The sequence below is a fragment of the Azospirillum oryzae genome (assembly GCF_008364795.1).
Classification (GTDB): domain Bacteria; phylum Pseudomonadota; class Alphaproteobacteria; order Azospirillales; family Azospirillaceae; genus Azospirillum; species Azospirillum oryzae.
Map to the genome: position 1 here is coordinate 113,684 of NZ_VTTM01000005.1, position 57,369 is coordinate 171,052.

Sequence of the window (57,369 nt, forward strand, 5' to 3'; positions counted from 1 at the left end):
CTCCGTCCCGTCGGCCTGGACCAGCAGGGCGAAATTCTCCGGATCGTCCTGGCCCCAGCCGGCTTCGGTCGGCAGGCGGCCGGCGCGCAGGGCCGCCTCCTGCCCGTCCATGCCATGCTTGAGGAAGCTGCCGCCGTCGCCATGTAGCTGGAAGCGCGGACCCGGCCGGCAGACCACCGTGCCGCAATGCAGGATCGCCCGCATGTGCCCATAGCCGAGAACGATGTGGAACCAGTCGTCGACCTGCGCGTCCGGCCGCTGGGCGCCGACATCGGCGAGGATGCGGTCGGGCATGCCGAACAGGGTCAGCGCCTGGTCGATCAGATGGGCGCCGAGATCGAACAGCACGCCGGAGCCTGCCAGCGTCTGCTCGCGCCAGCCCTGCTTGATCTGCGGCCGGAAGCGGTCGAAATGCGCCTCGTAGTGATAGGGGCGGCCGATCTCGCCCTTGTCCAGGCAGGCGCGCAGGGTCAGGAAGTCGTTGTCCCAGCGCCGGTTGTGGAAGACGGTCAGCAGCCGCCCCTGCCGCTTGGCGAGGTCGATCAACTCGCCGGCCTCCGCCGCAGTGGTCGCCATCGGCTTGTCGATCACAACATGCTTGCCGGCCAACAGTGCCTCGCGGGCCAGGGGGGCGTGGCTGGTGTTGGGGGTGGCGATCACCACGAGGTCGATGGCCGGGTCGGCGATCACCGCCTCGGCCGTGGTCGCTTGCGCCCCCGGCGCGGCCCGGCGGATGTCGTCGATGCGCGAACTGGCGACCGCCGTCAGGCGCAGGCGCGGTTCGCTCTGGATCAGCGGCGCGTGGAACACCGACCCGGCAAGGCCGAAGCCCAGCAGGCCGACCGACAGGCTCTTCATCGTCTCAAAACCCTTCGCAATATGTTGCCCGACAGAAGCTGTGTCTCAAGGCGCCCAGCAGACCATGGTGTCGGCCCCGCCCCGGCGCAACAGGGCGCGCACCGGCATCGCGTCTTCCGGACCGGCGGCGCGGGCCTGTTCCAGCACCGCGCGCTTGGCGCCGCCGGTGATCAGCACGACGATGCGCCGGCTGTCGAGCAGGCGCGGCAGGGTCAGCGTCATGCGCGGATGCGGCGCGGTGGGGGAGCGCATCGCCCGGCAGGGTGCAGGCCCCTCCCAGGCGGCGGCAAGCCCCGGCGCATCGGGGAACAGCGAGGCGACATGCCCATCCTCGCCCATGCCGGTCACCATCAGGTCGAACGGTCCATCGAGGGCGCGCAACGCCTCGGTGCAGGCGGCTTCCCCCTCCTCCGGCGTGGCGGCGCCGGTGTAAAGCGGGATGAAGCGGATGGCGGGAGCGGCGGCGAGCAGCGTGGCGCGCAAGGTGGCGGCGTTGCTCTCCGGGCTGTCGGGCGGCAGCCAGCGGTCGTCCACCAGCGTCGCCGTCACCCGGCCCCAATCGACGGTGCGCCGGCCGAGCGCCGTCAGGAAGGGGCTCGGCGTCCGCCCGCCCGGCAGCGCCATGGTGGCCCGCCCGCGCGCCGCGATGGCGGCGTTCAGCAGGGCTGCCGTCTCGTCGGCCAGGGTTTCGGCGAGGTCCTGGGCATCGCGGAAGACACGAAGGCGCGCGGTCATGATTGAAGCTCCCCGATAAGTCTTGTTCGTTGGCGCAGACCATAATCCGCCTGCCCCGCATGTGCGCGCGCATCTGTGTAACGGTTGCGTAACAACGCCGCCCCCGGGAAAGCGCCGCGTTACCAAATTGTCCGCCCCGCGCATCATCGGCAGCGTACAGTGACCGCCAAGCGAACGACCGCCGGACGAACGTCCTTTTTGCGGCGGTCCAACAGCAACGCGTCACGGGAGGGAACCGACATGCGCGACCTGCATCCGTGTGCGAAGCCGGCCCGAAAGCCGGTGAGGCTCGCACCATGACCATGCAGACCCCATCCTACCGGCCGGCAGCCGGGGAAGACGCCGGCGCCGCTTCCGGCAGCGCCGCTCCGCCGCGGACGACCGGGCTGCGCGCCATGGCGCAGCGGCATCTGTCGAAGCTGGTGGTCGCCCCGTCCTTCGCGGCGATCCTGCTGTTCGTCTACGGCTTCATCGCCTGGACGGTCTATATCAGCTTCACCAATTCCAGGATGCTGCCGTCCTACGAACTGGTCGGCGCCGACGCCTTCGCCAAGCTGTGGCGGATCGAGCGCTGGTACGTCGCCATCGAGAATCTGCTGATCTTCGGCGGGCTGTTCATCGGCATCAGCCTGATCATCGGCATCCTGCTGGCGGTTCTGCTCGACCAGCGCATCCGCGGCGAAGGGGCGTTGCGCACCATCTATCTCTATCCGATGGCGCTCAGCTTCATCGTCACCGGCACCGCCTGGAAATGGATCCTGAACCCGTCCATCGGCATCCAGCAGTTCGTGCGCGACCTGGGCTTCCCCGGCTTCACCTTCGACTGGATCGTCCAGCAGGACACCGCCGTCTACACGCTGGTGATCGCCGCGGTCTGGCAAAGTTCCGGCTTCGTGATGGCGCTGTTCCTGGCGGCGCTGCGCGGCGTCGATCAGGAGATCATCAAGGCGGCCTATCTCGACGGCGCCAGCCTGCCGCGCATCTATTGGGGCATCGTCCTGCCGTCGATCCGGCCGGTGTTCATGAGCGCCTTCGTCATCCTCGCCCACCTCGCGGTCAAGAGCTACGACCTCGTGGTGGCGCTGACCGGCGGCGGTCCCGGCTATGCCTCCGACCTGCCGGCGACCTTCATGTACGAGATGACCTTCCGCCGCAACCAGATCGCCATCGGATCGGCCAGCGCGCTGATGATGCTGGCGACCGTGGTGGCGATCATCGTGCCCTACCTCTATTCCGAACTGAAGGGAGGCAAGCGTGTCTAGCCTGACCTCCGCCCTGCCGCCGGCGCAGGGCACCGGCGCCCGCGTCGCCCGCTGGGGCCTGTACCTGATCCTCCTGCTGTTCGCGGCCTATTACCTGCTGCCGCTGCTGCTGATGATCACCACCTCCTTCAAGAGCCCGGAGGAAATCCGCACAGGATCGCTGCTGTCGCTGCCGCGCGATTTCAGCCTGGACGCCTGGAGCTATGCCTGGAACCGCGCCTGCATCGGCGCCGATTGCCGCGGCATGGCGCCCTATTTCCTGAATTCCATCGTCATCGTCGTGCCGGCGGTCGTCATCTCCACCATCTTCGGGGCGCTGAACGGCTATGCCCTGACCAAGTGGCGGTTCCGCGGCGCCAACATCGTGTTCGGCATGATCCTGTTCGGCAGCTTCCTGCCGTCGCAAGTGATCCTGCTGCCGATGGCGCAGACCTTGGGCGCGCTGGGGCTGGCCGGCAGCGCCGGCGGGCTGATCCTGGTGCATGTGGTGTACGGCCTTGCCTTCACCACTCTGTTCTTCCGCAATTACTACGTCAGCATCCCCGACGATCTGGTGAAGGCCGCGACCATCGACGGCGCCGGCTTCTTCCAGATCTTCACCAAGATCATGCTGCCGCTGTCGCTGCCGATCCTGGTGGTGACGATCATCTGGCAGTTCACCCAGATCTGGAACGACTTCCTGTTCGGGGCGTCCTTCGCGGCAGGCGGCGCGCAGCCGGTGACGGTCGCGCTGAACAACCTCGTCAATACCACCACCGGCGTGAAGCAGTACAACGTTGACATGGCGGCGGCGATGATCGCCGGCCTGCCCACCCTCGTCGTCTATGTGCTCGCCGGGAAATACTTCATCCGCGGTCTGACCGCCGGCTCCGTCAAGGGGTGATCTTCCGATGGCGACTCTCAGCATCAACAACGTCCGCAAGCAGTATGGCAGCGTCGAGGTCCTGAAGGGCATCGACCTGGACCTGACGGACGGCGAATTCCTCGTCCTGCTCGGCCCCTCCGGCTGCGGGAAATCCACCCTGCTCAACATGATCGCCGGTCTGGAGACGATCAGTGCCGGCGAGATCCGCATCGACCAGCGCGTCGTCAACGAGGTCCATCCCAAGGACCGCGACATCGCCATGGTGTTCCAGTCCTACGCGCTCTACCCCAACATGACGGTGGCGCGGAACATCGGCTTCTCGCTGGAGATGCGCGGGCAGGCCAAGGCGGAGCGCGAGGGCGCCATCCGCCGCGTCGCCCGGCTGCTGCAGATCGAGCATCTGCTGGACCGCAAGCCGGCGCAGCTGTCGGGCGGCCAGCGCCAGCGCGTCGCCATGGGCCGCGCCCTGGTCCGCGACCCCAAGGTGTTCCTGTTCGACGAGCCGTTGTCCAACCTTGACGCCAAGCTGCGCGTCGACATGCGCACCGAGATCAAGAAGCTGCACCAGCGGCTCGGCACCACCGTGGTCTATGTCACCCACGACCAGATCGAGGCGATGACGCTGGCCAGCCGCATCGCCATCATGAAGGAGGGCGTCGTCCAGCAGTTCGCCCCGCCGCAGGAGGTCTATGAGCGGCCGGCCAACATGTACGTGGCGAGTTTCATCGGCTCCCCCACCATGAACTTCGTGCGCGGCACGCTGTCGGCCGAGGGCGACCGGCTGGGCGTCAGCGTCGGGCGCGAGCGCAGCGGCTTCCTGCCGCTGTTCCAGGCGCCGGAGCAGGCCGGACACTGGCTGGGCCAGGAGGTGATCCTGGGCATCCGGCCGGAAGCCATCACCTGCTACGATCCCGCCATTGCAGCCGGCAACCCGGCGCTGGTAAAGGTGGCCTGCGGCGTCAATGTGCTGGAGCCGACCGGCGCCGACACCATCACCTATGTCGAGCTGAACGGCCACGAGGTGGTCGCCCGCATCAAGCCGAGCGACCGGGTGGCAGAGGGCGCGACCGCCGACTTCATGATCGACATGGCGAGAGCCAACCTGTTCGACCCGAAGACCGAACAGCGGATCTGAACGGCGATAAATCCCCTCTCCCGCCCCGGGAGAGGGCTTTTTTCCCCGACCAGCGTGATTTCCAGCGTCGTTGACGGTTAACAGGCCGGCCCATTTCGCCCGCAAGGCGGAGGGGCCGGCCGCGGGCTGCCGTCGGCCAGGACCCGTTCCGATTTGGGGAATGCGCTGATGAACTTCACCATCAATGGGCAAAGCGTCGAGGTCGAGGCGGACATCCGCAGCTCGCTGCTCGACCTCCTCCGCAACAGTCTGGGATTCACCGGGACCAAGAAAGGCTGCGATCAGGGTGCCTGCGGCGCCTGCACCGTGCTGGTCGACGGCGAACGCATCAACTCCTGTCTGGCGCTCGCGGTCCAGTACCAGGGCCGCAGCATCACCACCGTCGAAGGGCTGGGCAGCGACGGCGCCCTGCATCCGTTGCAGCAGGCCTTCGTCGAGCATGACGGCTTCCAGTGCGGATATTGCACGCCTGGACAGCTCTGTTCCGCCATCGGCATGGCGCGCGAGATCGAGCGCAACGTCCCGAGTGTCGTCACCGCCGACCTTACGGCGGCGAGCGTCACCGTCGACGAGACGGAACTGCGCGAACGCATGAGCGGCAATCTCTGCCGCTGCGGCGCCTACAACGGAATCATCGAGGCCATCTCCGAAACGCTGGCCGAGACTTCAGCTTCCCAGACGCCGGCCTCATCCCACGAGAGGGCACGGGCATGAACCCCTTCACCTATGAACGGGCGTCCGACGCGTCGGCCGCCATCGAGTTGGCCAAGGGCAACGCCGCGGCGCGCTATCTCGGCGGCGGCACCAATCTGGTCGATCTGATGCGCGAGACGGTCGAGCGGCCGGATATGCTGGTCGACGTCACCGGCCTGCCGCGCGGGATCGAGCCGCGCGCCGATGGCGGACTGCTGATCGGGGCGGCGGCGACCAACACCGCGCTCGCCGCCGATAGCCATGTGCGCAGGCATTACCCGCTCCTCGCCCGCGCCATCCTCGCCGGGGCCAGCGCCCAAATCCGCAATATGGCGACGGTCGGCGGCAACATCCTGCAACGCACGCGCTGCCGCTACTTCTACGACAATGCTGCGGCCTGCAACAAACGGCAGCCGGGGGCCGGCTGCGACGCCCGCGACGGCTTCAACCGCTATCACGCCATCCTCGGTGCGTCGCCGGCCTGCGTCGCCACCCACCCGTCCGACATGTGCGTGGCGCTGGCCGCGCTCGACGCCACGGTGCATCTGGACGGTCCCACGGGACCGCGCAGCATCGCGCTTGCCGAGCTGCACCGCCTGCCGGGCGACCGGCCGGACATCGAGACGGAGCTGAAGCCGGGCGAGCTGATCACCGCCGTCGAACTCCCGCCCCTGCCCTTCGCCCGCCGCTCGACCTACCGCAAGGTGCGCGACCGCGCGAGCTACGCCTTCGCGCTGGTCTCGGTCGCCGCCGCCCTCGACATCGACGACGGCGGCGTGGTGCGTAACGTGCGGCTGGCGCTGGGCGGCGTCGCCCACAAGCCGTGGCGGGCCTCGGCGGCCGAAGCTGCGCTGAAGGGCCGGCCGGCCAATGCGGAGAGCTTCCGCGCCGCCGCGGAGGCGGAGCTGGCCGCCGCGACCGGGCTTCGCGACAACGCCTTCAAGATCGAGCTGGCGAAACGGACGATCGTCGCCGTCCTCGGCGAGCTGACGGGAGACGACGCATGAGCATGCAATCCGAGTCCGCAAACACCCGGCCCGGCCGCTGGCAGCCGGCGGTCACGCAGGATCCGATGCTCCACAAACATGGGGCACTGGGGCAGCCGGTCTCGCGCATCGACGGGCCGCTGAAGGTTCAGGGCAAGGCCCGCTTCGCCGCCGAGTTTCCCTATGACGGCCTCTGCTACGCGGCACTCGCCTTCAGCACCATCGCGCGCGGGCGGATCACGGCGCTCGACACCACGGCGGCGGAGGCGGCCCCCGGCGTCGTGCTGGTCATGACCCACCGCAATGCTCCCCGCATGAAGGCGCCGTCGCTGATGATGTCGTCGCCGACCGCCGCCGGGGCGAGCGACCTGCCGGTCATGCAGGATGACGAGATTCACTGGAACGGCCAGCCCATCGCCGTCGTCCTCGCCGAGACGCAGGAACAGGCCGACCATGCCGCCTCGCTGGTGAGGGCCGACTATGCGCCGTTGCCGGCCGTGACGTCCTTCGACGAGGCGAAGAAGTCGCCGCGCCAGTTGGACAACCTCCTGGGCCAGCCCCCAGTGGTCGAAATCGGCGATGCCGAGGCCGCCCTGAAAGCCGCCGCGGTGCAGGTGGACCAGATCTACCGGACGCCGCGCCACAACCACAATGCCATCGAGCTGCATGCGGCGACCGTCGCCTGGACCGGTGACGAGCTGAGGGTGCATGACGCCAGCCAGCTTCTCGACCTGACGGCGGGGCAGCTGGCCGACATCTTCGGCCTGGAGTCCGACAAGGTCCGCGTCTCCTCACCCTTCGTCGGCGGCGGCTTCGGCGGCAAATGCCTGTGGGACCACCAGATCCTCGCCTGCGCGGCGGCCAGGCTCGCCGGCCGGCCGGTGCGCATCATGCTGTCGCGCGAAGGGGTGTTCCGCATCGTCGGCGGCCGGACGCTGACGGAGCAAAGGGTGGCGCTCGGCGCCAGTGCCGACGGCAATCTCGATGCGCTGATCCACACCGGAATCGCGGCGATGACCACGCACAACTCCTGTCCGGAACAGTTCACCTTTCCCGCCCGCCACCTCTATGCCGCCAAGTCCATCCGGCTGGCCCAGGAGGTCGCCGACATGGACATGCTGGCGAATACCTTCATGCGGGCGCCCGGCGAATCCGTCGGCACCTTCGCACTGGAATGCGCGATCGACGAGCTTGCCGACAAGCTCGGCCTCGACCCCATCGAGCTGCGCCGGCGCATCGAGCCGGAGACGGATCCGACCAGCGGCAAGCCCTTCTCCTCCCGCCACCTGATCGACGCCTATGAAAAAGGCGCGGAACGGTTCGGCTGGGACCGCCGCAGCCCGACGCCGCGCCAGCGGCGGGACGGCGAATGGCTGATCGGCATGGGATGCGCGACGGCCACCTATCCCTACCACCGCTTCCCCGGCGGTGCGGCGCGGATCAGGCTGACGGCCGGCGGACAGGTCACCGTCTCGACCGCGGTGCACGACATGGGCATGGGCACGGCGACGGCGCAGGCCCAGCACATCGCCGCCCGGCTCGGCGTTCCGCTCAATCAGGTCAGCTTCGAGTATGGCGACACGACCCTGCCGCGCGGGGTGATCGCCGGCGGCTCGACCCAGACGGCCTCGATCGGCGGCGCCGTCATCGCCGCGACGGAGGTCTTCGTCGAGGAACTGCTGAAGCTCGCCGGCAACGACTCGCCACTGGCCGGCCTGTCGCTCGCCGAGGTCGAGACGCGGGACGGCGGCATCGGCCACCGCGACGATGCCGCGCGCTTCGAAAGTTACGAATCGATCCTGCGTCGGTCGGGACGCGACGAACTGGTCTGCGAGGCCGACGCCCCGCCGCCGGCGGAGATGGAGGCCTTCTCGATGCACTCCTACGGCGCGCAGTTCTGCGAGGTCCGGGTGAGCGAGATCACCGGCGAGGTCCGCGTCTCGCGCTTCCTCGGCTCCTTCGATGCCGGCCGCATCCTCAACGCCAAGACGGCGACCAGCCAGTTCAAGGGCGGCATCATCATGGGGATCGGACTGGCCCTGACCGAGGAAACCAACTTCGACCCGCGCAGCGGCCGCATCGTCAACGCCTCGCTGGCCGACTATCACGTGCCGGTGCAGATGGACGTTCCCGCCATCGAGATCCTCTACACCGACATCCCCGACCCGCAGGCGCCGATGGGTGCCCGCGGCATCGGCGAGATCGGCATCACCGGGGTCGGCGCCGCCGTCGCCAACGCCGTCTACAACGCCACCGGCAAGCGCATCCGCGATTTGCCAATCACGCTCGACAAGCTGATGTGACGCTTGGCCGGGGGCGATCTGTGAATTGAATTCACAAGTGATATGGCGGGAGAAGCGGTTTCCAGACCGCCCTTCCCGCCATATGTCTGCATGCAACCGATCTGACGCGCTACCGCGCGGATCAGCAAAGAGAGAACAGGATGCAGACCGTGAAGGCGAATGGTGCCGAAATCCCCGCGCTGGGCTTCGGCGTGTTCCGCATGTCGGACGAGGAGGTCGAGCGGGTGGTTCCGGCCGCACTCGAAGCCGGCTTCCGCCATTTCGACACCGCGCAGATCTACCGCAACGAGGCGGCGCTCGGCCGCGCCCTGCAAGCCGCAGGCGCCCGCCGCGACGATCTGTTCCTGACCACAAAGGTCTGGGTCGACAAGTACAGCCCCGACCTCTTTGCCGCCTCGGTCGATGAGAGCCTGGAGAAACTGAAGGTCGAGAAGGTGGATCTGCTGCTGCTGCACTGGCCGGCCGATCAGGTCGCCATCGGCGACCAGATCGAGATGCTGAACGCCGTCCAGGCCGCCGGCAAGACCCGCTTCATCGGCGTCAGCAACCAGAACATCGCCCAGCTGCGGGAATCGGTGCAGCGCAGCCAAGCCCCCATCGTCACCAACCAGATCGAGGTCCACCCCTATCTCGACCAGAGCGCGATGGCCGCGGCGGCCAGGGAACTGGGCGTGGCGATCACCGCCTATTACGCCATGGCCGACGGCAAGGTGCCGCGCGATCCGGAGTTGCAGCGGATCGGCGCCAAGTACGGCAAGACGGCGGCGCAGGTGACGCTGCGCTGGCTGATCCAGCTGGGGCACATCGTGCTGTCGAAAACCGCCAAGCCGGAACGCGTGCCGGAGAACTTCGCGGTGTTCGACTTCGCGCTGGACGACGGCGACATGGCGGCGATTGCGAAGCTGGCGCGGCCCGATGGGCGGATCGTGAGCCCGGCGGGGCTGGCGCCGGTTTGGGACAAGTAAGCGAACGCTCGCCTCACAACATCCGCGGCAACGTCACCCTGACGCGCAGCCCGCCGCTGGCACGGTTGCTCAACTCGATGCGGCCCTGGTGCGCTTCGACGATCGACTTCACGATGGACAGGCCCAGCCCGCTGCCGCCGGTCTTGCGGTTGCGGGAGCCTTCCAGCCGGACGAAGGGCTTGAAGACATTGGCGATCTCCGCCTCCGGGATGCCGGGACCCTCGTCGCAGACATCGACCACGATCTCGGCGGCGTCGGCATCGACGGAGACGGTTGCGCGCTCGCCGTATTTAATGGCGTTGTCGATCAGGTTGGCGAAGGCGCGGCGCAGGCTGGACGGGCGACCGGCGAGGCGGAGCTGACGCGCCTGCTCGAACCGGTCGCTGCGCTCCACCCCGCCGCCGAAGATGGTGCGGACGGCGGCGAACTGCAGTGGCGGCGGCTCGTGGTAGGTCACGGGGGAGCCGGTGTCGGCGTAATCGTCGCACAGGCTCTGCAACAGGCTGGCGAAGGCGACCACCTCGACCTCCTCGCGCAGCACGTCGTCGCCGAGGAACTCCAGCGTCGCGGTGACCATCGCCGCCATCTCGTCGATGTCGGCCATCATCTTGGCGCGCAGCGCATCGTCATCGACATATTCGGCACGCAGCCGCAGCCGCGTCGCCGGGGTGCGCAGATCGTGGCTGATCGCCGCCAGCAGATGGGTGCGCCCCTCCATCAGGTCGCGCAGCGCGTTGCGCGCCTGGTTGAAGGCACGGGCGAGCGAGGCGACCTCCTCCGGCCCGTCCTCCGGCAGGGGGCGGGGGTGCAGGCGGTCGTGCGGGCGGGTCGCCTGCTCCGCCAGGGATTCCAGCGGGCGGACCAGCCGGCCCGGAAGCCAGAGCAGCACCGCCAGCGCCAGACCGAAAGCGGCCAGACCGGCCAGCACCATCTCGAACGGCGTGGTCCGCGGCCGCCAGAAGCGCGGGCTGGCGAATTCCAGCCAGCCGCCGCCGGCAAGCTGGACATAGACGCGGGCGTCGCGCAGCTGGGCCGCCGTGTCCTCCGCCACCAGGGACAAGGATTCCGCCAGCGTCTGGGCACGGGCAGGCTGGAGCGGCAGCAGGGCGCGCTGTGCGGCGACGAACACCGGGCGCGGCGCGTCGATAACGCCATCCAGCACCCAGCCGGCGGGAACGGCCGGGGTGCCGGGCGCCTGCCAGGACACCGACAGGTCGGGCAATCCGGTCAGCGCCAGCGCCGGCCCGGCGGCGACCCCGTCCAGCACCGCGCGGTCGGCCGCCTCCACCGCCGCCGCCATCGCCGGTCCCAGCCGGTGGGCGGTCAGCAGCTCCCGCGCGCGGTCGTCGACCAGCCGCATGCCGACCAGCGCCCCGCCATGGGTCAGGGCCAGAAGCGCCACCATCGCCGCCAGGATGCGGTGACGCAGCCGGGCGGGGCGCAGGCGGGCCGGCAACAGACGCTCAAGTGCCACGGCCGGTCCCGGAGCTGGTCCCGGAAGAGGCGGACTCGCCCTGGTCCACCACCGTCGCGGTGAACTGGTAGCCGATGCCGCGCACCGTCTTGATCAGCGCCGAGCCGCCCGGCCCTTCCTCCAGCTTGCGGCGCAGGCGGCTGATCTGGATGTCGATGCTGCGGTCGAAGGGAATCGAGGTGTCGCCGCGGTGCTTCTCCAGCAGTTCGGTACGCTCCACCACCTGCGGCGCGCGTTCCAGCAGCGTGCCGAGCAGGGCATATTCGCCCTGGCTGAGATGCACCACCACCCGGTCGGGCGTGCGCAGCTCACGCCGCCCCTGGTCGAGCGACCAACCGGCGAAGCCCAGCACGCGCGGTCGTTCGCGCACCGGCTCCGGACCGCCGCAGCGGCGCAGGATGGCGCGGATGCGGGCCAGCAGTTCGCGGGCGCTGAAGGGCTTCACCAGATAATCGTCGGCGCCGACCTCCAGCCCAACGATGCGGTCGACCTCGCTGCCCATGGCGGTCAGCATGATGACCGGGGTCTCCGACTTGGCACGTAGCGAGCGGCACAGGCTGGTCCCGTCCTCCCCCGGCAGCATCACGTCCAGCACGATGAGATCGACTGGCCATTGCGCCAGCACCCGCGCCATCTCGCGCCCATCGCCGGCAGTGGAGACGCGGAATCCGCTCTTCACCAGGAAATCATGCAGCATGTCCCGGATCTCGGGATCATCGTCCACGACCAGGAGATGGCGCGCGCGCTCCATGGTGTCCCTTCCCTATTCCGTATGGCGCATTCTTCTTTGTTGGCGCCGAGTGTAGCCTCCCCGGCCGGTCCGGGTACAGTGCGCCGCCGGGGCCGGTTTGTAACGGTTGCGTAACAGCAGCGGCACCGTGAAAAGGCGTTGTTACCAAATAATCCGGGCGCCGAATTGCCTGCGGGATAGAGTTCCTCCAGCGGCCAAAGGGCCAGCCGGAAGACCGAATGAAGAAGGGAACAGGGGGAAATGTCCAAGATGCCGTCTCTCAGCACATCCATCCTCGGCATGACCGCGATCGCGACCGTGATGGCCGGCGCCCTGCTGGCCGCTCCGGCCCGGGCCGAGCCGAAGGTGGAGGTGCTGCATTACTGGACCTCCGGCGGCGAATCGAAGGCGGCGGGCGCGCTGCGCCAGGACTTCGAAACGGCGGGCGGCAAGTGGATCGACGCGCCGGTGGCGGGCGGCGGCGGCGACGCGGCCAGTACCGTCCTGCGCTCCCGCGTGCTGGCCGGCGACCCGCCCAACGCGGTGCAGCTGAAGGGCCCGAACATCAAGGAATGGGCGGCGCAGGGCAAGCTGGCGACACTGGACGACGTCGCCAAGGCGGAGAACTGGGACGCCGTCCTGCCGCCGCAGATCCGCGACGTGGTGACCTACAAGGGCCATTACTACGCGGTTCCCGTGAACATCCACCGCGTCAACTGGATGTGGGTCAACCCGCAGGCGATGAAGAAGGCCGGCGTCGAGATCCCCAAGACCTGGGACGAGTTCAACGCCGCCGCCGAGAAGCTGAAGGCCGCCGGCATCATCCCGCTCGCCCATGGCGGCCAGCCCTGGCAGGAGGGCGCGCTGTTCGAGGATGTCGTCCTCGGCCTCGGCGGTCCCGACTTCTACCGCAAGGCTCTGGTGGAACTGGACGAGAAGTCGCTGACCAGCGACACGATGGTCAAGGTGTTCGACCAGATGCGCAAGCTGCGCGGCTATGTCGACGACGGCTTCCCCGGCCGCGAATGGAACCTCGCCGCCGGTCTGCTGATGAACGGGCAGGCCGCCATGCAGATCATGGGCGATTGGGAAAAGGGCGAGCTGACCGCCGCCGGCAAGGTGCCGGGCAAGGATTTCGTCTGCGCCCATGTGCCGGGCAAGTCGGGCTACATCGTCAATTCCGACAGCTTCGTCATGTTCAGCTCGTCCGACCCCGACCGCGCCGCCGGTCAGAAGCTGCTGGCCAAGCTGATCCTGGGCAAGAAGTTCCAGGAGACCTTCAACGTGCTGAAGGGATCGATCCCCGCCCGCCAGGACATGGCGCGCGACAGTTTCGACGAATGCGCGGTGAAGTCGATGGATGATCTGAAGGCCGCCATCGACAGCAACAGCGCCGTGCCCTCGATGGCCCACGAGATGGCGGTGCCCGGTGCCGTCCGCGGTGCCTTCCTGGACGTCGTCACCGCCCACTTCAACTCCACCATGTCCTCGCAGGATGCGGTGAAACGTCTGGCCGAGGCGGTCGATCTGGCGAAGTAAGTCTCTATTTCTCTTTGGTGTCGTCTCTCCTTCTCTGGTGTTGCGCGTGACCTTGAAGCCCCCCTTCCACCATGGGAGAGGGGCTTTCTTCTTTCGCCCCGCGAATTACGGGAGCACCGCGGTTCCGGCGGAGCGACAGGATGGCGCCGGGCAGCCGAAAGTTCGTCGCAGCAACCCGGCAGGCAATCCGGCTATCCCGAATGGGATTTGGATGGGTCCGACATGCCGGACATTTGCCGCCGACCTGCGGACCGCTTCCCCCGATCGCGCGGAAGCGAATGAAGCCGGCGCGCACGCAAGGCGAATGACCGCCGTCCGACAGGCAATCCCGGCATCAGCGCAGGAGCAATCTCTCTAGAATCTCTTTAGAAATTTATCGGTTCCGCCGACTTCCGCTAACGTGTTTACCGGCCTTCCCGTCGGGAACATCATTGGTGGGCGACATGCGGATGCCGTTTCAAAAACAAATACCGCCTGCAGATGCCCCTTCACCCGGTGGATCCGGCAACGGATCAATCAAGATCCTTGACCGTATTGGACTGACGACAACCCTGTGCTTGTTGTCGTTTTCGGTGTTGAGCTACTTCCTTGCCGCATCGAATACCCATTATGGGGAAGTCGGCTTGCCCAATCAGGCGGCGTTCTTCGACCGCCTGGCCGCCTCCGTCGCCGACCTGCCCATCCCGCTGGCCCACGCGTTGACCGCCGGCAACGGCTTCACCCATGACGGCCTGTATTTCCTGGCCTATTGCCTGCCCCTCGCCCTTCCGGTCGCCTTGGCCGCATGGCTGTTCCGCTGGCTGTCCGACGTCGACGGGCCGATTCCGAAGGCCGTGACGGACCGGCTTTTCCTGTGGCCGGTCGTCTTCACCGCCGTCAGCATTCCCTCCTTCCCGGTGATGACCCAGGACATCTGGTTTTCCGCGCTGTGGGGCGAGGAAATCGTCCGGGGGCAGAATCCCTACTATGTCCCCTTCACGCCGGAGCAGGCCGCAGCCTTTCCGTTCGACGAGGTGCCGGCGATGATGACCTACGGCCCCCTGTGGGCGGTGGTCTCGGCCGGCGTCATGGCGCTGAGCGGCGGGAATGTCTGGGTGACCGGACTTCTGTTCAAGCTGCTGCTGGCGGGGGCCTGGATCGGCGGGCTCGCCATCATCCGGCATATCGGCCGGACCCATGACGAGGCGACCGCCGCCGCCGGGCTCGTCGCCTTCGGCTGGCTGCCCATCGGCCACATCTATTCGGCCGGCGAGGCGCACAACGACATGGCGATGGTCGTCCTGATGATGCTGTGGCTGATGCGCCTTTCCGCCGGCGACCGCGCCGGCCCGCTGGCGCTGGCGGCCTCGGCCGCCTGCAAATACACCAGCGCCGCCCTGGTCTCCGTCGATCTGCTCTACAGGCTCGGCAAATCGAGAAACATGGATTTCAGGGGCAGGCTCACCGCCTACCTCCTGCGCGGGATCCCCGCCGCCGCCTTCTTCCTGGCCGTCCTGTTCCTTTTCTACCGCTCGCCCGCATTCTTCGACGCCGTGCGCGGCATGTCCGGATGGCAGTGGCTGCAGCCGGCGGACATCGTCCGGGTGGCCGAGCGGCTGCTGGGCATCGACATGGCCCCCCTGCGCTGGCTGGTGCGCGGGGCCTTCGCCGGCTTCGCCCTGTGGACCCTGGCCGCGCTGTACCGGCGGCCGACCGCGGAGAATGCCTGGAAGGCCGCCACCGCGGTGATGGCGGCGGTGGTGTTCGGCCTGTCGACCCACCTGTGGCCCTGGTTCATGCTGTGGCCGCTGGCACTGGCAGCACTCGTGCCGTCCTGGTGGTTCTCGCGCTGGATCTTCGGCGTCGCGGCCTTGGCCCCCTTCGCGGTCGTCCCCTTCTGGCGCTACGAAGACGGATTCGATCCCTTCTACACCAAGACGCTGACCGCCCTGCCGCTCTATGCGGGAGCGACCCTCTTCATGGTCTGGATGCTCGACCGCAAGGACCGGGCCGCGGTCGCCGCATGGGCGGCGTCGCTGCCGGGACGCCTGCGCATCGCCCGGGCTCACCGATCATGAGGGGCCGATCATGAGGGGCCAGTCGTGACGGAGCGCCAGATGCCAGCCAGCCCGACCGAAACCCTCCTCGCCACGGCAGGCCGGAGCACGGCTCCGCCCTTGTTCGGGAGTGACCCTATGCTGATGCCGACCCCGCAGCCGGCCCGGGACAGAAGCCTGGACGTCATCCGCGTCACCGCCCTCGTCTTCATGGTGGCGGCCCATTGGGGCCGCACGATCCCGGACGCCTACCCCCTCGTCAACATCCTGCAGTTCGTATTCGAACTGGCGCCGGTGATGTTCTTCTTCGCCTTCGGAATGACGCTCGATCATTTCCTGAGAAAGCCGCTGGCCCGGCGGATCGAAGGCCATCTGAAGCTGTTCATCCTGGCGGCAATCCACGGCCTGTATCAGGAGAAGAACCCGTTCACCAGCGACTTCTTCATGTTTCTCTTCGCCGCCCGCCTTCTGTTCGACATCCACGCCAGCGTCGGCACCGCCAACCGGGTGTTCATCGCCCTCTTTCTTCTTTCGCTGTGCGGCGCCTGGGTCGTCCTTCCGCTCCCCTACGTCTACGACCTGTTCGCGTCGCCCTTTCCGGGCTGGTTCCCGGTCTTTCCCTGGATCCTCTTCGTCGTCGCCGGGCGGATGTTCGCCCATCACCGGCAGTCCTCCCGCACCGCCGTCATCGCCCTGCTAGGCCTGACGGTGGCGCTGTTCGACACCATGATCTTCGGGCATGGAGTGTCGAAATGGCCGCTGTCGCCTGATTACGCTCTGTTGTTCGGCAGTGCGACCGCGCTGGCGTTCCTCGCCCTCGACCGCATCCGCTGGCCGGCCTTCCTGTCCTGGCGGACCGTGGACCTGCTGTCCGGCAATCTGCTACTGGCGACCGCGCTGCACTACATCGCCGTCGCCGCGGTGAGGTCGGCGCATGGCGCGCTGTCTCCGGTCCTCGCCGGATCGGTTCCCGCCGCCTATCTGCCGGCGGCGATCACCCTGGAATATGTCCTGCTGGCCGGGATCGCTTTTCTCATCCTGATCGCGCTGGTCCGCGCGACCCTGGCGGTGGGAGCCTGGCTGGACGGACGCGGCATCCTCGGCATCGCCGACACCCTGTTGCCGACCATCGCGGTGACCGGCATCGTTCTCTATGCCGCCATGCTCCACCTCAACAACGACCTGCGCGACGCCGGGCTGCCCTTCCTCTGCGCCATTGCCTTCCTGATCGTCTACAAACGAGGCATAGGAGGGCGGGCATAGGAGGACGCCGGCGTCGCGACGGCCGTCAGTTCGGCGTGATCGCCACCTTCAGCACGCCATCGCGCTGGTGGCCGAACAGCTCATAGGCCGCCTCGATCCGGTCGAGCGTGAAGCGGTGGGTGACCAGCGGCTTCAGGTCGACGCGGCCGGAGGCGACGACGCCCATCAGCCGCCGCATCCGCTCCTTGCCGCCGGGGCAGAGCGAGGTGACGATGGTGTGGTCGCCCAGCCCTGCCGCGAACGGCCCCAGCGGCAGGCGCAGGTCGCCGGAATAGACGCCCAGGCTGGACAGCGTGCCGCCCGGCCGCAGGACGCGTAGCGCCGCCTCGAAGGTGGCCTGAGTGCCCAGCGCCTCGATGGCGACGTCCACGCCCCGGCCGTCGGTGAGGCGCATGATCTCCTCCACCGGGTCGACGCGGCGGAAATCGACCACATGGTCGGCGCCCATGCGTCGCGCCATCTCCAGCCGCGCCGGCACCGTGTCGACACCGATGATGGTGGTGGCGCCCTTAAGCTTGGCCCCGGCGGTGGCGCAGAGGCCGATGGGACCTTGCGCGAACACCGCCACGGTGTCGCCGATGCGGATGTTGCCGCGCTCCGCCCCGGCGAAGCCGGTGGACATGATGTCGGGGCACATCAGCACTTCCTCGTCCGTCAGCCCGTCGGGGACGGGGGCGAGGTTGGTCATCGCGTCGGGCACCAGCAGATATTCGGCCTGGGAGCCGTCGATGCTGTTGCCGAACCGCCAGCCGCCAAGCGGCTTCCAGCCATGCCTGGTGCCGGCGCCGTCCTGGGAATGGCAGCCGCACAGGCAGGCGTTGCTGTGACCGCTGGGGGTGATGGCCCCGGCGATCACCCGCTGCCCCTCTTGGTAGCCGGTGACGGCGGAGCCCAGCTTCTCGATGATGCCGACCGGCTCGTGGCCGATGGTCAGGCCGCGATTGACCGGATATTCGCCCTTCAGAATGTGGATGTCGGTGCCGCAGATCGTCGTCGTGGTGATGCGGATCAGCGCGTCGAGCGGTCCGACGTCGGGAATTGGTTTGTCGTCCAGCACGATGCGGCCCGGTTCGACGAACACCGCCGCTTTCATCATGACCATGGCGTCCTCCCCTGGATGGTGGCCGCCGGTCCCGGAACTGCGTCGCGCAAACATCGCAAACGGCCCGCGGCCGGCGTTGTGCTTCACGCCGTTCAGTCTGGCACGGCGGGGAGGGGCCGGCGTTGATGCAGATTAAAAGATGGGCTGGTCAGGGGCAGCGCCGGGACGCCGATTCGCCCCACCCCACAACGACACGGCACTGGCCGGGAATGCAATGGAATGACAGCCGTGGGCTATCGATGAATTTCGGCCAAAAGTTGTTATGCCAGGCGATATGATCTTCTATACGGATGTATTATCTGATCATTTTCTAATTTTTGTCGATGACCAATCGAAGAAACATTCCTATACGAGAGCCGTCCACTTCTTAAGACAAGAGGCCATTCAATGAAGTCGTTTGCACTCTCCACCATATTCTCGATCGCCGCCCTGCTGTCCGCCGGCGTGGCCAACGCGCAGCAGAAGCCCGTTGTTCTGTCGGCCCTGCCGTCGCAGAACTTCGCCTTCTGTCTGAGCAGCGATGCAACCGTTGTCATTTCCACAACCCTGCAGAACGAAGTCGGCGTCGTCGTCACCAATGTCGGCAACAGCCAGACCAATACGTCCGGCACCGTGGTCGTCGCGGCCAACAAATTTTTATGGCAACGGTGCCGGCGGCGAGTGGACGTCCGGAATGGGGGCGTCCACCCTCTCCGGTGGCTCCTGCTACAACGTTGGCATGATGAGCAAGACCACCTCGCCGAACGGCAGCAATCCCTGGACCTGTGGCCAGACGACCGGTACCCCCAGCCTTACCGGCGCCACGATGTCGGGGCTGGTCACGACGACGACGCAGGTCACGTCGGTCGCAGCGGGTTATGTGGTGGCCGGCGTCACCTCGACGCTCAACAACGCGCCGAACGTGAACTGCCCGTACTGATCGATATTGCCGATCCGAACGGCGCTTGCCGGTCGGACGGATCGGAAGCGGCCGCCCACCTTCCCGGTGGGCGGCCGTTTCCGTCGGTCATGTGCCGACGGCCCCAAACGCCTCAAGGACCCAATGAGCCGCCGGGCGACGGGAGTGTCTTGACGCCCGCCCGCGCCTGACTAAATTTTGCCCGCGCCGGGGTGCCTCATCCACAGGATCCCGGCGCACCCGAAGACCGTGTCCTGCATGTTGCTCTGCGGAGGATGTGTGCGATGCCGATGATCAGCTTCTTGCGTCCCCCACCCCACCCGGTCCGGCCGGAGTCCGCGCCCGCCTGAGATAACGATCAAAACCGGCTGGCAAGACCTCAGGAAAATCCGAGCAAAACAAGTCACCCGTGTCTGCGGAAGCGGCCACGGGCATTTGGCATTGAAAGTTAATTCAGAAATATTCCTCGATTTTCTCCTTTAAAAATCCTCTTGACGTCAAAAACAGCCTGAGTAAATTTCCCAACCGAAAGCGCGGCCCATTCGGGCGTGCTTGGGAAAGACAGACATTCGCTTAAGACCAAGGAGTGTCACACCATGAAGTTCAAACCGCTTCACGACCGCGTTCTGGTCCGCCGCGTCGAATCCGACACCAAGACGAAGGGCGGCATCATCATCCCCGACACCGCCAAGGAAAAGCCGCAGGAGGGCGAGGTCATCGCCGTCGGCGCGGGCGCGCGGGACGAGGCCGGCAAGCTGATCGCCCTCGACGTGAAGCCCGGCGACCGCGTGCTGTTCGGCAAATGGTCCGGCACCGAGGTGAAGATCGACGGCGAGGATCTCCTGATCATGAAGGAGAGCGACATCCTCGGCGTGATCGAGGCTGCCGCCGAACCCGCCAAGAAGGCCGCTTGATTAGGGGAGGAACAGGACCATGGCTGCGAAGGACGTGAAGTTCGGCTCCACCGCCCGCGACAAGATGCTGCGCGGCGTGGACATCCTGGCCGACGCCGTGAAGGTCACGCTGGGGCCGAAGGGCCGCAACGTCGTGATCGAGAAGTCGTTCGGCGCCCCGCGCATCACCAAGGACGGCGTGTCGGTCGCCAAGGAAATCGAGCTGGCCGACAAGTTCGAGAACATGGGCGCGCAGATGCTGCGCGAGGTGGCGTCGAAGACCGCCGACCTGGCCGGTGACGGCACCACCACCGCCACCGTGCTGGCCCAGGCCATCGTGCGCGAGGGCGCCAAGTCGGTGGCCGCCGGCATCAACCCGATGGACCTGAAGCGCGGCATCGACATGGCGGTCGACGCCGTGGTGACGGAACTGAAGGCCCGCTCCAAGAAGGTGACCACCAACGAGGAGATCGCCCAGGTCGGCACCATCTCCGCCAACGGCGACCGCGAGATCGGCGATATGCTGGCCCGCGCGATGGAAAAGGTCGGCAACGAGGGCGTCATCACGGTCGAGGAGGCCAAGAGCCTGGAGACCGAGCTGGATGTCGTCGAGGGCATGCAGTTCGACCGCGGATACACCTCGCCCTACTTCGTCACCAACGCCGACAAGATGCAGGTGGAACTGGATGATCCGTACATCCTGATCCACGACAAGAAGCTGTCCGGCATCCAGGCCATCATCCCGGTGCTGGAAAAGGTGGTGCAGTCGGGCAAGCCGCTGCTGATCATCGCCGAGGAGGTGGAGGGCGAGGCGCTGGCGACCCTGGTGGTCAACCGCCTGCGCGGCGGCCTGAAGGTCGCGGCAGTGAAGGCCCCCGGCTTCGGCGACCGCCGCAAGGCCATGCTGGAGGACATCGCCATCCTCACCGGCGGCCAGGTCGTCAGCGAGGAACTGGGCATCAAGCTGGACAGCGTCACCATCGACATGCTGGGCCGCGCCGGCAAGGTGGTCATCACCAAGGACAACACCACCATCGTCAACGGCGTCGGGTCGAAGGACGACATCAAGGCCCGCTGCACCCAGATCCGCCAGCAGATCGAGGAGACGACCTCCGACTACGACCGCGAGAAGCTGCAGGAGCGGCTTGCCAAGCTGGCCGGCGGCGTCGCGGTGATCCGCGTCGGCGGCGCCACCGAGGTCGAAGTGAAGGAGCGCAAGGACCGCGTCGACGACGCCATGCACGCCACCCGCGCGGCGGTGGAGGAAGGCATCCTGCCCGGCGGCGGCGTGGCGCTGGCCCGTGCGGTCGCGGTGCTGGAGAGCGTCAAGCCGGCCAACGACGACCAGCGCGTCGGCATTGAGATCGTGCGCCGGGCGCTGACCGCCCCGGTGCGCCAGATCGCCACCAACGCCGGCGTCGACGGCTCGATCATCGTCGGCAAGCTGAACGACAGCAAGGACTACAGCGTCGGCTATGATGCGGCCAAGGGCGAGTGGTGCGATCTGGTGAAGGCCGGCATCATCGACCCGGCCAAGGTGGTGCGCACCGCGCTGCAGGACGCCGCATCCGTCGCCGGCCTGCTGATCACCACCGAGGCGATGGTCGCCCAGCTGCCGGAGAAGAAGCCCGCCGTGCCCGCCCCCGGCGCCGACATGGACTTCTGATCCGGACGGCCCTCGGTCGCTATTGGCCTGGACGTTCCCTGGATGGGGTCGCGCCGCACTGGCGCGGCCCCTCTTTTTATGCGGCGGGTCATGCCGCGGCGGGCCTGTCGTCCGGCAGCGCCTCCCGACAGCAGGGAAAGCGCAGGGTGACCTTCAGTCCATGCTCCGGCAGTCCATGGTCCGGCCGGGGTTCGATGTCGAGGCTGCCGCGCAGTTGCAGGGCGAGCTGCCGCATGATCCGGCCGCCCAGCCCGGTCCCCTGCGGCCGGTCCGACAGGATGCCCACGCCGTCGTCGCAGACGCGCAGCACGCACTCCCCCTCCTCCTTGCGGAAGGTCAGGTCGATGCGGCCGGATCGGCCGTCGGGAAAGGCGTATTTCAGCGCATTGGTGATCAGCTCGTTGGCGACGGTGCCGACCGCCACGGCGACGCCCATGTCGAGGTCGACGTCGTCCACCTCCGCGCTGACCGCAACCGGCCGGACCCCGACGACGCCGAGCTGGATGTCCTCCACCAGGCTTTCCAGGAAGTCCCTGGAACCGACGATGTTGACGCCCTCCACCCGGCGCAGGCGGACATAGACGCGGGACAGCACGCCGATCCGCTCGATGGTGCCGTTGACAATGTCCTGCCCGGTCCCCGACCGGTGGGCGGCGAGCGTCAGCTGGGCACAGATCTGTTGCAGGTCGTTGCGGATCCGGTGGTGGATCTCGTGCAGCATCAGATCCTTTTCCGCGTTGACGGCGGACAGCTGGTCCCATGACAGACGCAACTGCTCGTTCGTCCGGCGCAGGGCGTTGGCTCCGCCGGCGATCCCGAAGCCAAGGGCCATGTAGATGAGGAAGGCCAGCCGGTCGCCCGGCTCGGCGATCCACAGCGCCCACTCCGGCCTCATGAAGAACCAGGCGGAGCACAGCCCCGACAGCACCACCGCCAGATATCCCGCCCCGCGGTCGAACAGCAGCGAGATGACGAGGATGGTCGGGAGGAAGACCAGGAACGGGTATTTGAACAGCAGCGGGTCCAGCGCGTAGCGCACCAGCGCCGTCAGCCCGACCAGCAGCAGCGTGATCCCATACTGTGCCCAGGCCGCGTGAGGCAAGCGGGACCTCAGCCGGCGCAAGATGCTTTCCATATCCCGTGCCCTGCTCCCCGCGACACACCCCATGGCGCAACGGAAGGGATAACAGCGGGGATCCGGATTCGGATTACCTGGGTATGCGTACAATGATGTGACGAATTTCGTCGATGCCCCTTCCGCGCGCGGCGGTATCGGAGTCTTTCGGAGTGGCCGGCCTTGGCCGCCGGTTCGGCACCCCCACCTTGAAGGCCAGCCAATAGATACCGGAGGATCGTGATGCGCAGCGCCCTGACCCTGTCGGCCACCTCCCTTCTTGTCGCCGGCCTTTTCGCCGCCTCCCCTGCCCTGGCACAGTCGCAGGCGGTCAAGACTGTTCCGACCAGCGCCGGGCCGGTGGAGGTCAGCCGCTTCGCCGACGGGCTGGAACGGCCGTGGGGCATCGATTTCCTGCCGGACGGTCGGGCGCTGGTGACGGAGAAGCCGGGGCGGCTGCGGATCATGGCCCGCGACGGGTCGCTTTCCCCGCCGCTGGCCGGCACGCCGAAGGTCTTCAACCAGGGCCAGGGCGGGCTGATGGACGTGGCGGCCGATCCGGATTTCGCCCGCAACAGGACGGTCTACCTCGCCTATGCCGAGCCCGGAGAGAACGGAACCGCCAGGACGGCGCTGGGGCGCGGCACGCTGGGCGAGAGCGGAATCGAGGATTTCCAGGTTATCTTCCGCCAGTCGCCCAAGGTGGACGGCGGCAACCATTTCGGCACCCGCATCGCCTTCGCCCACGACGGCCACATCTTCCTGACGCTGGGCGAACGGTTCAAGTTCGACCCGGCGCAGAAGCGCGACAACACGCTGGGCAAGGTGGTCCGGCTGAACCGCGACGGCTCGCTGCCGAAGGACAACCCCTTCGCCGGCGAAGGCCGGACGGGCGGCGCCATCTGGTCCTACGGCCACCGCAACATCGAGGCGGCGGCCATCGACCCGCGCAGCGGCGCTCTGTGGATCGGCGAAATGGGGCCGCTGGGCGGCGATGAGCTGAACCGGCCGGAAGCGGGCAGGAACTACGGCTGGCCGGTGGTCAGCTGGGGCAAGCATTACGACGGCCGCGACATCCCCGATCCGCCGACCCGCAAGGAGTTCGCCGACGCGGCGGTGCATTGGACGCCGGTGATCTCGCCCTCCGGCATGGTTTTCTACACCGGCGGACTGTTCCGCGACTGGCAGGGCAGCGCCCTGCTCGGCGGCCTCAGCGCAAAGGGGCTGGTGCGCGTCGCCATCGACGGAAGCAGCGCGAAGGAGGTGGAGCGCATTCCGCTCGACGCGCGCATCCGCGATGTGGCACAGGGACCGGACGACGCCCTCTATGTCATCACCGATGCCGCCGATGGCGCGGTCCTGAGGTTGGCGCCGGCGAAATGACCGCCTGAAGATGGGCCGAAAGATGGGGCAGATGAGGATCAGAGACTACCGACCGTCGGACGCCCCGGTTCTGGCGGAGATCTATATCCGCTCCGTCCGCGGCATCGGCCCGCGTTTCTACGGCCCGGAGCAGGTGGCGGCCTGGGCCGCGCAGGCGCCGACGGTGGAGCGGGTGCGGGAGGCCTATGGCGACGGCCGCGTCGCCCTGGTCGCGGTGGACGAGGCCGACCGGCCGGTGGCCTTCAGCGACGTCGAATCCGACGGCCACATCAACTTCCTCTATTGCGCGCCGGAAGCCGCCGGCCGCGGCGTGATGTCGGCATTGGTCGACATGCTGGAGGCGCGCGCCCGCGCAATCGGCCATCCCCGCCTGCATGTGGAGGCGAGCGAGGCCGCCCGCCCCTTCTTCCTGCGTCGCGGCTTCGCGATGCTGGAGCGCCGCGAGTTGCGGATCGGCGACGTGCCGATCCACAACTATGCGATGGAGAAGTGGCTGGCGCCGCGATAGGCGGCGCATCAGGCCGGCGTCAATCGGCCATCAGGCCGGTGTCAATACCAGGGCGCCGCTGGTGCCGCGCCCTTCCAGCGCGCGATGGGCCTCGGCGGCGGAGTCCAGCGGCAGGCAGGTCACCGGACCGGCGCTCAGGCCATTGGCGACACGCGACAGCACCTCTTCGGCGGCGACGCGGTAGGCGGCGAGGTCGGACATGTAGCCGAACACGCTGGGCCGGGCGAGGCAGAGCGAGCGGCGCGGCCCAAGTTCGGACAGCTCGATGGGAGAGACCGGGCCGCCGGCCTGACCGACGCTGGCCACCGTGCCGAACAGCCGCACGGCGTCGAAGGTCCGGCGCAGCGTGTCGCCGCCGATGCCGTCCACCGCGACGTCGACGCCGCGCCCGCCGGTCAGGTCGCGCACCGCGACGACGAAATCTTCCTCCTGGTAAAGAATGGCGTGGTCGAGCCCGTGGGCGCGGGCGATCTCCGCCTTGGCGGCGCTGCCGACGGTGCCTATCACGGTGGCGCCCATGCTCTTCGCCCACTGCGTCAGCAGCAGGCCCAGCCCGCCGGCGGCGGCATGCACCAGGATCGTGCTGCCGGGCCCCACCGGACAGACGCGGTTGAGCAGCATGTGCACGGTGATTCCGCGCAGCATCAGCGAGGCGGCGGTCACCGGCTCCACCCCGTCGGGCAGGCGCACGGCGCGGTCGGCGGCCAGCAGGCGCGCCTCGGCATAGCCGCCGGCCGGCAGCCCGGCCCAGGCGACGCGGTCGCCGACGGCGAGCCCGTCCACGCCCGGCCCGACCGCCTCCACCACGCCCGCGCCCTCGACGCCGAGCGTGGCGGGATATGAGGGCAGCGGGTACAGGCCGGTGCGGTGATAGATGTCGACGAAATTGACCCCGGCGGCCTCATGGCGCAGGCGGATTTCCCCGGCGCCGGGGGCCGGCAGGTCGATAAGGGCGTGCGTCAGCACCTCGGCACCGCCCGGCGCGGTCATCTGAATGGAGCGGATCATAGCGGCTGTCTCCGTCGATCGTTGCGATGGAGCGGAGGTTATTCTGTGGCTTGGCGCGCGGATATTCGGCAAGATTGCTCACAAGCTGGGTGTTTTTGCGCAGAGAGGGCGCGACCGATGAACTGGGATGACCTGCGCGTCTTCCTGGCGCTGGCGGACAGCGGCAGCCTGTCGGCGACGGCGCGGAAGCTGGGGGTGGACCATTCCACCGTCGCCCGCCGGGTGGCGGCGCTGGAGGCCGATCTGGGCGTGCGCCTGTTCGACCGGCTGCCGCGCGGCTATGCTCCGACGGCGGAGGGGGAGGAGTTCGCGGCGCTGGCCCGCCGGGTGGAGGACGGCGTGCTGGCGGTGGAACGCCATGCCCGCGGCCAGCCCGGCGAGCCGGCCGGCACGGTGCGCCTGTCGGCCCCGCCGGCCTTCGCCAGCCATTTCCTCGCCCCGCGATTGGCCGGGCTGCGGCGGACCCTGCCGAAGCTGGTGGTGGAACTGGTGGGCGATGCCCGCGCGGTCAGCCTGACCCGGCGGGAGGCCGACCTCGCCCTGCGCCTGCAGCGGCCGGAGGACGAGGGACTGGTGGCCCGCCGCGTCGGCGCGATGGGCTACGGGCTCTACGCCACGCAAGGCTATCTCGACGGCCGGGACGAGGCCGGTTGGGAGTTTATCGGCTATGACGAGAGCCTGGACCATGTGCCGCAACAGCGCTGGCTGCGCCAGATCGCCGGCCGTCGCCCCTTCGTCTTCCGCGCCAACGACCTGATGAGCCTGCGCGGTGCGGCCTCGGCCGGCGTCGGCATCGCGGCGATTCCGCATTTCCTCGGCCGGTCCGATCCCTCGCTGGTCGCGGTCCTGCCGGATCCCCCTCCCCCACCGCCGCAGCCGCGTGAGCTGTGGCTGCTGGTGCATGGCGACCTGCGGCGGTCGGCGCGGGTGCGGGCGGTGATGGACGCCCTGGTGTCGATCATCGCCGACGGGCGGCCGCTGCTGGAGGATTGAGGGTACCGCAGCCGGTGAGGGCAAAAATCTCACCCGAACCGTGGGCATGGCAAAAAATCTTGGAACAGAATCGCAAGTCGTCCCGTTGATTCGGAAGCATCGAAGAGTTCTGCTCTTGCAACCTGCTGAACCGAATAGGGAGGCGTAGTATGCCCATTCTTCTCTGGCTTCTGGGTGTTCCGGGAATCATCGTGATCCTTCTTTGGATGACGGGCATTATCGGCTTCTAAGGTCCGCCGGTTGCCCCCGGTATAAACAGCCCATCGCACCAAGGCCTCCGCCGGCACCGCCGCGGAGGCCTTTGGTTTTCGACGCTCCGCACATCCGCGGGATGCGGTGTAACCGACTGTTATTTCGATTGTCATGGAACTGTCGTTGACAGCACAGGTAGCGGCTGGCATTTCCATGTTTGTCGAAACGTCGAATTCAGAGATGGCGGCATGGAGAAGAAAGACGTCCTGGCCGGACTGGCGGCGCTGGCGCAGGAGACGCGGCTGGACATCTTCCGCCTGCTGGTGGAGGCTGGGCCGGAAGGCCGCTCCGCCGGGGCGATCGCGGAAGCGCTGGCGGTCGCGCCGGCCACACTGTCCTTCCACCTGTCCAACCTGACCCATGCCGGGCTGATCGTGCAGCGGCGTGAGAGCCGGTCGCTGATCTACTCGGCCGATTTCGGGCGGATGACCGGCATCGTCGGCTTCCTGTCGGAAAACTGCTGCGGCCGGTCGGCCAACCCCGCCGCCTGCGCGCCGCTCTGCGCGCCGGTGCCGGAGGCGGCCAATACGGAAAATCAGGAAGAAACGGGCAACGGAGCGTCGGCTGGCCCGCGCTGCGGCTGCTGACCGCCTGCAAACGGAGCGAAGAATGGTAGAGCATCGCGTCTACAACGTGCTGTTCCTGTGCACGCACAACAGCGCCCGCAGCGTCATGGCCGAATGCCTGCTGAACCGGGAGGGCAAGGGCCACTTCCGCGGCTTCAGCGCCGGCAGCCAGCCGTCCGGGCGCATCAACCCCCATGTCCGCGACCTGCTGGAGCGGCTGGGCTTCCCGACGGCGGAGTTGCGGTCGAAGACCTGGGACGAGTTCGCCGCCCCCGGCGCCCCCCACATGGACTTCGTCGTCACCGTCTGCGACAACGCCGCCGGAGAGGTCTGCCCGGTCTGGCCGGGCCAGCCGATCAGCGCCCATTGGGGCTTCCCCGATCCGTCCAGCGCCACGGGCACCGATGCGGAGAAGGCCGCCTTCACCGCCACGGTGTTCGGGCAGATCCAGCGCCGCATCCAGGCCTTCGCCGCCCTGCCCATCGCGTCGCTCGACCGCATGGCGCTGAAGCGCAAAATGGACGACATGGCACGGGCGGAGGGCGGCACCGATGTCCGCTGATGTCCACTCCACCGCCCCGGCGGCGCGCCCCGCCATGGGCCTGTTCGAGCGCTATCTCAGCCTGTGGGTGGCGCTGTGCATCGTCGCCGGCATCGCGCTCGGCCATCTGGTGCCCGGACTGTTCCAGGCGATCGCCGCGGCGGAGGTCGCCCAGGTCAATCTGCCGGTGGCGGTGCTGATCTGGCTGATGATCGTGCCGATGCTGCTGAAGATCGACCTCGGCGCGCTGGGACAGGTTGGTGAGCATTGGCGCGGCATCGGCGTGACGCTGTTCATCAACTGGGCGGTCAAGCCCTTCTCGATGGCGCTGCTCGGCACGCTGTTCATCGGCCATCTGTTCGCCCCGCTGCTGCCGCAGGACCAGATTTCCTCCTACATCGCCGGGCTGATCCTGCTGGCGGCGGCCCCCTGCACCGCCATGGTGTTCGTCTGGTCCAACCTGTGCGACGGCGAACCGCACTACACGCTGAGTCAGGTGGCGCTGAACGACCTGATCATGGTGTTCGCCTTCGCGCCCATCGTCGGGCTGCTGCTGGGCGTCGCGTCGATCACGGTACCGTGGGGAACGCTGCTGCTGTCGGTGCTGCTCTACATCGTCATCCCGGTGGTGGCGGCCCAGTTCTGGCGGCGCAGCCTGCTGGCGGCCGGCGGCGAGCCGGTGCTGGCGCGCGTGCTCGGCCGGATCCAGCCGGTGTCGCTGCTGGCGCTGCTGACCACGCTGGTGCTGCTGTTCGGCTTCCAGGGAGACCGGATCCTGGCCCAGCCGCTGGTCATCGTCCTGCTGGCGGTGCCGATCCTGATCCAGGTCTATTTCAACGCCGGGCTGGCCTATTGGCTGTCGCGCCGGTTCGGGGTGGCGTGGTGCGTGGCAGCGCCGGCGGCGCTGATCGGCGCCTCCAACTTCTTCGAACTGGCGGTGGCCGCCGCCATCAGCCTGTTCGGTCTCGGCTCCGGCGCCGCACTCGCCACCGTGGTCGGCGTGCTGGTCGAAGTGCCGGTGATGCTGTCGGTGGTGCGCATCGTCAAAGCGACCAAGCCATGGTACGAAGGAAAAGCGGGGGCGTAACGTCCATCAGTTCATCGGGCTCGGCTGTGGGTGGCATGGCCCTTTTCAGCCGCCCGTCACCATGTAGTGAAACTACATTATGGGTTGCCGATTTTTTACATCGGATTCGGCGGAGCAGGAGCGTGCCTCTGATAGAGGCTCTCCTGCGTGCGCTTCGATTGACCTGATCCAGATCAATTCTGACGGCAAGTGGTATGACCACTCTTGCGCGGCGGTCAGGCGGGATGTAGGTTTCCTACATACTGCATGGAACCGCGAGATTCGGGCGTTGCGGGCCGGGAGACCAGCCGCATGGCGACGCCCGACGGGAGACGCCCGATCATGGTCACGACCGTCACGACCCTTTCCGACCTGAACGCCCTGATCGCGCGGGTGAAGGCGGCGCAGGCGCGCTTTGCCGACTACCCGCAGGAGAAGGTCGACCTGATCTTCCGCAGCGCCGCTCTGGCCGCCGCCAACGCCCGCATCCCGCTCGCCAAGATGGCGGTGGCGGAGACCGGCATGGGCGTGATGGAGGACAAGGTCATCAAGAACCACTTCGCCGCCGAATACATCTACAACAAGTACAAGGACGACAGGACCTGCGGCGTCCTCTCCGAAGACCATGACGCCGGCATCCTCACCATCGCCGAGCCGGTCGGCCTGATCTGCGGCATCGTCCCCACCACCAACCCGACCTCCACCGCCATCTTCAAGGCGCTGATCGCGCTGAAGACCCGCAACGGCCTGGTCCTCTCCCCCCATCCCCGCGCCCGCAAATCGACCTGCGAGGCCGCCCGCATCGTGCTCGCCGCCGCGGTCGAGGCCGGCGCCCCCGACGACATCATCGGCTGGATCGACGAGCCCTCGCTGGAGCTGTCCAACGCCGTCATGCACCACCCCGACATCAACCTGATCCTCGCCACCGGCGGGCCGGGCATGGTCAAGGCCGCCTATTCCTCGGGCAAGCCCGCCATCGGCGTCGGCGCCGGCAACACACCCGCCGTCATCGACGAGTTCGCCGACATCAAGCGCGCCGTCGCCTCCATCCTGATGTCCAAGACCTTCGACAACGGCGTGGTCTGCGCGTCCGAACAGTCGGCGGTGGTGGTCGATGCCGTCTATGACGCGGTGCGCGACCGCTTCGCCCATCACGGCGGCTACATCCTGTCGGCCCGCGAGGCCGATGCCGTCCGCAAGGTTCTGCTGACCGACGGCCATCTGAACGCCGACATCGTCGGCCAGCCCGCCCACGCCATCGCCGCCATGGCCGGCCTGACCGTCCCGCACGCCACCAAGGTGCTGATCGCCGAGGTCACCGACATCGACGACAGCGAACCCTTCGCCCATGAAAAGCTCTCCCCCACCCTGGCGCTCTACCGCGCCAAGGATTTCCTCGAGGCCTGCGACAAGGCCGCCGCCCTGGTCGCTCTCGGCGGCATCGGCCACACCTCCGCCCTCTACACCGACCAGGACCAGCAGGCCGATCGCATCCGCCATTTCGGCGACAGGATGAAGACCGCCCGCATCCTGATCAACACGCCGTCGTCGCACGGCGGCATCGGCGACCTCTACAACTTCCGCCTCGCGCCATCGCTGACGCTGGGCTGCGGGTCGTGGGGCGGCAACTCGATCTCCGAGAATGTCGGGCCGCAGCACCTGATCAACAAGAAGACGGTGGCGAAGAGGGCGGAGAACATGCTGTGGCACAAGCTGCCCAAGTCGATCTATTTCCGCCGCGGCTGCCTGCCCTTCGCCCTTGAGGAACTGCGCGGCAAGAAGCGCTGCCTGATCGTCACCGACCGCTTCCTGTTCGAGAACGGCCATGTCAACGACAGCGTCCGGGTGCTGAAGTCGCTGGGGCTGGAGGTGGAGACCTTCTTCGAGGTCAGCGCCGACCCGACGCTGGCGGTGGTGCGCAAGGGCGTGGCGCTGGCGAATGCCTTCCAGCCCGACGTGATCCTGGCGCTGGGCGGCGGCTCGCCGATGGACGCGGCCAAGATCATCTGGGTGATGTACGAGGCGCCGGAGGTGGCGTTCGAGGATCTGGCGCTGCGCTTCATGGACATCCGCAAGCGCATCTACACCTTCCCCAAGCTCGGCGTGAAGGCGCAGCTGGTGGCGGTGCCGACCACGTCGGGCACCGGATCGGAGGTGACGCCCTTCGCCGTGGTGACCGACGAGCGCACCGGCACCAAATACCCGATCGCCGACTATGAGCTGACGCCGACGCTGGCGATCGTCGATGCCAACCTCGTCATGGACATGCCCAAGGGCCTGACGGCGGCCGGCGGCATCGACGCGGTGACCCACGCGCTGGAGGCCTATGTCTCGGTGGTGGCGAACGAGTACAGCGACGGTCAGGCCTTGCAGGCGCTGAAGCTGCTGAAGGAGAACCTGCCCTCGGCCTACCGCAACGGGGCCCACGACCCGAAGGCGCGGGAGCTGGTGCACAACGCGGCGACGCTGGCCGGCATCGCCTTCGCCAACGCCTTCCTCGGCGTCTGCCATTCGATGGCGCACAAGCTGGGGGCGGAGTTCCACATCCCGCACGGCATCGCCAACGCGCTGCTGATCGCCAACGTGATCCGCTACAACGCGGCGGACATCCCGACCAAGCAGACGGCGTTCAGCCAGTATGACCGTCCCAAGGGCGTGGCGCGCTACGCGCAGATCGCCCGGCATCTGGATCTCGGCGGCAGCCGCGACCATGAGCGGGTGGAGAAGCTGATCGGCTGGGTCGAGGAGATGAAGCGGGCGCTGGAGATCCCGGCCTCGATCCAGGCGGCGGGGGTGCCGGAGGCGGCGTTCCTGGCGCGGGTCGATGCGATCGCCGAGGCGGCGTTCGACGACCAGTGCACCGGCGCCAACCCGCGCTATCCGCTGGTCGCCGAGATCAGGCAGCTGCTGGTCGACAGCTATTACGGCCGTGCTTATGTCGAGGCGTCCGCCCAGGATGTAGCGCCGGTCGAGGCCAAGCCTGCCACGAAATCGGCCGCCCGCAAGGACGCGGTGCCGGCCCAGTAAACAACTCCCCATGCCAGGACAGAGACCATGAGCAAAGCGATCATGTGGGCCGAAACCGATGCCCGCGGCTTCGAAACCGAATGCCTGTTCAACGAGGACAACCGCAGCCACGAGGTGCTGGTCTGCGCCAAGGGTCTGGGGCTCGACCGCGCGGAGAGCTTCCCGGTGGTCGAGGACCCCGGCCTGGGCATGAGCCCGGCCGACCTGCAGCGGTCGATCCGCACGGCCGACCGGCTGGTGTCGGAGATGAACCGGTCGCTGGGCGACTATTGAGCGCCCCGGTCCCAGTCGAACGGCCGCCCGCAGCAGTCCGATGCTGCGGGCGGCCCTTGCGTCTTCAGTGCTTCACCCGCCGCAGGATCAGGGCCAGCGGCACCGCCGAGGCGGAGATCAGCATCAGGGCGAAGAACACGTCGATGTAGGACCAGTAGGCGGTCTGCATCTGCACCTGCTGCCCGATATAGGCGATGGCCCGTTCCCGCGCCCCCGCCTGCCCGCCGGCGGTAGAAAAATAGGTCGTCGCCTGTTCAAGGGTGCGCTGATAGGCCGGATTGGAGGGGACGATGGTCTCGACCAGCCGGCTGTGGTGGAACTGCTCGCGCATCGCCAGCACATTCTGGGCGATGGACACGCCGATGGAGCCGCCGACATTGCGCGCGACATTGATGAGGGCGGAGGCCTGATCGGTCTTGTCGCGCGGAATGCCGTCATAGGACGCCGTGGTGATCGGAATGAAGATCAGCGGCAAGCCGATGCCGATATAGATGCGCGACCAGGCGAAGAACCAGAAGGTCGAGTCCGGGTTCAGCCGCGTCAGATCCCACATCGCCAGCGCGACGATGGTGGCGCCGGTGGCGATCAGGTATTTCGGCTGGATGCGCCCGGACAGCCGGCCGACCACGATCATCATCACCATCGTCACCATGCCACCCGGCGACAGGGCGAGACCGGCCCAGGTGGCGGTGAAGCCGTAATAGGCCTGCAGAAGCTCCGGCAGGAACTGGGTCGTCGCGATCAGGATCGCGCCGGTCGCCAGCATCACCAGAAAGCAGGACCCGAACTGCCGGGTCGCCACCATCCGCAGATCGAGCATCGGATTCTCCCGCCTCATCTCCCATGGGATCATCAGGCAGAAGGCGGCGATGCAGATGATGGTGAAGGTGATGATGAAGCCGGACGCGAACCAGTCGTCGGTCTGCCCGCGGTCCAGCACCACCTCCAGCGAGCCGAGGAAGGTCGCCACCAGCAGGAAGCCGACAACATCCATGCGGATGCCCTGCCGCTTCATCCGCCGGCGCTCCTCGATGGCGGATTTCGGCTCCTGCACCAGGAAGCCGACCAGCGCGAAGGCGAACAGACCGACCGGTCCGTTGATCAGGAAACACCAATGCCAGGACAGATTGTCGGACAGCCAGCCGCCCAGCGTCGGCCCGACCACCGGCGCAACCACCACGGCGATGCCGAAGATGGCGAAGGCCTGCCCACGCTTGGCCGGAGGGAAGCTGTCGGCCAGGATCGACTGCGAGATCGGCACCATGCCGCCGCCGGCGAAACCCTGCAGTACCCGGAACAGCAGCAGCGATTCCAGATTCCAGGCGAAGCCGCAGGCGATCGAACTGGCGGTGAACAGCCCCAGACAGGTCAGGTAGAAGCGTTTGCGGCCATAGCGCTTGGCGATGAAGCTGCTGGCGGTAAGCACGATGGCGTTCGCCACCAGATAGGAGGTGACGACCCACGACGCCTCGTCGGCACTGACCGCCAGCGTGCCGGAGATGTAGCGCAAGGCGACGTTGGCGATGGTGGTGTCCAGCACCTCCATGAAGGTGGCGATGGAGACCACCACGGCGATCAGCCAGGGATTGCGACCGCCTGCGGCACTCTGCGACGCATCGAAGCCGCCGGCGTCTTCCGCCGCGGCGCTCATCGCACCGTCACCCTCGGCACCACCGACATGCCGGGACCGATGGACACGCCGTCGGGCCACTGGTCGACGACGATCTTCACCGGGATGCGCTGCACCACCTTCACATAATTGCCCGTCGCGTTCTGGGCCGGCAGCAGGGAGAAGGCGGTGCCGGAGCCGGGCTGCACGCTGTCGACATGGCCGGTGACCGTCCGGTCGGGATAGGCGTCGATGCGGATGTCCACCGGCTGGCCCGGCCGCATGTCGGTGATCTGGGTTTCCTTGAAGTTGGCGGTGATCCAGATGTCGTCGGGCACGAAGATGGCAAGGCTCTGGCCGGCCTGGGTGAACTGGCCGACCGCCCCGCTCAGCTGCACCACCCGGCCCGGCTGCGCCGCGGTGATGGTGGTGTAGGACAGGTTCAGCTTCGCCTGATCCAGCTGCGCCCTGGCGCGCGCCAGATCGGCCTCGGCACTGGTGCGCTGGGCCTGGAGCGCGCCGACCTGCCGTTCGGCGGCGATCACCGCGGCGTTGGCGCTGGTCAGCTTCGCCTGCTGTTCCTGCAGGTTGGCGGTCGACTGCTGCGCCTGCTGCACCGTGCCGGCGCCGCGGGACTGAAGGTCGCGGTAGCGCGCCGCATCCTCCTTGGCAAAGCCGACCGACGCCTCGGCCTGGGCGACCTCCGCCTTGGCCTGATCGATCTGGGCGCGCTGGGCGGCAATCTGGGCGTCATAGCCGGTGATCGCCGCCTGGGCGGAGTCGATCTGGGCCTGCGCCTGCTCCAGCGCGGTCTGATAGTCGCGCGGGTCGATGCGGAACAGCAGGTCGCCGGCCTTCACATGCTGGTTGTCGCCGACCGCCACCTCCGTGACATAGCCGGACACCTTGGGCGCGATCGGGAACTGGCGGGTGTCGATGAAGGCGTCGTCGGTCGATTCATAGGGATGGATGTTGCGCTGCCAATAAATATAGCCGGCCACCGCCAGCAGGGCGAGCACCACCAGCCCGACGATGATCGCCAACGGATGGCGCCGGATGAATCCGGGCTTCTTGCGGCCGGCTTCGGCGGCCGGCTGTCCGCGTTCGCTGCGGCCGGCATCCTGATCCGCAAGTGTGACGACGTCCCTGTGCTGCTGGTCGTCCGGCATGGTGTGACGCTCCTGACCGAATTGCCGGGCGATCGGTAAAGGCCCGGTCGTTGTCGCGCGGGAGCGGTGCGGCTCCCCAGCGCGAAACACCGCGAACCCCCATCGCGTTGCACCAACGCGGCAGAAAGCCGGCCGAAACAGCCGCAGAACAGCCATGCCAACAGCCATGCCAGGGGTGGGTATTCGATCCGGCAAACACCCGGCACGGCGGGGCGGGGCATGAGGCGGCCGGACACCCGGATCACGGCCTGTGTTTCACCGCCTGAATACAGAAAGCCACCGGTGACGGCTAATCATCAGTCTGCCGGAATACTCCGTAAATATACCCTGGAAAGCGCCACCGAAGTCGTCCCGACCCGGTCGCTGTTTTCTTCCCGGCTCGCCAGGTCCCTTTGTCACCGTGGCTCCGGCTATCCGGCAGCACGACATGCGGCATTTTGGCGCCGATGGGATCCGGACTCTGTTCACGTCATGCAGGCCGGCTTTAATATATCAGCATTACTTTTCAGAGAGTCCGGAACAGGCTGCTCGGGAAGAGCCGCCCAAACCGCCATCGGACCGGGGAACCGACCATGAAGCCCATCGGCAAGCTGTTGGCCTCCAAAGCCGTGGCGATCCTGGGCGGTGCTGCGGGTGCGAACCTGCTGTGGGCACCGACCGCCCTGGCCGATGCCGGTCACTTCGCCTATTCGACGGACGGCGGCGCCCGGGTCGCCGTCGGGCTGCTGCTGGCGGCGCTGTTCGCCACGCTGATCGCCGAAACCTTCCACAAGACGCTGGCGGCCGGCGCCGTCGTCGCCGTCATGCTGATGGTCTCGGCGGCGACGCCGCTGCACATCATGGATTTCGACACGGCGGTGCGCGCGGTCGACTGGAACGTCATCTTCCTGCTGGGCAGCATGATGGCGATCGTGTCGGTCCTGATCGGCACGCGGGTCTTCGACTGGTTGAACGCCCGCATGGTGGCCTGGGCGCGCGGCCGGTCGAAGCTGCTGGCGAACACGGCCATCGTGGCGACGGCGGTGCTGTCGGCCTTCGCCGACAACGTCACCACCGTGCTGTTCATGGCGCCGGTGGTGTCGAAGGCGGCGCGCAGCCTGCGGGTGTCGGTATGGGCCCTGGCGATGCCGATGGTGATGGCCGCCAACATCGGCGGCACGGCGACGCTGATCGGCGACCCGCCCAACGTCATCGTCGGCGTGGCGGCCGGCCTGCCGTTCATGGACTTCCTCTATTTCCTGGCCGTGCCGGTGATCTTCATGATCGTCGCGCTCTGCGCCTTCAGCGCCTTCTGGTACCGCAAGGATCTGGCCGGCGCCCATGCCGAGGGCGGGGGCAAGGCCGGGAGCGACGCCGAACCGGTGGAGTTGCAGGACCCGAAGGTGCTGTCCTGGACCCTGGGCGTGGTCGGGCTGACCTTCCTTGGCTTCTTCACCCACAGCATCACCCATCTGCCGGTCGGCGTCGTCGCCTTCGCCGGGGCGGTGCTGACCATGGCCGGACGGCACGTCATCCTTCGCGGCCCGCTGGGGGCCAAGAAGGCGGAACATCTGTTCACCCACGGCTTCGAACATGGGATCGAGTGGCTGACGCTGGGCTTCTTCATCTTCCTGTTCATGGCCATCAGCTCGGCCGAGCATACCGGCCTGATCGCCGGTGCGGCGGCGAAGCTGCAGGATATGGTGCAGGCGGTCTCCGTCGGCTTCGGCATGGGGCTGCAGGCGAAGCTGCTGACCGCGGCGCTGCTGATCCTGGTGTTCAGCGCGGTGGTGTCGGCGGTGGTCGACAACATCCCCTACACCATCGCCGCCGCCGCCATCGTCCGGGTCCTGGTCGCCTCCTTCGCCACGGAGTTCACGGCGGCCGGGCTGGGCGGCGCGGAACTGCAGATGACCACCAACGTGCTGTGGTGGTCGCTGGCGCTGGGCGCCTGCCTGGGCGGCAACGGCACGCTGATCGGCGCCAGCGCCAACGTCACCACCATCGGGCTGCTGGAAAAGGACGGCCACCACATGCCCTTCGTCTCGTTCCTGCGGTTCGGCGTGCCGGTAACCGCCATGACGATCGGCATCGCGGCGCTGTACCTCACCAGCTATGTCTATGGCGGGGCGATCGAGACCAATCTGGTGGGGGCGATGGCGCTGCTGGCGCTGGGTGCCGCCGCCCTCCTGCGCGGTATGAACCGGCGGCTGCCCAAGACGGCGGACGAAACGGCGGATGGGGCGCTGTCCCCGCCGGCGGGGGAATAGCGCGGGCTGCCCGCCTGCAAGGACGGACGGACAAGGGGCCGGCCGGATCCGACAGGGGTCCGGCCGGCTTTTTCTTCGTTCGGTCACATGACTGCGCGGCAGCAAAAAATTCCAAACCGGCAAATCCAAAACTGCGCCCAAACGTAGAAGGAAGGCAGCCCTAACCATCGCAATGCGGAGCCACAGCCCATGATATTTCTGACGGAGACCGGCGCGAGCGGCACCGCCCGGGAGGTTTCTCCCGGCACCATCCCGCGCGGCGCGGTCCCCATCGACGACGAGGCGGCAAGGCTGGAGGCGCTGCGGCGCACGGGGCTGCTGGACAGCGATCCGGAGCCGGCCTTCGACGATCTGGTCGCCTGGGCCTGCGACCATTTCCGCGTGCCCATCGCGCTGGTGTCGCTGCTGGATGCCGACCGCCAGTGGTTCAAGGCACGCCGCGGTCTGGCCGTGCAGGAGACCCCGCGCGACATCGCCTTCTGCCGCTTCACCATCCGCCAGAGCCTGCCGATGGTGGTGGAGGATGCCGCCAGTGACCCGCGTTTCCAGAACAATCCGCTGGTGCTGGGCGAACCGCACATCCGCTTCTATGCCGGCGCGCCGATCATCAATCGGCAGGGGCTGGCGCTCGGCTCCGTCTGCCTGATCGACACGGTGCCGCGCAGCTTCGGCACGGTGGACCGCATGGTGCTGGCCCAGCTGACGGTGACGGCGCTGGCCGCCATCGAGCGACGCCAGCATGAAAAATTGCAGAGCGAAAATCGGGGGAGTTGAGGACGGCGGGTTGTTTTTATGCTGCGTTGCACCATTCTCACTGGCTCATTGACGGATTTGACGGCAGGATCGGTGCCGGAATTGCCTGAATACGATAGTGCCCGGAATAGGATGACCATCCCCATGACGTCCGCGTCGGCCTTGCCGCCGATCCCGGCCCGCGAGGACGACCGCCTTGCGGCGTTGCAGCGGTACGAACTGCTCGACACCCCGGCGGAACCGGCCTTCGACCAGATCACCCGCCTGGCGGCCAAGCTGTTGAAGGTGCCGGTCGCGCTGATCTCGCTGGTCGACCGCGACCGGCAATGGTTCAAGTCGCGGATCGGGCTGCCGATGCCGGAGACGTCGCGCGACCATGCCTTCTGCGCCCATGCGCTGGAGTCGGACGCGCTGCTGGTGGTCGCCGACGCCCGGCAGGACGAGCGCTTCGCCAACAACCCGCTGGTCACCGGCGACACCAACTTCCGCTTCTACGCCGGGGCGCCGTTGCGGACGGCCGACGGGCTGGCGCTGGGCACCATCTGCGTGATCGACGACCAGCCGCGCGCCGCCCTGACCCCGGAAGAGGAGGAGGCGCTGCGCGACCTGTCGGCGATGACGATGGCGCATATCGAGGCGCGGCGCGCGGTGGGCTATCTGCATCCCGTCACCTCGCTGTCGAACCGCTTCCGCTTCCTCGCCGATGTCGATGGCATGACGGCCGAACCGGCGGATTCGACGGAAACGGCGGTGGTGATCGACACCGCGGCGTCCCAGCAATATGCCGAGCTGACCCGCGTGCTGGGGCAGACCTGCGCCGATGCGTTCGAGGTGGATTGCGCCCGCCGCATCCTCGCCTGCCTGCCGGAGCGGACGCGGCTCTACCATGTGTCGCCGGCCCGCTTCGCCTTCATCCTGGAGGGCCATGATGCGCCGGACGGCGAGCTTGTTTCCACGCTGGGTCGCATCGGTTCGGCGATCCGCAGCCCCTTCCAGTATCAGGGCGTGCCGATCGCCACCTCAACCGGCATCGGCTTCGTCCACCGGTCGGACAGTCGGCCGGGAGGCGTCGAACTGCTGCGCGCGGCCACCAGCGCCGCCCACCAGTCGCTGGAGGAGCAGAAGCCCTGGTGCGCCTATGACGAGGAACAGGACCGCGCCGCCCATCGCGCCTTCCTGCTGCTGCGCAGCCTGACCGAGGCGATGGGCGCGCAGGACCAGCTGCACATCGCCTATCAGCCCAAGGTCGATCTGCGCACCGACCGCTGCATCGGGGCGGAAGCGCTCCTGCGCTGGACCCATCCGGAGCTGGGGCCGATCTCGCCGGCCGAATTCGTGCCGCTGGCCGAACGCACGGCGCTGGTGCGGCCGCTGACCGAATGGGTGATCGCGGCGGTGCTGGGACAGGTCGCGCACTGGCGTCGGCGCGGCATCGCCCTGCCGGTGTCGATCAACATCTCGATGCTGGATCTCGGCACCGGCGACTTCGCCGACCGGGTGGCGGCGATGCTGGACCGCCATGGGGTGCGGGCGGACTGGATCGATTTCGAGGTGACGGAAAGCGCCCTGATGACCGACCGGGCGGAGGTCGACCGCCAGCTCCGCCGGCTGCGCCACCTGGGCATCGCGGTGGAGATCGACGATTTCGGCACGGGGCAGAGCGCCCTGTCCTACCTGAAGGACATTCCGGCGACGGCGGTGAAGATCGACCAGCGCTTCATCCGCTCCATCGCCGTGGAGCGCAGCGACCAGATCATGGTCCGCTCGACCATCGAGCTTGCCCATGACCTGGGCTATCTCGTCATCGCCGAAGGGGTGGAAACCGACGAGGCTTACGACTGGCTGCGCCTTCACGGCTGCGATTTCGGCCAGGGCTACCTGATTTCCCGTCCGCTGGCGCCGACGGCGTTCGAGGACTGGCTGGCGGCGGGCGCCTTCCGCCCCGCCGCCATATCGGCCTGACCTACTTCGCCGCGACGCAAGCGGCGATGGAGGTTCGCTCGATCTCGGCATAGAGGTCGAACGGGTTCAGCACCGGGGCGCCGAGATCCGCTTCGAAGCGCTGCTGGTTCGGGCTGGCGGTGAAGTCCTGCTGCGCATCGTCGCCCAGGTTGGACTGGAAGATTCCGGCGGCGCTGACCGGCAGGAAATCCTCGTAGACCACCGGATCGAAGCGGACGAGGCCGCGCCCGATCGACGTTTCCAGATCGGTGCCCGGCGCCGGTGGGTTGCTGCGGCCGGCCTCGGTCAGCGAATAAGTGAAATAGCCGAGCCCGTCGCGGCGGATCTCGTCCCAGCTGTCGGGGAAGGGAGCGAAGACTTCCCTAAGCGCCGCCATATACTGCCCGGCGTTGGAGCCGTCGGCGGCCGGGGCGACGAGGCGGCGGGAATCCTGCAGCAGCGTGTCGTACAGCGCCCGCCCCTTCGGCGTCAGGGCGATGCCGCGCTGTTCGATCTCGCCGAAGCGGGCGGTGTGGACACCCGAACGCCAGCCGCCGCCATCGCCGTCGCGGAAATCGACCGGCTCGCTCAGCGCCTTGAAGGAGGTCTGGCGCAGCAGGATCGGGCAGCGGCGGGTCGGTGGGCCTTCCACCACCGCCTTCGGCGCGATGCCCTTTTCCGGCATCATCCGCTGGACCGCGTCGATATCCAGCGTGCGCGGCGTCAGGTGGTTGATGTGCGGCCCCTTGAAGGAGACCACGTCGGCGATCAGCCGGTGGGCATCGTGCAGGCGGTTGTAGAGGTCCAGCGGCACGTTGGCCCGGCTGTGCCAGCGGAAGGTCTCCAGCGCCTCGGCGACGAAGCGGTCGGCATCCTCCTCGTCAAGCCCGCCCTCGGTCTCGGCCTTTTCGATCAGGGCGAGGCAGCCGGGGGTGAAGATGTTGCGGCCCGCCAGCACCTGCTCCGCCTCCCGCCGCAGATCGGCATCGGCGATCAGGTCGAGCCGCAGCAGGGAGGTGAAGACGCGGAAGGGGTTGCGGCTCAGCGCCTCCCCATCCACCGGGCGGAAGGCGGTGGAATGGACGGGGACGCCGGCCTCCGACAGGTCGTAATAGCCGACCGGGTACATGCCCATCACCGCGAACAGCCGGCGCATGGTCGACAGTTCATTCGCCGTGCCGAGGCGGATGGCGCCGTGGCGCTCCTCCGTGATACGGGCAAGGCCGCCGGCAGCCTCCAGCCGGTGGCGTTCGACGGGGTCGGCGGCCAGCACCGCCGCGTTCACCTCCTCCACCAGTTCGACGAGCGTCTGATAGGCCGGAACCTCGGTCCGATACATCTCCGACATGGCGGTGGAGAACAGGGTGCGGATCGCATCGGCACTGGTGGCACCGGCACGGGTAATCGTCTGGACGCTCATTCCAAATCTCGCTCGCGTTGGCTTGCCGGACCTGTGCGGTCCCTTCCAAGCCTCTGCTATAGCAACGATCTGCCGCGCTGGATTGCGATTGTTTTTCCCGACTTCATGACCAAAGCTCATGACCCCGCAGAGTTGCGGCAGTCCGCCGTCTCCGCCAGGATCCAGTCGCGGAAGGCGGCCAGCGGCGGATAGCCCGCCCGTTCCGCCGGCCACACGACGTAATAGGCGTTCTCGCTCTCCATCGGCAGGTCGAGCGCCGGCACCAGTTGTCCGGAGCGCAATTCCTCCTCAATCAGGAACAGCGGCAGCAGGGCGACGCCGAGCCCGGCGATGGCCGCCTGGGATGCCGTGGCCAACTGGTCGAACAGCATGCCGTGCACGCCGTCGGCGGGGGTGCCGTGCAGGGTCAGCCAGCGCTCCCATGCATCGGGGCGGCTGGTCAGGTGCAGCAGCGGGGCAAGCCGGAGGTCGGCCGGCTGCCGGAAGTCGAAGCGGTCGCGCAAGCTCCGGCTGCAGGCGGGGATGACGGTCTCGCAGCGCAGCAGCGCCATCTCCCCGCCCGGCCAGTCGGGACGGCCGAAATGGATTGCCGCATCCACCGGGTCCAGCCGGAAATCGAAGGGCGCCATGCGCGTCACCAGATTGATGGTGATGCCGGGATTGTCGGCCAGGAAGTTCGGCAGGCGCGGCGCCAGCCAGCGCGTGCCGAAGGTCGGCAGGATGGCGATGCTGAGCGTCCCGCCGAAGGGGTTGGCCCGCAGGTTCAGCGACGCGGTGCTGATCCTGCGCAGGGCATCGCGGACCTCGCGCACGTAATACTCGCCGCCGGCGGTCAGGCGGATGGTCTGCCGTTCGCGGTGGAACAGTTCGACCTCCAGCAGGTCCTCCAGCGCCTTGATCTGGCGGCTGACCGCGCTCTGGGTCAGGGAGAGTTCCCTGGCCGCCGCGGTGATGCTGCCGGTACGCGCCGCCGCCTCGAACGCCGAGAGCAGGGCAAGGGAGGGAAGGAAGCGGCGGGGGCTCTGCATCTCATTCCTAGGAAGAATGACTGGTTGAGCAAACATCACTTGGCCGAAGGAGGTAGGCAAGTCAATCTTGCCAACCATCCAGGGGCTGCAGCGACCCGTTCCGCCCATGGATGCGGCGGGGACGGTGTTTCCCGCCGGGAATGACGGGCGTGAAAAAGCAACTTGCACAAAGAGGACCACAGGGGATGCAGAACGATCCGCGGTCGCACGGGCTTTGGGAACGCACCGCACCGGCGGCACCGCCCACATCCCCGCTGGCCGGCAGTGTCCGGGCCGACGTGGTGATCGTCGGTGCCGGCTATACCGGCCTGTCGGCCGCGCTGCATCTGGCCGAAAGCGGTGTCGACGCCGTGGTGGTGGAGGCGGTGGAGATCGGCTTCGGCGGCGCCGGCCGCAATGTCGGGCTGGTCAATGCCGGCATGTGGGTGATGCCGGACCAGTTGGTCAGCACCCTGGGTCCGGTCTATGGCGAGCGGCTGATCGAGCTGCTGGGCAACGCGCCCCGCACCGTCTTCGACCTCATCACCAAGCACGGCATCGCCTGCGAGGACGAGCGTAGCGGCACGCTCCATTGCGGCGTCGGCGAGGCGGGCCTGCGCGAGTTGGAGCAGCGCGCGGCGATCTGGCAGAAGCGCGGCGCCCCCGTCCGGCTGCTCGACGCGAAGGAAACGGCGGAGAAGGTCGGCACCAGCGCCTACACCGGCTCGCTGCTGGATCTGCGCGCCGGCACCATCCAGCCGCTGGCCTACGCGCGCGGGCTGGCGACGGCGGCGGTCGCGGCGGGTGCCCGCATCTTCACCGGCAGCCCCGTCCACTCAGCGAGCCAGACCGGGGCCAAGTGGGAGGTGAAGACGCCGAACGGGTCGGTCAGCGCCGATTGGGTGCTGGTCGCCACCGACGCCTACAGCACCGGCCCATGGGCGCAGCTTCGCACCGAACAGGTCCACCTGCCCTACTTCAATCTGGCGACGGAGCCGCTGTCCGACGCCATGCAGCGGGCCATCCTGCCGGAGCGCCAGGGGGTGTGGGACACCAAGTCGGTGCTGAGTTCCTACCGCTTCGACCGGCAGGGCCGGCTGGTGTTCGGCAGCGTCGGCGCGCTGCGCGGGACCGGGACGGCGGTGCACCGGGCCTGGGCGCAGCGGTCGCTGGCGGCGCTGTTCCCGCAGCTCGGCCCCGTCCGGTTCGAGGCGGAATGGTACGGGCAGATCGGCATGACCAGCGACAACCTGCCCCGTTTCCACCGGCTGGACCGCAACGTCATCGCCTTCAGCGGCTACAATGGGCGCGGCATCGCCCCCGGCACGGTGCTCGGCCGCTGCCTGGCCCAGCACATCACCGGCAAGCTGCCGGAGGCGGAGATGCCGCTTCCCAACACGCCCACCGAGACGGTGTCGGGCCGCGCCATGCGGGAAGCCGTCTATGAGTATGGCGCGCAGGCAACCCATCTGGTCGGGGCGAGGCTGCCGGGGCGGATCTGAAAACCGGAAACCCGCCCCGGCATCCGGATCACAGCCCCCAGGCGCCGCTTTCCGCCGCGTCGACGACCTGGATGTTGTTCTCCACCGCCTTGACGCCGGGGACGCCTTCCGCCGCGACGCGCACGGCGTCGCGCTGGGATCCGCTGCTGGCGAAGCCCCAGAGCTGGACCACCCCGTTGCGGACGACGATGGCATCGTGCGAGCGCGAGTCCCAGGACACTTCCCTGACGGCGGCGGCCACCCGCTCCCGCAGCGCGCGGTCGTCGGGCGCGGCGGCGGGGGTGTCCGGGGCAACGCTGGCCAGCGCGCGCAGCAGGTTGGCGCGGCTGACGATGCCGACCAGGGCGCCCTGGCGCACCACCGGCACGCGCTTGATCCGGCGGGTTTCCATCAGCCGGACGACATCCTCCGGCGTGGCGTTCTCGTCCACCGTGGTGACGTGGCTGGTCATCACGTCAGCGACTTTGCGGGCGTGGGACTTGATGAAGTCCTCCGCCGGCAGGGTGCCGCCGGACACCATGCCGAGCCACCAGGAGCGATGACGCTCCGTCCCCAGCTCCACCCGGCGCAGCAGATCGCCTTCGCTGATGATCCCCACCACCTTTCCGGCCGCATCGACCACGGGCATGCCGCTGATGTTGTTCTCCAGCATCTTGCGGGCGGCATCGGCGATGGTCGCATCCGGGCCGATGGTGATGACGCGCGGCGTCATAAGATCGACTGCCTTCATCGTTTCTCTCCCCTTCGAAGTCGTTGGCCATGATGTCGTTTGACCCATAGTGTCACTCGACAAGCACAGCCTAGGAGATCGACAGATGAGAGCGATTGATCTGCAGCAATTCGCGACCCGGCTTTCCGCATGGTGGAAAATACCGTGAACTTATCCGCAATTTCAGGCGGTTATCGGAGATGCGGGAACTCTTGAAATGGCGGTTCCTTACTCCACATCGACCGGCCCACCCACTTGCGACCCGACGCATCCCAGCCATCATTCGCTGATTTCCGCCACCAGCGTGGCGATGGGATCGGCAGGCGTGTTGGCGGGCGCATCGGCCGGCGGCGGCGGATAGCGGTAGAAGGCATGGCCGCCGATGGAGGTGGTGTGTAGCCGCGCCTCCGCCCAGTCCGGCTTCTGGCGGCGGAGCGCCGCCTGCGTCGGCGGGCTGTAGAACAGCGAGGCGCGGGCAGTGGGATCGGGCAGGTCGTCGTCGTTGAGATTCCAGGCCAGCCCCCGCGCCATGTGCAGCGCCTCCTGGTCGGCGGCGAGGCGGGGCTTCGGCCAGGACGGCATGCCGCCGGCCCGGATGACGCCGGCCTGCCGCCGGATCTCCGCCAGAATGCGCCGCGCCTCCACACGCGGATCGGCGGCGAGCTTCGCCTGCTCGGCGGCCTTCTCCCGCTGTATGGCCCGCTGCTTCGCCGATTTGGCATGCTTCTCCCGCGTCTTCGGCTCGACCGGCTGCACGGCGAAGGGTTCGAACTGGCCGGCGGCGACGATGACCCGGCAGGGCAGCGACGGCTCATCGGCCGAAGCGGCGCGGTTGGCGACCACCCACATCACGGCCGCCATGGCGTCGGCCCCCTCCCCGCGCGCTTCGGCCCAACCGGCCAGCGCCAGACAGCGGCGCTCCCGTTCGGCCTGCCAGGGCGTCAGCATATAGACCGACGTGCCGATGATGACCGGCTGCTTGGCACCGCCCCGCTTCGGCATGCTCCCCTTCACGTCGCCGACGAACCGCGCGCACCCGCTGTCGCCCGGCCGGCAGGCGGCGTCGCTTGCATCGATGACCTGCGCGCCAGCCGAGGCGGGCAGCAGGACGGTCGCGAGCATCACGGCTGGAAGGAGATTGCGCATCCCGGTCACTCCGGCTTCGGAAGGGGACTTCCTTCGACAGGAGGGCGGACGGCAAGTTCCCTGATTCGTCCACCTCTCAGACAGCTTAAGCCTGAGGGCGGAGGACGTACGCCGTTCGGGTCCGGGAAGGGTCCGTCCCCCTGCCCTTCACGCAGGAGAGCGGCCGGAACCTTCCGGCTTTCCGCCGTCACCGGTCCAATCGTCGGTCAGATATTCCTGCGAACGGCTGATCTCCTCGACCTCGGCGCGCGAGGGCGGCTTCGGCACCTGGGCCTGACCGGACTTGCGGTCTTCGGTGCGGTCGTTGGTGGACTCGGGGCGGAGATCGGGGGTGCTGGGCATGGAGGACTCCTTGTCGGTCTGGGTATAGGCCCAGCAAACAGGAGGTGGGCGGCAAGGTTGCGACGCTCTGGATTGCGCAAATCCGGTGGTGCAAAAGCTACCGGAGACAGTGCCGGGGCACTCGGTGGCATGCATTCGGGATGATTGGGAGCGGAGGGAGAGTCTGTTATGGGCCAAATGCGGACATGAGCGGCTCTGGAGCTATCGACACATTCTGCGACATCGATAGGGGACCCTCATTCTGAGTTGACTGCATTTCATGCAAGAAGCAGAGACAGAGTTCACACTTTCCGTTTAGCAGCTTCAAAAGCGAGAATCGCATGCTGCACCTGCCTGGGATTGAAAACCCCCCACACTTCCGCTACTTTAATCAAGGCGAGATTTAAAGCGATTTGTAGGCAAATGACCGACACTGCGCATTTCTCGGTGGATACACGGCTGACTAGACTGTTGGGCGAGACCTACCGGTCCAGTGAGTTGGCGCTCAAGGAGCTTGTCGACAACTCTTGGGACGCCGACGCACGGAACGTCTGGATCTCACTGCCGACGCCGCTAACAAACGAAGCTATCGTCGTGAGGGACGATGGCACCGGTATGACGGCCCGCGAGATGCGTAACGAGTACCTCAACATCGCGAGCGATAAGCGCACGAGAACCGGCGAGCGGACGCCTCTGTACAACCGCAAGGTCAAGGGTCGGAAAGGTATCGGCAAATTCGCTGGGCTTATGATCGCAAGCCGCATGCAGGTCGCGGGCGTCGCCCGGGGCCGCAGATGCACGCTACTGATCGACAAGAAAACGTTGATCGAAAATCAGAACGATCTTGAAGCCGTGCCATTGCCGTTTTCCGACGAGCCGGCGCGCGACGGCGAGGTCGGAACAACTACCATACTTACCGATCTCGATGATCGCTTGAACTTTCCGACCCCTGATCGGCTGCGCGAGGTACTAATTCACGAGTACGGACGCGAAGACAGTTTCCGAGTATTTGTAAACGACGTACCGCTATCGGTACAAGATGTCCCAGGCACTACAACTCAGGTAAGCACGGCGCTGCCAACCGCTGGTACCGTCAGCCTGCATTTCACCGTGGCTGAGGGTAAGCGCCCGCCGAGGTTGCCAGGAATAATCCTCAAAATCGATGGCAAGGCGGTCGGGAAACCCATGCTCTTTGGATTGGATGAGGACGAAGAGATTCCGGCGAAACTTGCGAGGCGCGTCTACGGTGAGGTCGACCTGAGTGGGCTGGAGGAATATGTGACCGCCGACTGGGGTGGGATGATCGAGAACAGTAAGGCGTTTCAAGAGGCTCGGACCTACATAAGCGCGGTCGTGAAAGATGGGCTCCGAGCCACCCACGCTCGTGAAATGAGTCTGCAAAAGGCGCGCCTCCAGAAACAAGTACAGCAGCGCCTTCAGCAGTTACCCGAACACCGTCGTCAATACGCCCAAGAGGCACTAAACCGCATTCTGCGCCGCTTTTACGGCGAGAGCGACGAGCGGATCGCAACGATCGCCGATGTGGCGCTCGATGCGTTGGAGCACGACATCTATTGGGCGGTGCTTGAGCGGATCGGCGCATCAAGCCGTAGCGATGTCGGCTCATTCGCGGCATCGCTGGAGCAGTTCGGCTTGGTCGAACTTTCTACAATTGGTGTTCAAGCCGCACGTAGACGTCAGTTCCTCGATTACCTGGACCAACTCATCCAAAAGCCAGAAACGCTCGAGAAGGACACGCATAAAGCCCTTGAAACCAACCTTTGGGTATTCGGTCGTAAATATTCTATGATGTCTTCGAACGCGACACTGCGTAATATTATTGAGAGTTATTGCGACACCACGTTTAAAGGTAGCCGTGCCGCCAAACGCCCAGATTTGCTTTTGTCTCAAGATTACGGTGATACCTACCTACTGATCGAGTTTAAGCGCCCCTCCCACAGCATCACGCGCGACGACATCGCCCAGGCGGAAAAGTATCGAGACGATCTGTCGGCCCGACTGTCATCGACGACACGAATGGAAATTATGATGGTAGGTAAAGGGCGCACCGTCACAATAGACACAAACAACCTACTGAATAGTATTCATATTCATTCTTACGCCAGCATAATCTCAACGTCACGCAGTGAACTGGACTGGCTGATTGCCTCGTTGTCTCGTTAGCCCACTTCCACCATGCCTTCATCAGAGGATTTTGCGCACCCTCTTGGAAAGTACGGCTGCCACCTTTGGATTGCGAAATCCCTCACCCCCTCCGTGCCGCCTCAATCGCCGCCACGTCGATCTTCGTCATCCCCATCATCGCCTCGAACGCCCGCTTGGCCTCATCTCCACCGGCCGCCAGTGCATCGGTCAGCACGCGGGGCGTGATCTGCCAGGAGATGCCCCAGCGGTCCTTGCACCAGCCGCAGGCGCTCTCCTGGCCGCCGTTGCCGACGATGGCGGTCCAATAGCGGTCGGTCTCTTCCTGGTCGTCGGTGGCGATCTGGAACGAGAAGGCCTCGCTGTGCGTGAAAGCCGGGCCGCCGTTCAGGCCGAGGCAGGGGATGCCGGCGACGGTGAACTCGACCGTCAGCACGTCGCCCGCCTTGCCGGACGGGTAGTCGGCGGGGGCGCGGTGGACGGCGTGCACAGCGCTGTCGGAGAAGGTCTGGGCATAGAAGCGGGCGGCGGACTCGGCGTCCTTGTCGTACCAGAGGCAGATCGTGGTCTTGGCGACGGCCATGGCGTGTCCTTTCGCGCTGGAATCCTCCCGGTTCGACACCATACCGTGTTCAATAGGGCTTCACCACCACCAGTGTCACGATGGCGATGACCCCAACGATCACCGCCAGAGGGGAGAAGCGCAGCAGCGGGGAAACCGGGCGGACACCCGAAGCCGGCGCCGGTTCGGCCAGCCGGCGCAGCGCGGCGGCGAGCTTGCCGTGCAGGGCGGACAGGGCGACGACGATGGCGACCTTCGCCACCAGCCACGGCTCGAAGCCCCAGCCGCCGACCACCACCAGCGTGGGCCCGAGAATCCAGGCGAGCCCCATCGCCGGGGAGGTCACGCGGCGGTCCCAGCGGCCAGCCGCGCGCAGGACGCGGGTCGGTCCCGGCTCGGCGGCGGTCGCGGGATCCAGGGCGCTGATCAGGATGGCGGCGACGGACAGTCCCGCGATCCACACCGTCACCGCGGCGACGTGCAGACCGATCAGCCAGATATACACAACGACCGCCCCTTCAGATGCCTTGTGCGGGCGTCAGACGCCCACTTGCAGGATGATCTTACCGCGACCGTGGCCGGAATCGAGCCGTTCATGCGCCTTGCCGACCTGCTCCAGCGGCAGGACTTCGTCGACGATCACCCTCGCCTGCCCGCGCTCGAACAGCGGCGCCATCTCGCGCAGGCGGGCGCCCTCGCGGGTCAGGAAGGTGCCGTAGAGGGTCTGGTTCTTCACATAAAGCGCGTCGAGGTCGCCGGTCGGCGGCAGGATGGTGGCGATGCGGCCGAAGGGGCGGGTCGCCTGGGTGCTCATCGGCACATTGCCGCCGGCGGTGTCGAAGGCGGCGTCCACCCCCGCCCCGCCCGCCTCGCGCAGGATCCGGTCCATCACGTCGGTGTCGCGGTAGTCGAGCGTCACGTCGGCGCCGAGATCGCGCATCGCCTCGTGGTTGGCCTTGCTGGCGGTGGCGAGCACGCGGGCGCCGGCCGCCTTGGCGAATTGGATGGCGAAGCTGCCGACGCCGCCGGCCCCGCCATGGATCAGCACCGTCTCACCCGGCCGCACCGCCAGACGGCGGACGATGGCCTCCCACGCCGTGCCGCCAGCCAGCGGGATGCCCGCCGCCTCGACATGGCTGAGGCCCGGCGGCTTGTGCGCGACGATGGACGCGGCGGCGACGGTGTATTCGGCGTAGCTGCCGTTGGGATTGCCGAAGATCTCCGGGGTGTAGAACACCTCGTCGCCGGCCTTGAAGCCGGTCACGCCGGGGCCGACCTCCTCCACCACGCCCGACACGTCGTACCCCAGCACCGCCGGGAACGGAATGCCGGCCCAACTGCCGGCCTGCCGGATCTTGGCGTCCACCGGGTTGGTGCCCGACGCCACCACCCGCACCAGCAACTCGCCCGGTCCCGCGACCGGACGCGGCCGGTCCTGGAGTTCGAAAACGTCGGGACCGCCGAACCGCGAAATCACCATCGCACGCATGCCGTCATCCTCCGTTCGGGCTTTGCACTGGAGCAGCAGCAACGTGGGACGCCGGCCCCCGCCTGTCCAGCGGGGGAGAGGGGCAGCGGTGCCCGCCGGGGTGCCCCGTCGGAGGGTCAGCCGATTCGGAACTCCTCGCGGTGGATCGCCGTCATCGCCAGACCCTCCGGCCCGATGGCGCCGCGATACATGCCGGAACAGTTGAAGGGCAGCGCCACCCGGCCGTCGCGGTCGATGGCGATCAGGCCACCGGAGCCGCCGATCACGCCCAGCTCGTCCACCACGTCGCCGGCGGCACGCTCCAGGCTCTGGCCGGCCCAGCGCATGCGGGCGTCGATCTCGTGGGCGGTGCAGCGGCGGATGAAATGCTCGCCGTGGCCGGTGGCAGAGACGGCGCAGGTGATGTTGTCGGCGAAGGTGCCGGCGCCGATCACCGGGCTGTCGCCGACGCGGCCCTTGGCCTTGGCGGTCATGCCGCCCGTCGAGGTGGCGGCGGCGAGGTTGCCGTCGCGGTCGCGGGCGACGGCGCCGACGGTGCCGTGGCGGCGCTGCTCATCCCCGTCGTCGGGCGCGCCGGAACGACGGCGTTCAAGTTCGGCCTGCAGGGCGTCCCAGCGCGGCTGGGTGAAGAAATAGGGGGCTTCCTCCATCGCCAGACCCTGGCGGCGGCAGAGATCGAGCGCGCCCTCGCCGATCAGCAGGACGTGTTCGCTGTGTTCCATCACCGCGCGGGCGGCGAGGATGGGGTTGCGCGGGCCGAACAGGCCGGCCACCGCACCGGCGGAGCGGTCGCGGCCGTCCATGATGGCGGCGTCCATCTCCTGCACGCCCTCGGCGGTGAAGACGGCGCCACGGCCGGCGTTGAACAGCGGCTCGTCCTCCAAGGCCATAACGGCCGCGGTGACGGCGTCGAGCGCGCCGCCGCCGTCGGCCAGCACCGCGTGCCCGGCGGCCAGCGCCCGGCGCAGGCCGGCGTGATAGCCCTCGGTCAGGGCCGGGGTAAGGGCGCTGCGCTTGATAGTGCCGGCGCCGCCATGGACGGCCAGCGCGAAGGGCTGCGGGTGGGAAAGGGTCATGGGTGCGGATCTCAGCGCAGGGTGGCCGACATGGCCGACAATGTGTTGATCCAGCCCAGCACGCCGGCCATGCTGGCGGCCGGCAGGCGGACGGTGACGGGGTCGAGGCGCTCGGACACCGGGATCAGCGACGCCAGATCGGCCAGCGCCGGGCTGTTCATCTCGATCTCCAGTCGATAGGGCGCACCGTCGGTTTGCGGCGGAACGCGGAAGGGCGGGAGGCTCGCGGACCGGCGGACGGCGCGGGTCGCCGCCGCGCGGATGCGGTCGCGGGCGACCGACGGCGCCACGGAGCGGGCGGCGCGCTGGCCGAGCGCCTGCTTGACCACCACGCGTTCCGCTTCGGGGAAAAGCGGCGCCATCTCGGCGGCGAAGCGGTCGTCGCCGCTCAGCAGGATCACCGGCACGCCGATCTCGCCGGCATAGGCGCCGTAATTGCCGGCCTCCCCCAATTCCAGCCCGTTCACCCGGACGCGGCCGAAGGCGAAGCTGTTGGTGGTGTGTGCGAGGATGCCGTATTGCCGGGCCGAGGTGTGGAAGCCGACGCACATCACGCCCGCCGTGTCCGGCTCCAGACCAGCGAACATGCCGATCGGCTTGGGGCGGCCCAGGATCAATTCGGCGGCCGGGTGAAGTTCGTCGGGCAGCAGGTTGACCATCGGGCCGTGGCTGTCGTTGACCAGGATCTCGGTGGCGCCGGCTTCAAGCGCGCCTTCGATGGCGGCGTTGACCTCGGCGGTCATCAGGCGGCGGGCGCGCTCGTACTCGGGGTTGCCCTGCGTAACCTGCTGCTGGGAGACGACGCCGGCCACCCCTTCGATGTCGGCGGAGATGTAGATCTTCACGGAATGCTCCCGGAAATCAGCAGGTCTGACAGGCAGGGCCGGGTGGCGCCGTCGCGGCCCACCACCGGCGTGGCGGCGGCCAGCGCGTCGAGAACGGCTTCCTGCGTCGCGTCGGCCATCGCCTCGAACAGGCTGTCGATGCGGCGTTCGTTCAGCATGCGCAGGACCACGATGTCGTCCCGCCCGTCATGGTCGACGCGGTTGGCAGTGGTGAAGCCCAGCGCGATGTCGCCGCTGCCGTGGCCCCAGAAGGATCCCACCCGCGCCAGCCCGACCCCGGCGCGGCGGATCACCCGGCGCAGCTGGCGGTGGTCGAGCGGCACGTCGGTGGCGGCGATGACGATGACGGAGCCCTTCTCCGGCGCGTCGTCCTTTTCCGGCACGGCGATGCGGCGGCCGTCGGGCAGCCGCAGCTCCCCCGGCCGGCCGAAATTCGCCAGCACCAGCACGCCCAGATGATGGCGCTTGCCATCCAGCTTCAGCCGGCGCGACGAGGTGCCGATGCCGCCCTTGAAGCCGAAGCAGGACATGCCGCGCCCGGCGCCGACCGACCCGACCGCGACCTCCGCCCCATCCGGTTCGGACAGCGCGGCGGCGAGAGCAGCGGCGGCGTGCGCCTCGGTCACCGCCAGCGCCTGGATGTCGTTCAGCGGGCCGTCGTTGCACTCCATCACCACCGGATTGACGGTGGCGGTGCTGCGGCCGATGTCGGGGTTGGCGGCGATGGCGTGGCGGACCAGCGCGGTGGACGCGGTGCCGACCGACAGGGTGTTGGTCAGCAGGATCGGCGTTTCCAGCGTCCCAAGCTCCTCCACCTGCATCAGGCCGACGCTCTTGCCGAAGCCGTTCAGCACCTCCGCCGCCGCGACCGGCTTGTCGCGGTAAAGGTTGCCGGCATGGGGCAGGATGGCGGTGACGCCGGTCTGGATGGCGCCCTCATTGAGCGTGACATGGCCGACGCGCACTCCGGCCACGTCGGTGATGGCATTGCGCGGCCCCGGCGTCAGCCGGCCGCAGGCGAGCCCGAAGGCCCGCGCACGCCGTGCACCGTCAGCGCAGTTTGGGGTCGAGGGCATCGCGCAGTCCGTCGCCGAGCAGGTTGAAGGCCAGAACCGTCAGGAAGATGGCGAGGCCGGGATAGAAGGTGACATGGCTGGCGACGCCGATGTAGCTGCGCCCGTCGGCCAGCATCGCCCCCCATTCCGGGCTGGGCGGCTGGGCGCCGAGGCCGATGAAGCTGAGGCTCGCTGCCGTCAGGATCGAGGTGCCGATGCGCATGGAGACATAGACGATCACGCTGGGCAGCGTGCCGGGCAGGATGTGGCGGACCATCAGCAGCCGGTCGCGCACGCCGATGGCGCGGGCGGCGTCGACATAGACCGCGCGCTTCAGCGACAGCGTGCTGCCGCGTACCAGACGGGCGAAGACCGGCACGCTGAAGATCGCCACCGCATAGATGACGTTCTCGATGCCCGGCCCCAGGATGGCGACGATGCCGATGGCCAGCAGGATGCCGGGGAAGGCCAGCAGCACATCGCAGATGCGCATGATGAGGCTGTCGATCCAGCCGCCGCGGAAGCCGGCGATCAGCCCCAGCGCCACGCCGGCCGCCCCGCCCAGCAGCACCGACAGCAGACCGACCGACAGCGAGATGCGCGCGCCCCACAGGATGCGGCTGAAGATGTCGCGGCCATAGGCGTCGGTGCCGGCCCAATGGTCGGCCGACGGGCCTTCCAGGATGCGGTCGTAATCGAAGGCCGCCGGATCGAACGGCGCGATCCAGGGTGCCGCCGCCGCCGCCAGCGCCAGTGCTGCCAGGCAGATGCCGGCGGCCATGGCGGTGCGGTTGCGCCGGAACTTGCGCCAGAACTCGCGCAGCGGCGAACGGACGGCTTCATGAGTTACGGCGGCCACGCCGGTTGCGTCTGTCGTGGTCATGAGTAGCGAATCTCGGGGTTGGCGAGGGCGTACAGCACGTCGACCAGCAGGTTGATGATGATGAACTCCAGCGAGAAAAGCAGGATCTCGGCCTGGATGACGGTGTAGTCGCGGTAATTGACGCTATCCACCAGCAGCCGGCCCAGCCCCGGCCAGGAGAACACCGTCTCGACCACGATGGACCCGCCGAGCAGGAAGCCGAACTGCAGTCCGACCATCGTGATGATCGGGATCAGCGCGTTGCGCAGCGTGTGCTTCCACACCACCAGCCGGGCCGGCACGCCCTTGGCCCGCGCGGTGCGGACGTAATCCTCGCGCGCGATCTCGATGAAGGCGGAGCGGGTGAAGCGCGCCATCACCGCGGCGACGCCGAGGCCGAGCGTCAGCGACGGCATGACGAAATGCTGCCACGTCCCATAGCCGCTGGTCGGCAGCCAGCCGAGCTTGACCGAGAACAGGTCGATCATCAGCAGGCCGAGCCAGAAGGAGGGAAAGGCGATGCCCGACACCGCCACCACCATGCCGACATGGTCCTGCCAGCGCCCGCGCTTCGTCGCCGACGCCACGCCGATCAGCAGCCCGGCCAGCGTCGCCCAGATCATGGCGACGACGGTGAGGTAGAAGGTCGGCATGAAGCGTTCGCCGATCTCCTGCGACACCGGCCGCTTGGACTTCATCGACCGCCCGAACTCGCCCTGCACCGCGTTGCCGAGGAAGCGGCCATATTGCACCCACAACGGCTTATCGAGGCCGAGATCCTGGCGCACCAGTTCGATGTCCCGCTGCGTCGCATCCGGCCCGGCGACCAGCCGCGCCGGGTCGCCCGGCAGCAGATGGACGAATCCGAAGACGAAGACTGAGATCACCAGCAGAACCGGCAGGATGCCGGCGAGGCGGCCGACGAGATATTTCAGCATGGGGCAGAGGTCCTGGTGGAGGGCCTGGGTGGGGTGTCGGCTTCGAATGCCCCCTCCCCAACCCTCCCCCGCTTCGCGGGAGAGGGGGCAAGTCGCAGAGCGGCGGCAGTCCCCTCTCCCACCAAAGGTGGGGGAGGGTTAGGGAGGGGGCAACGCGGCGCCAGCCGCGACGACGACCGGCGCCACGCTCACATCACTGCAGATCGGCCTCTTCCATCTGCAGACCGCCGTCGGCGACATAGTAGAAGCCGGTCAGCTTCTTCGACTTGCCGGCCAGCAGGTTCTCGACGCCGAGGAAGATCCACGGCGCGTCCTTCCAGATCTGCTCCTGGGCGACGCGATAGGCCTCGGCGCGCTTGGCGGTGTCGGCGGTGCCGATGCCGGTCTCGATGGCGGCGTCGACCGTGTCATTCTTATAGTAGGCGACGTTGAAGAACTTCGGCGGGAAGCCCTTGCCCCACAGCAGCGGGCGCAGACCCCAGTCGGCATCGCCGGTCGAGGCCGACCAACCGCCATACTGCATCTGCACCGTGGCGTCCTCCGGCTTCTCGACACCCCAGACGCGGGCGGTCTCGACGCCGGCCTCCAGCGGGGTGACGGTCAGCTTGACGCCGATCTGCGACAGCTGCTGCTGGACGAACTGCATGCCGCGGATGAAGTTGGTGCTGTTGCGGCCGAACATCTCGGCCTCGAAGCCGTTCGGATAGCCGGCTTCGGCCAGCAGCGCCTTCGCCTTGGCAAGGTCGTAGGTGTACTGGTTCGGCTGGGTGACGTGGAAGCCGAGCTTCGGCGGGATCGCCGAATCAAGCGGGCCGGCATAGCCGCGATAGACCACCTTCGCGTAGGCGTTCTTGTCGATGGCGTAGTTCAGCGCCTGACGGACGCGCGGGTCGTTGAACGGCTTCTTCATGGTGTTCATCGCCACATAGCGGGCGATGATCGACGGGGCGTCGATGATCTCCAGCTGGGTGTTGGCTTCCACCATCTTCACCATTTCGGGCGGCAGCGGATAGATGAACTGCGCCTCGTTGGTCTGCAGCATGGCGATGCGGCTGCCGTTTTCCGGCACGCTCTTCAGCGTGACATGGTCGATCTTCGGCAGGCCCTGCTTCCAATACTTGTCGTTCTTCTCGACCTTCAGGGTGTCGGCTTCCCAGCTGACGAACTTGTAGGGGCCGGTGCCGACCGGGTGGCGGCCAATCTCTTTGCCATAGGTCTCCAGCGCCTTCGGGCTGTGGATCATGGCGCCGGGATGGGCGAGGTTGTTGTTCAGCGCACCGAAGGGCTGCGACAGCTTCAACTTGACGGTATAGTCGTCGACCACCACCGTTTCGGCCAGCATCGCCAGCAGGCTCTGGCGCTTCAGCCGGTTGGCCGGGTTGGACAGGCGGTCGAAGTTGGTCTTCACCGCCTGGGCGTTGAAGGGCGAACCGTCATGGAAGGTGACGCCCTTGCGCAGGTGGTAGGTGTATTCGGTGGCGTCGTCGTTGACCTCGAAGCTCTCGGCCAGCAGCGGCACCAGCTTCATGTCCTTGTCGAAGCCGAACAGGCCCTGCATCATCGTGCGGCTGGCCGACTGCGACAGCGTGTCGTTGATGTCGGCCGGGTCCAGCGTGGTGATGTTGTCGGGGATGCCGACGACCAGATCCTTCGCGGCGAAGGCCGGACCGGCCAGCGCGGTGCCGGCGAGCAGGCCGGCCAGCAGGGGAAGAGCGAAACGCTTCACGTGAGTACTCCCTGTTTTTTGTTTCAGAAGTCGCCGCCGACGGCGTGGCGCGCGACGAAATGGTCGTCGCCGACCGGCACCAGCGGCTGGACCAGCGGCTCGTCGCCGAGGCTGCGGATCGGGCTGGGGATCTCGCCGGTCAGCAGCCGCAGGTCGCGGGTGCGGCGGCTGGGATCGGCGATCGGCACCGCCGCCATCAGGCGGCGGGTGTAGGGGTGCTGCGGGTTCTCGAACACGGCGCGACGGGGGCCGAGTTCGACGATCTGGCCGAGATACATCACCGCGACGCGGTGGCTGACCCGCTCCACCACCGCCATGTCGTGGCTGATGAACAGGTAGGACAGGCCGCGCGTGGCCTGGAGTTCCATCAGCAGGTTGACGATCTGCGCCTGGATCGACACGTCGAGCGCCGCCACCGCCTCGTCGGCGATGATCAGCTTCGGATCGCAGGCGATGGCGCGGGCGATGCAGATGCGCTGGCGCTGACCGCCGGAGAATTCGTGCGGGTAGCGGCGCGCGTGTTCCGGCTTGAGGCCAACCTGGGTCAGCAGCTCGGCCACCCGCTCCTCGATGGCGCGGCGGCGCGACACGCCGGGCTTTGCGGTCGGCACATAGTCGTGGACCAGCATCGGTTCGGCGACGCTGAAGCCGACGGTCATGCGCGGGTTCAGCGAGGCGAAGGGATCCTGGAAG

The 57,369-nt window shown here is 67.6% G+C and carries 50 protein-coding genes (2 of these 50 only partly in view); 26 read left to right on the forward strand and 24 right to left on the reverse strand.

The annotated features are described in order from the left end of the window. Positions 1–858 carry the 5' portion of an oxidoreductase gene (locus FZ938_RS15965; protein WP_149199478.1) on the reverse strand. It extends 159 nt beyond the left edge of the window, so only the first 858 of its 1,017 coding nucleotides appear in the window; the start codon lies at positions 856–858; the stop codon falls past the left edge of the window. A 45-nt stretch (positions 859–903) separates the two neighbouring features. Then, a complete protein-coding gene (pgl, locus tag FZ938_RS15970; RefSeq protein ID WP_149199479.1) occupies positions 904–1,593 on the reverse strand; it encodes a 6-phosphogluconolactonase in 690 nt (229 codons plus the stop codon). Between the two features lie 296 nt (positions 1,594–1,889). Between pgl and FZ938_RS15975 the strand changes: the two genes are divergently transcribed. The 7 genes from FZ938_RS15975 to FZ938_RS16005 all read left to right on the forward strand — a co-directional run bounded on the left by FZ938_RS15975 (position 1,890) and on the right by FZ938_RS16005 (position 9,802). Then, on the forward strand, positions 1,890–2,855 hold the full coding sequence (locus FZ938_RS15975) for a carbohydrate ABC transporter permease (protein WP_149199480.1): 966 nt from the start codon (positions 1,890–1,892) through the stop codon (positions 2,853–2,855). After that, complete coding sequence (locus FZ938_RS15980; RefSeq protein WP_149199481.1) at positions 2,848–3,738, forward strand: carbohydrate ABC transporter permease; 891 nt, start codon at positions 2,848–2,850, stop codon at positions 3,736–3,738. The genes FZ938_RS15975 and FZ938_RS15980 overlap by 8 nt, the downstream gene beginning before the upstream one ends. Before the next feature lie 7 nt (positions 3,739–3,745). Then, the gene (locus tag FZ938_RS15985; RefSeq protein ID WP_149199482.1) at positions 3,746–4,855 is read left to right on the forward strand and encodes an ABC transporter ATP-binding protein; all 1,110 of its coding nucleotides are present in this window, start codon (positions 3,746–3,748) and stop codon (positions 4,853–4,855) included. Positions 4,856–5,023: 168 nt separating this feature from the next. After that, the gene (locus tag FZ938_RS15990; RefSeq protein ID WP_149199483.1) at positions 5,024–5,569 is read left to right on the forward strand and encodes a 2Fe-2S iron-sulfur cluster-binding protein; all 546 of its coding nucleotides are present in this window, start codon (positions 5,024–5,026) and stop codon (positions 5,567–5,569) included. Beyond that, on the forward strand, positions 5,566–6,555 hold the full coding sequence (locus FZ938_RS15995) for an FAD binding domain-containing protein (RefSeq protein WP_149199484.1): 990 nt from the start codon (positions 5,566–5,568) through the stop codon (positions 6,553–6,555). The genes FZ938_RS15990 and FZ938_RS15995 overlap by 4 nt, the downstream gene beginning before the upstream one ends. After that, the gene (locus FZ938_RS16000) at positions 6,552–8,837 is read left to right on the forward strand and encodes a xanthine dehydrogenase family protein molybdopterin-binding subunit (protein ID WP_149199485.1); all 2,286 of its coding nucleotides are present in this window, start codon (positions 6,552–6,554) and stop codon (positions 8,835–8,837) included. The genes FZ938_RS15995 and FZ938_RS16000 overlap by 4 nt, the downstream gene beginning before the upstream one ends. A gap of 140 nt (positions 8,838–8,977) precedes the next feature. Continuing rightward, positions 8,978–9,802, forward strand: a complete 825-nt coding sequence (locus FZ938_RS16005; RefSeq protein ID WP_149199486.1) for an aldo/keto reductase — start codon at positions 8,978–8,980, stop codon at positions 9,800–9,802. A 13-nt stretch (positions 9,803–9,815) separates the two neighbouring features. On the opposite strand, the gene FZ938_RS16010 is transcribed toward FZ938_RS16005, so the two are convergent. Both FZ938_RS16010 and FZ938_RS16015 read right to left on the reverse strand, forming a co-directional pair. After that, a complete protein-coding gene (locus FZ938_RS16010) occupies positions 9,816–11,276 on the reverse strand; it encodes an ATP-binding protein (RefSeq protein ID WP_149199487.1) in 1,461 nt (486 codons plus the stop codon). Then, positions 11,266–12,027, reverse strand: coding sequence for a response regulator (locus tag FZ938_RS16015; protein ID WP_149199488.1), 762 nt, complete (start codon positions 12,025–12,027; stop codon positions 11,266–11,268). Before FZ938_RS16015 ends, FZ938_RS16010 begins: the two co-directional genes overlap by 11 nt. A gap of 249 nt (positions 12,028–12,276) precedes the next feature. On the opposite strand from FZ938_RS16015, the gene FZ938_RS16020 reads away from it, so the two are divergent. The 3 genes from FZ938_RS16020 (at position 12,277) to FZ938_RS16030 (ending at position 16,844) form a co-directional block, all read left to right on the forward strand. Continuing rightward, a complete protein-coding gene (locus FZ938_RS16020) occupies positions 12,277–13,545 on the forward strand; it encodes an ABC transporter substrate-binding protein (protein ID WP_246799039.1) in 1,269 nt (422 codons plus the stop codon). Between the two features lie 623 nt (positions 13,546–14,168). Next, positions 14,169–15,602, forward strand: coding sequence for an MptA/MptB family glycosyltransferase (locus FZ938_RS30575; RefSeq protein ID WP_174757467.1), 1,434 nt, complete (start codon positions 14,169–14,171; stop codon positions 15,600–15,602). A gap of 117 nt (positions 15,603–15,719) precedes the next feature. Next, positions 15,720–16,844: a hypothetical protein gene (locus FZ938_RS16030; RefSeq protein WP_174757468.1), complete on the forward strand. Its 1,125-nt coding sequence runs from the start codon at positions 15,720–15,722 to the stop codon at positions 16,842–16,844. A gap of 25 nt (positions 16,845–16,869) precedes the next feature. Here FZ938_RS16030 and FZ938_RS16035 read toward each other — a convergent pair whose 3' ends face one another. Continuing rightward, complete coding sequence (locus FZ938_RS16035) at positions 16,870–17,946, reverse strand: NAD(P)-dependent alcohol dehydrogenase (RefSeq protein WP_149199489.1); 1,077 nt, start codon at positions 17,944–17,946, stop codon at positions 16,870–16,872. A gap of 387 nt (positions 17,947–18,333) precedes the next feature. Between FZ938_RS16035 and FZ938_RS16040 the strand changes: the two genes are divergently transcribed. From FZ938_RS16040 to groL, 3 genes are all read left to right on the forward strand, one after another. Further along, complete coding sequence (locus FZ938_RS16040) at positions 18,334–19,035, forward strand: hypothetical protein (RefSeq protein ID WP_149199490.1); 702 nt, start codon at positions 18,334–18,336, stop codon at positions 19,033–19,035. A 405-nt stretch (positions 19,036–19,440) separates the two neighbouring features. Next, the gene (groES, locus tag FZ938_RS16045; protein WP_149199491.1) at positions 19,441–19,758 is read left to right on the forward strand and encodes a co-chaperone GroES; all 318 of its coding nucleotides are present in this window, start codon (positions 19,441–19,443) and stop codon (positions 19,756–19,758) included. Positions 19,759–19,777: 19 nt separating this feature from the next. Then, the gene (gene groL / locus FZ938_RS16050; RefSeq protein ID WP_149199492.1) at positions 19,778–21,403 is read left to right on the forward strand and encodes a chaperonin GroEL; all 1,626 of its coding nucleotides are present in this window, start codon (positions 19,778–19,780) and stop codon (positions 21,401–21,403) included. An 88-nt stretch (positions 21,404–21,491) separates the two neighbouring features. On the opposite strand, the gene FZ938_RS16055 is transcribed toward groL, so the two are convergent. After that, a complete protein-coding gene (locus tag FZ938_RS16055) occupies positions 21,492–22,505 on the reverse strand; it encodes a sensor histidine kinase (RefSeq protein WP_174757470.1) in 1,014 nt (337 codons plus the stop codon). Between the two features lie 255 nt (positions 22,506–22,760). Between FZ938_RS16055 and FZ938_RS16060 the strand changes: the two genes are divergently transcribed. Together FZ938_RS16060 and FZ938_RS16065 are read left to right on the forward strand one after the other, a co-directional pair. Further along, positions 22,761–23,900, forward strand: a complete 1,140-nt coding sequence (locus tag FZ938_RS16060; RefSeq protein WP_149199494.1) for a PQQ-dependent sugar dehydrogenase — start codon at positions 22,761–22,763, stop codon at positions 23,898–23,900. Positions 23,901–23,931: 31 nt separating this feature from the next. Further along, on the forward strand, positions 23,932–24,408 hold the full coding sequence (locus FZ938_RS16065; protein WP_246458112.1) for a GNAT family N-acetyltransferase: 477 nt from the start codon (positions 23,932–23,934) through the stop codon (positions 24,406–24,408). A 30-nt stretch (positions 24,409–24,438) separates the two neighbouring features. On the opposite strand, the gene FZ938_RS16070 is transcribed toward FZ938_RS16065, so the two are convergent. After that, the gene (locus tag FZ938_RS16070) at positions 24,439–25,416 is read right to left on the reverse strand and encodes a quinone oxidoreductase family protein (protein WP_149199496.1); all 978 of its coding nucleotides are present in this window, start codon (positions 25,414–25,416) and stop codon (positions 24,439–24,441) included. 117 nt (positions 25,417–25,533) lie between these two features. Here FZ938_RS16070 and FZ938_RS16075 point away from each other — a divergent pair, with 117 nt between their 5' ends. The 6 genes from FZ938_RS16075 (at position 25,534) to FZ938_RS16100 (ending at position 32,134) form a co-directional block, all read left to right on the forward strand. Continuing rightward, positions 25,534–26,409, forward strand: coding sequence for a LysR family transcriptional regulator (locus FZ938_RS16075; protein WP_149199497.1), 876 nt, complete (start codon positions 25,534–25,536; stop codon positions 26,407–26,409). A gap of 440 nt (positions 26,410–26,849) precedes the next feature. After that, positions 26,850–27,248 (forward strand): ArsR/SmtB family transcription factor, encoded by a 399-nt coding sequence (locus FZ938_RS16080; RefSeq protein WP_149199498.1) that lies wholly within the window; start codon positions 26,850–26,852, stop codon positions 27,246–27,248. 22 nt (positions 27,249–27,270) lie between these two features. Then, positions 27,271–27,789 (forward strand): arsenate reductase ArsC, encoded by a 519-nt coding sequence (locus tag FZ938_RS16085; RefSeq protein WP_149199499.1) that lies wholly within the window; start codon positions 27,271–27,273, stop codon positions 27,787–27,789. Positions 27,790–27,823: 34 nt separating this feature from the next. Next, positions 27,824–28,855, forward strand: coding sequence for an ACR3 family arsenite efflux transporter (gene arsB / locus FZ938_RS16090; protein WP_149199691.1), 1,032 nt, complete (start codon positions 27,824–27,826; stop codon positions 28,853–28,855). Between the two features lie 291 nt (positions 28,856–29,146). Beyond that, the gene (gene adhE, locus FZ938_RS16095) at positions 29,147–31,861 is read left to right on the forward strand and encodes a bifunctional acetaldehyde-CoA/alcohol dehydrogenase (RefSeq protein ID WP_149199500.1); all 2,715 of its coding nucleotides are present in this window, start codon (positions 29,147–29,149) and stop codon (positions 31,859–31,861) included. Positions 31,862–31,888: 27 nt separating this feature from the next. After that, entirely contained in the window at positions 31,889–32,134 is a 246-nt protein-coding gene (locus tag FZ938_RS16100) for a hypothetical protein (protein WP_149199501.1), read from the forward strand. A gap of 64 nt (positions 32,135–32,198) precedes the next feature. Here FZ938_RS16100 and FZ938_RS16105 read toward each other — a convergent pair whose 3' ends face one another. Both FZ938_RS16105 and FZ938_RS16110 read right to left on the reverse strand, forming a co-directional pair. Further along, positions 32,199–33,785, reverse strand: coding sequence for a DHA2 family efflux MFS transporter permease subunit (locus FZ938_RS16105; RefSeq protein ID WP_149199502.1), 1,587 nt, complete (start codon positions 33,783–33,785; stop codon positions 32,199–32,201). Further along, positions 33,782–34,912, reverse strand: coding sequence for an HlyD family secretion protein (locus FZ938_RS16110; RefSeq protein ID WP_149199503.1), 1,131 nt, complete (start codon positions 34,910–34,912; stop codon positions 33,782–33,784). Before FZ938_RS16110 ends, FZ938_RS16105 begins: the two co-directional genes overlap by 4 nt. Before the next feature lie 572 nt (positions 34,913–35,484). Between FZ938_RS16110 and FZ938_RS16115 the strand changes: the two genes are divergently transcribed. The 3 genes from FZ938_RS16115 to FZ938_RS16125 all read left to right on the forward strand — a co-directional run bounded on the left by FZ938_RS16115 (position 35,485) and on the right by FZ938_RS16125 (position 39,876). Then, positions 35,485–37,161, forward strand: coding sequence for an ArsB/NhaD family transporter (locus FZ938_RS16115; protein WP_149199504.1), 1,677 nt, complete (start codon positions 35,485–35,487; stop codon positions 37,159–37,161). A gap of 189 nt (positions 37,162–37,350) precedes the next feature. Next, positions 37,351–37,935, forward strand: coding sequence for a GAF domain-containing protein (locus tag FZ938_RS16120; protein ID WP_149199505.1), 585 nt, complete (start codon positions 37,351–37,353; stop codon positions 37,933–37,935). Positions 37,936–38,058: 123 nt separating this feature from the next. After that, positions 38,059–39,876, forward strand: a complete 1,818-nt coding sequence (locus FZ938_RS16125) for a sensor domain-containing phosphodiesterase (RefSeq protein WP_246458116.1) — start codon at positions 38,059–38,061, stop codon at positions 39,874–39,876. A gap of 1 nt (position 39,877) precedes the next feature. On the opposite strand, the gene hglS is transcribed toward FZ938_RS16125, so the two are convergent. Continuing rightward, positions 39,878–41,275, reverse strand: a complete 1,398-nt coding sequence (gene hglS, locus FZ938_RS16130; protein ID WP_149199507.1) for a 2-oxoadipate dioxygenase/decarboxylase HglS — start codon at positions 41,273–41,275, stop codon at positions 39,878–39,880. A 116-nt stretch (positions 41,276–41,391) separates the two neighbouring features. After that, complete coding sequence (locus FZ938_RS16135; RefSeq protein WP_149199508.1) at positions 41,392–42,303, reverse strand: LysR family transcriptional regulator; 912 nt, start codon at positions 42,301–42,303, stop codon at positions 41,392–41,394. Between the two features lie 185 nt (positions 42,304–42,488). Here FZ938_RS16135 and FZ938_RS16140 point away from each other — a divergent pair, with 185 nt between their 5' ends. Then, a complete protein-coding gene (locus FZ938_RS16140) occupies positions 42,489–43,784 on the forward strand; it encodes an NAD(P)/FAD-dependent oxidoreductase (protein WP_149199509.1) in 1,296 nt (431 codons plus the stop codon). Between the two features lie 28 nt (positions 43,785–43,812). On the opposite strand, the gene FZ938_RS16145 is transcribed toward FZ938_RS16140, so the two are convergent. The 3 genes from FZ938_RS16145 to FZ938_RS16155 all read right to left on the reverse strand — a co-directional run bounded on the left by FZ938_RS16145 (position 43,813) and on the right by FZ938_RS16155 (position 45,981). Beyond that, entirely contained in the window at positions 43,813–44,514 is a 702-nt protein-coding gene (locus FZ938_RS16145; protein WP_149199510.1) for a CBS domain-containing protein, read from the reverse strand. A 258-nt stretch (positions 44,515–44,772) separates the two neighbouring features. Further along, a complete protein-coding gene (locus tag FZ938_RS16150; protein WP_149199511.1) occupies positions 44,773–45,639 on the reverse strand; it encodes a cell wall hydrolase in 867 nt (288 codons plus the stop codon). A 147-nt stretch (positions 45,640–45,786) separates the two neighbouring features. Beyond that, positions 45,787–45,981 (reverse strand): hypothetical protein, encoded by a 195-nt coding sequence (locus FZ938_RS16155; RefSeq protein ID WP_149199512.1) that lies wholly within the window; start codon positions 45,979–45,981, stop codon positions 45,787–45,789. A 402-nt stretch (positions 45,982–46,383) separates the two neighbouring features. On the opposite strand from FZ938_RS16155, the gene FZ938_RS16160 reads away from it, so the two are divergent. After that, a complete protein-coding gene (locus tag FZ938_RS16160) occupies positions 46,384–48,144 on the forward strand; it encodes an ATP-binding protein (RefSeq protein ID WP_149199513.1) in 1,761 nt (586 codons plus the stop codon). A gap of 82 nt (positions 48,145–48,226) precedes the next feature. On the opposite strand, the gene FZ938_RS16165 is transcribed toward FZ938_RS16160, so the two are convergent. The 10 genes from FZ938_RS16165 to FZ938_RS16210 all read right to left on the reverse strand — a co-directional run. Next, entirely contained in the window at positions 48,227–48,706 is a 480-nt protein-coding gene (locus FZ938_RS16165; RefSeq protein ID WP_149199514.1) for a VOC family protein, read from the reverse strand. Between the two features lie 49 nt (positions 48,707–48,755). Continuing rightward, on the reverse strand, positions 48,756–49,190 hold the full coding sequence (locus tag FZ938_RS16170; protein ID WP_149199515.1) for a CopD family protein: 435 nt from the start codon (positions 49,188–49,190) through the stop codon (positions 48,756–48,758). Positions 49,191–49,223: 33 nt separating this feature from the next. After that, entirely contained in the window at positions 49,224–50,174 is a 951-nt protein-coding gene (locus tag FZ938_RS16175) for a zinc-dependent alcohol dehydrogenase family protein (RefSeq protein WP_149199516.1), read from the reverse strand. Positions 50,175–50,290: 116 nt separating this feature from the next. Then, positions 50,291–51,250, reverse strand: coding sequence for an isoaspartyl peptidase/L-asparaginase family protein (locus tag FZ938_RS16180; RefSeq protein WP_149199517.1), 960 nt, complete (start codon positions 51,248–51,250; stop codon positions 50,291–50,293). An 11-nt stretch (positions 51,251–51,261) separates the two neighbouring features. Then, on the reverse strand, positions 51,262–52,095 hold the full coding sequence (locus FZ938_RS16185; protein ID WP_149199518.1) for a M55 family metallopeptidase: 834 nt from the start codon (positions 52,093–52,095) through the stop codon (positions 51,262–51,264). Then, a complete protein-coding gene (locus tag FZ938_RS16190) occupies positions 52,092–53,171 on the reverse strand; it encodes a DmpA family aminopeptidase (RefSeq protein WP_149199519.1) in 1,080 nt (359 codons plus the stop codon). Before FZ938_RS16190 ends, FZ938_RS16185 begins: the two co-directional genes overlap by 4 nt. Continuing rightward, a complete protein-coding gene (locus FZ938_RS16195) occupies positions 53,146–54,033 on the reverse strand; it encodes an ABC transporter permease subunit (RefSeq protein ID WP_149199520.1) in 888 nt (295 codons plus the stop codon). The genes FZ938_RS16190 and FZ938_RS16195 overlap by 26 nt, the downstream gene beginning before the upstream one ends. Further along, a complete protein-coding gene (gsiC, locus tag FZ938_RS16200) occupies positions 54,030–54,950 on the reverse strand; it encodes a glutathione ABC transporter permease GsiC (RefSeq protein WP_149199521.1) in 921 nt (306 codons plus the stop codon). The genes FZ938_RS16195 and gsiC overlap by 4 nt, the downstream gene beginning before the upstream one ends. A 193-nt stretch (positions 54,951–55,143) precedes the next feature. Then, entirely contained in the window at positions 55,144–56,676 is a 1,533-nt protein-coding gene (gsiB, locus tag FZ938_RS16205; protein ID WP_149199522.1) for a glutathione ABC transporter substrate-binding protein GsiB, read from the reverse strand. Between the two features lie 23 nt (positions 56,677–56,699). After that, positions 56,700–57,369, reverse strand: the end of a protein-coding gene (locus tag FZ938_RS16210) for an ABC transporter ATP-binding protein (RefSeq protein ID WP_149199523.1). It continues 1,244 nt past the right edge of the window; the window shows 670 of its 1,914 coding nt (coding positions 1,245–1,914); its start codon lies off the right edge, out of view — the gene reads right to left on this strand; its stop codon occupies positions 56,700–56,702.

Coding starts and splice junctions, on each gene's coding strand:
- pgl (WP_149199479.1), bottom strand. CDS start 1,593: ATGACCGCGCGCCTTCGTGTCTTCCGCGATGCCCAGGACCTCGCCGAA.
- FZ938_RS15975 (WP_149199480.1), top strand. CDS start 1,890: ATGACCATGCAGACCCCATCCTACCGGCCGGCAGCCGGGGAAGACGCC.
- FZ938_RS15985 (WP_149199482.1), top strand. CDS start 3,746: ATGGCGACTCTCAGCATCAACAACGTCCGCAAGCAGTATGGCAGCGTC.
- FZ938_RS15990 (WP_149199483.1), top strand. CDS start 5,024: ATGAACTTCACCATCAATGGGCAAAGCGTCGAGGTCGAGGCGGACATC.
- FZ938_RS15995 (WP_149199484.1), top strand. CDS start 5,566: ATGAACCCCTTCACCTATGAACGGGCGTCCGACGCGTCGGCCGCCATC.
- FZ938_RS16000 (WP_149199485.1), top strand. CDS start 6,552: ATGAGCATGCAATCCGAGTCCGCAAACACCCGGCCCGGCCGCTGGCAG.
- FZ938_RS16005 (WP_149199486.1), top strand. CDS start 8,978: ATGCAGACCGTGAAGGCGAATGGTGCCGAAATCCCCGCGCTGGGCTTC.
- FZ938_RS16015 (WP_149199488.1), bottom strand. CDS start 12,027: ATGGAGCGCGCGCGCCATCTCCTGGTCGTGGACGATGATCCCGAGATC.
- FZ938_RS16020 (WP_246799039.1), top strand. CDS start 12,277: ATGCCGTCTCTCAGCACATCCATCCTCGGCATGACCGCGATCGCGACC.
- FZ938_RS16030 (WP_174757468.1), top strand. CDS start 15,720: ATGCTGATGCCGACCCCGCAGCCGGCCCGGGACAGAAGCCTGGACGTC.
- FZ938_RS16035 (WP_149199489.1), bottom strand. CDS start 17,946: ATGGTCATGATGAAAGCGGCGGTGTTCGTCGAACCGGGCCGCATCGTG.
- FZ938_RS16040 (WP_149199490.1), top strand. CDS start 18,334: ATGAAGTCGTTTGCACTCTCCACCATATTCTCGATCGCCGCCCTGCTG.
- groES (WP_149199491.1), top strand. CDS start 19,441: ATGAAGTTCAAACCGCTTCACGACCGCGTTCTGGTCCGCCGCGTCGAA.
- groL (WP_149199492.1), top strand. CDS start 19,778: ATGGCTGCGAAGGACGTGAAGTTCGGCTCCACCGCCCGCGACAAGATG.
- FZ938_RS16060 (WP_149199494.1), top strand. CDS start 22,761: ATGCGCAGCGCCCTGACCCTGTCGGCCACCTCCCTTCTTGTCGCCGGC.
- FZ938_RS16065 (WP_246458112.1), top strand. CDS start 23,932: ATGAGGATCAGAGACTACCGACCGTCGGACGCCCCGGTTCTGGCGGAG.
- FZ938_RS16070 (WP_149199496.1), bottom strand. CDS start 25,416: ATGATCCGCTCCATTCAGATGACCGCGCCGGGCGGTGCCGAGGTGCTG.
- FZ938_RS16075 (WP_149199497.1), top strand. CDS start 25,534: ATGAACTGGGATGACCTGCGCGTCTTCCTGGCGCTGGCGGACAGCGGC.
- FZ938_RS16080 (WP_149199498.1), top strand. CDS start 26,850: ATGGAGAAGAAAGACGTCCTGGCCGGACTGGCGGCGCTGGCGCAGGAG.
- FZ938_RS16085 (WP_149199499.1), top strand. CDS start 27,271: ATGGTAGAGCATCGCGTCTACAACGTGCTGTTCCTGTGCACGCACAAC.
- arsB (WP_149199691.1), top strand. CDS start 27,824: ATGGGCCTGTTCGAGCGCTATCTCAGCCTGTGGGTGGCGCTGTGCATC.
- adhE (WP_149199500.1), top strand. CDS start 29,147: ATGGCGACGCCCGACGGGAGACGCCCGATCATGGTCACGACCGTCACG.
- FZ938_RS16100 (WP_149199501.1), top strand. CDS start 31,889: ATGAGCAAAGCGATCATGTGGGCCGAAACCGATGCCCGCGGCTTCGAA.
- FZ938_RS16105 (WP_149199502.1), bottom strand. CDS start 33,785: ATGAGCGCCGCGGCGGAAGACGCCGGCGGCTTCGATGCGTCGCAGAGT.
- FZ938_RS16110 (WP_149199503.1), bottom strand. CDS start 34,912: ATGCCGGACGACCAGCAGCACAGGGACGTCGTCACACTTGCGGATCAG.
- FZ938_RS16115 (WP_149199504.1), top strand. CDS start 35,485: ATGAAGCCCATCGGCAAGCTGTTGGCCTCCAAAGCCGTGGCGATCCTG.
- FZ938_RS16120 (WP_149199505.1), top strand. CDS start 37,351: ATGATATTTCTGACGGAGACCGGCGCGAGCGGCACCGCCCGGGAGGTT.
- FZ938_RS16125 (WP_246458116.1), top strand. CDS start 38,059: ATGACGTCCGCGTCGGCCTTGCCGCCGATCCCGGCCCGCGAGGACGAC.
- hglS (WP_149199507.1), bottom strand. CDS start 41,275: ATGAGCGTCCAGACGATTACCCGTGCCGGTGCCACCAGTGCCGATGCG.
- FZ938_RS16135 (WP_149199508.1), bottom strand. CDS start 42,303: ATGCAGAGCCCCCGCCGCTTCCTTCCCTCCCTTGCCCTGCTCTCGGCG.
- FZ938_RS16140 (WP_149199509.1), top strand. CDS start 42,489: ATGCAGAACGATCCGCGGTCGCACGGGCTTTGGGAACGCACCGCACCG.
- FZ938_RS16145 (WP_149199510.1), bottom strand. CDS start 44,514: ATGAAGGCAGTCGATCTTATGACGCCGCGCGTCATCACCATCGGCCCG.
- FZ938_RS16150 (WP_149199511.1), bottom strand. CDS start 45,639: ATGCGCAATCTCCTTCCAGCCGTGATGCTCGCGACCGTCCTGCTGCCC.
- FZ938_RS16155 (WP_149199512.1), bottom strand. CDS start 45,981: ATGCCCAGCACCCCCGATCTCCGCCCCGAGTCCACCAACGACCGCACC.
- FZ938_RS16160 (WP_149199513.1), top strand. CDS start 46,384: ATGACCGACACTGCGCATTTCTCGGTGGATACACGGCTGACTAGACTG.
- FZ938_RS16165 (WP_149199514.1), bottom strand. CDS start 48,706: ATGGCCGTCGCCAAGACCACGATCTGCCTCTGGTACGACAAGGACGCC.
- FZ938_RS16175 (WP_149199516.1), bottom strand. CDS start 50,174: ATGCGTGCGATGGTGATTTCGCGGTTCGGCGGTCCCGACGTTTTCGAA.
- FZ938_RS16180 (WP_149199517.1), bottom strand. CDS start 51,250: ATGACCCTTTCCCACCCGCAGCCCTTCGCGCTGGCCGTCCATGGCGGC.
- FZ938_RS16190 (WP_149199519.1), bottom strand. CDS start 53,171: ATGCCCTCGACCCCAAACTGCGCTGACGGTGCACGGCGTGCGCGGGCC.
- FZ938_RS16195 (WP_149199520.1), bottom strand. CDS start 54,033: ATGACCACGACAGACGCAACCGGCGTGGCCGCCGTAACTCATGAAGCC.
- gsiC (WP_149199521.1), bottom strand. CDS start 54,950: ATGCTGAAATATCTCGTCGGCCGCCTCGCCGGCATCCTGCCGGTTCTG.